Origin of the sequence: Thermohalobaculum sediminis, from assembly GCF_023487995.1 — a bacterium.
GTDB classification, from domain to species: Bacteria; Pseudomonadota; Alphaproteobacteria; order Rhodobacterales; family Rhodobacteraceae; genus Thermohalobaculum; species Thermohalobaculum sediminis.
In genome coordinates, this window is sequence record NZ_JAMFKN010000003.1 from 283738 (window position 1) to 339160 (window position 55423).

The 55423-nt window shown below is 70.3% G+C and carries 57 protein-coding genes (2 of these 57 running past the window's edge); 35 read left to right on the top strand and 22 right to left on the bottom strand.

Annotation, left to right across the window (positions count from 1 at the left end; all coding sequences use genetic code 11):
• From M1105_RS08480 to M1105_RS08495, 4 genes are all read left to right on the top strand, one after another.
• Positions 1-756, top strand: the 3' portion of a protein-coding gene (locus M1105_RS08480) for a tyrosine recombinase XerC (RefSeq protein WP_249579913.1). It extends 168 nt beyond the left edge of the window; only the last 756 of its 924 coding nucleotides appear in the window; its start codon lies beyond the left edge, outside the window; its stop codon occupies positions 754-756.
• 70 nt (positions 757-826) lie between these two features.
• Positions 827-1480, top strand: a complete 654-nt coding sequence (locus M1105_RS08485; protein WP_249579914.1) for an ABC transporter ATP-binding protein — start codon at positions 827-829, stop codon at positions 1478-1480.
• Positions 1477-4047 (top strand): ABC transporter permease, encoded by a 2571-nt coding sequence (locus M1105_RS08490; protein ID WP_249579915.1) that lies wholly within the window; start codon positions 1477-1479, stop codon positions 4045-4047. Before M1105_RS08485 ends, M1105_RS08490 begins: the two co-directional genes overlap by 4 nt.
• Entirely contained in the window at positions 4037-5128 is a 1092-nt protein-coding gene (locus M1105_RS08495) for a lipocalin-like domain-containing protein (RefSeq protein WP_249579916.1), read from the top strand. Before M1105_RS08490 ends, M1105_RS08495 begins: the two co-directional genes overlap by 11 nt.
• An 83-nt stretch (positions 5129-5211) precedes the next feature.
• Here M1105_RS08495 and M1105_RS08500 read toward each other — a convergent pair whose 3' ends face one another.
• The 10 genes from M1105_RS08500 to M1105_RS08545 all read right to left on the bottom strand — a co-directional run bounded on the left by M1105_RS08500 (position 5212) and on the right by M1105_RS08545 (position 16994).
• Positions 5212-5739, bottom strand: a complete 528-nt coding sequence (locus tag M1105_RS08500) for an NADPH-dependent FMN reductase (RefSeq protein ID WP_249579917.1) — start codon at positions 5737-5739, stop codon at positions 5212-5214.
• 123 nt (positions 5740-5862) lie between these two features.
• Complete coding sequence (gene lpdA / locus M1105_RS08505; RefSeq protein WP_249579918.1) at positions 5863-7251, bottom strand: dihydrolipoyl dehydrogenase; 1389 nt, start codon at positions 7249-7251, stop codon at positions 5863-5865.
• 122 nt (positions 7252-7373) lie between these two features.
• Complete coding sequence (locus M1105_RS08510; protein ID WP_249579919.1) at positions 7374-7796, bottom strand: hypothetical protein; 423 nt, start codon at positions 7794-7796, stop codon at positions 7374-7376.
• A 20-nt stretch (positions 7797-7816) separates the two neighbouring features.
• The gene (gene odhB / locus M1105_RS08515) at positions 7817-9049 is read right to left on the bottom strand and encodes a 2-oxoglutarate dehydrogenase complex dihydrolipoyllysine-residue succinyltransferase (protein ID WP_249579920.1); all 1233 of its coding nucleotides are present in this window, start codon (positions 9047-9049) and stop codon (positions 7817-7819) included.
• Between the two features lie 22 nt (positions 9050-9071).
• Positions 9072-12020, bottom strand: coding sequence for a 2-oxoglutarate dehydrogenase E1 component (locus M1105_RS08520; protein ID WP_249580163.1), 2949 nt, complete (start codon positions 12018-12020; stop codon positions 9072-9074).
• A 154-nt stretch (positions 12021-12174) separates the two neighbouring features.
• Positions 12175-13059, bottom strand: coding sequence for a succinate--CoA ligase subunit alpha (gene sucD, locus M1105_RS08525; protein ID WP_249579921.1), 885 nt, complete (start codon positions 13057-13059; stop codon positions 12175-12177).
• 1 nt (position 13060) lies between these two features.
• On the bottom strand, positions 13061-14260 hold the full coding sequence (gene sucC / locus M1105_RS08530) for an ADP-forming succinate--CoA ligase subunit beta (RefSeq protein ID WP_249579922.1): 1200 nt from the start codon (positions 14258-14260) through the stop codon (positions 13061-13063).
• A gap of 459 nt (positions 14261-14719) precedes the next feature.
• Positions 14720-14929: an autophagy-related protein 101 gene (locus M1105_RS08535; protein ID WP_249579923.1), complete on the bottom strand. Its 210-nt coding sequence runs from the start codon at positions 14927-14929 to the stop codon at positions 14720-14722.
• 248 nt (positions 14930-15177) lie between these two features.
• A complete protein-coding gene (gene mdh, locus M1105_RS08540; RefSeq protein WP_249579924.1) occupies positions 15178-16140 on the bottom strand; it encodes a malate dehydrogenase in 963 nt (320 codons plus the stop codon).
• A 383-nt stretch (positions 16141-16523) separates the two neighbouring features.
• Positions 16524-16994, bottom strand: coding sequence for a VOC family protein (locus M1105_RS08545; protein WP_249579925.1), 471 nt, complete (start codon positions 16992-16994; stop codon positions 16524-16526).
• Between the two features lie 162 nt (positions 16995-17156).
• On the opposite strand from M1105_RS08545, the gene M1105_RS08550 reads away from it, so the two are divergent.
• From M1105_RS08550 to M1105_RS08565, 4 genes are all read left to right on the top strand, one after another.
• Complete coding sequence (locus M1105_RS08550; RefSeq protein WP_249579926.1) at positions 17157-18044, top strand: HpcH/HpaI aldolase/citrate lyase family protein; 888 nt, start codon at positions 17157-17159, stop codon at positions 18042-18044.
• A 13-nt stretch (positions 18045-18057) separates the two neighbouring features.
• The gene (locus M1105_RS08555) at positions 18058-18633 is read left to right on the top strand and encodes an NnrU family protein (protein ID WP_249579927.1); all 576 of its coding nucleotides are present in this window, start codon (positions 18058-18060) and stop codon (positions 18631-18633) included.
• Positions 18630-18833: a DUF1737 domain-containing protein gene (locus tag M1105_RS08560; RefSeq protein WP_249579928.1), complete on the top strand. Its 204-nt coding sequence runs from the start codon at positions 18630-18632 to the stop codon at positions 18831-18833. The genes M1105_RS08555 and M1105_RS08560 overlap by 4 nt, the downstream gene beginning before the upstream one ends.
• A gap of 84 nt (positions 18834-18917) precedes the next feature.
• Entirely contained in the window at positions 18918-19958 is a 1041-nt protein-coding gene (locus tag M1105_RS08565) for a MaoC family dehydratase (RefSeq protein WP_249579929.1), read from the top strand.
• Positions 19959-19979: 21 nt separating this feature from the next.
• On the opposite strand, the gene M1105_RS08570 is transcribed toward M1105_RS08565, so the two are convergent.
• From M1105_RS08570 to M1105_RS08585, 4 genes are read right to left on the bottom strand one after another with little or no spacing between them, the layout of a single operon-like run.
• On the bottom strand, positions 19980-20483 hold the full coding sequence (locus M1105_RS08570) for a hypothetical protein (RefSeq protein WP_249579930.1): 504 nt from the start codon (positions 20481-20483) through the stop codon (positions 19980-19982).
• A gap of 23 nt (positions 20484-20506) precedes the next feature.
• Positions 20507-21298 carry an ABC transporter permease gene (locus tag M1105_RS08575; protein ID WP_249579931.1) on the bottom strand — a complete coding sequence of 264 codons (792 nt, stop codon included), beginning with the start codon at positions 21296-21298 and terminating at the stop codon, positions 20507-20509.
• Entirely contained in the window at positions 21295-22032 is a 738-nt protein-coding gene (locus M1105_RS08580) for an ABC transporter permease (protein ID WP_249579932.1), read from the bottom strand. The genes M1105_RS08575 and M1105_RS08580 overlap by 4 nt, the downstream gene beginning before the upstream one ends.
• Before the next feature lie 10 nt (positions 22033-22042).
• Positions 22043-22801 carry a transporter substrate-binding domain-containing protein gene (locus tag M1105_RS08585; RefSeq protein WP_249579933.1) on the bottom strand — a complete coding sequence of 253 codons (759 nt, stop codon included), beginning with the start codon at positions 22799-22801 and terminating at the stop codon, positions 22043-22045.
• A 147-nt stretch (positions 22802-22948) separates the two neighbouring features.
• Here M1105_RS08585 and M1105_RS08590 point away from each other — a divergent pair, with 147 nt between their 5' ends.
• The 7 genes from M1105_RS08590 to M1105_RS08620 all read left to right on the top strand — a co-directional run bounded on the left by M1105_RS08590 (position 22949) and on the right by M1105_RS08620 (position 29737).
• Entirely contained in the window at positions 22949-24352 is a 1404-nt protein-coding gene (locus M1105_RS08590; RefSeq protein WP_249579934.1) for a mechanosensitive ion channel family protein, read from the top strand.
• Positions 24353-24481: 129 nt separating this feature from the next.
• Positions 24482-24865, top strand: a complete 384-nt coding sequence (gene sdhC, locus M1105_RS08595) for a succinate dehydrogenase, cytochrome b556 subunit (protein WP_249579935.1) — start codon at positions 24482-24484, stop codon at positions 24863-24865.
• A 13-nt stretch (positions 24866-24878) separates the two neighbouring features.
• A complete protein-coding gene (gene sdhD / locus M1105_RS08600) occupies positions 24879-25259 on the top strand; it encodes a succinate dehydrogenase, hydrophobic membrane anchor protein (RefSeq protein ID WP_249579936.1) in 381 nt (126 codons plus the stop codon).
• 41 nt (positions 25260-25300) lie between these two features.
• Positions 25301-27109: a succinate dehydrogenase flavoprotein subunit gene (gene sdhA / locus M1105_RS08605; RefSeq protein WP_249579937.1), complete on the top strand. Its 1809-nt coding sequence runs from the start codon at positions 25301-25303 to the stop codon at positions 27107-27109.
• A gap of 21 nt (positions 27110-27130) precedes the next feature.
• A complete protein-coding gene (locus M1105_RS08610; protein WP_249579938.1) occupies positions 27131-27904 on the top strand; it encodes a class I SAM-dependent methyltransferase in 774 nt (257 codons plus the stop codon).
• Positions 27905-27937: 33 nt separating this feature from the next.
• Positions 27938-28717: a succinate dehydrogenase iron-sulfur subunit gene (locus M1105_RS08615; protein WP_249579939.1), complete on the top strand. Its 780-nt coding sequence runs from the start codon at positions 27938-27940 to the stop codon at positions 28715-28717.
• Positions 28718-28984: 267 nt separating this feature from the next.
• Complete coding sequence (locus M1105_RS08620; RefSeq protein WP_249579940.1) at positions 28985-29737, top strand: FkbM family methyltransferase; 753 nt, start codon at positions 28985-28987, stop codon at positions 29735-29737.
• Positions 29738-29750: 13 nt separating this feature from the next.
• Here M1105_RS08620 and M1105_RS08625 read toward each other — a convergent pair whose 3' ends face one another.
• Positions 29751-31025, bottom strand: coding sequence for a DUF2254 family protein (locus M1105_RS08625; protein ID WP_249579941.1), 1275 nt, complete (start codon positions 31023-31025; stop codon positions 29751-29753).
• Positions 31022-32134, bottom strand: coding sequence for a cell division protein ZapE (zapE, locus tag M1105_RS08630; RefSeq protein ID WP_249579942.1), 1113 nt, complete (start codon positions 32132-32134; stop codon positions 31022-31024). The genes M1105_RS08625 and zapE overlap by 4 nt, the downstream gene beginning before the upstream one ends.
• A gap of 238 nt (positions 32135-32372) precedes the next feature.
• Here zapE and M1105_RS08635 point away from each other — a divergent pair, with 238 nt between their 5' ends.
• Positions 32373-33593, top strand: coding sequence for an MFS transporter (locus M1105_RS08635; protein WP_249579943.1), 1221 nt, complete (start codon positions 32373-32375; stop codon positions 33591-33593).
• Between the two features lie 12 nt (positions 33594-33605).
• Here M1105_RS08635 and M1105_RS08640 read toward each other — a convergent pair whose 3' ends face one another.
• Positions 33606-34013, bottom strand: a complete 408-nt coding sequence (locus tag M1105_RS08640; RefSeq protein WP_249579944.1) for a universal stress protein — start codon at positions 34011-34013, stop codon at positions 33606-33608.
• Between the two features lie 323 nt (positions 34014-34336).
• On the opposite strand from M1105_RS08640, the gene ffh reads away from it, so the two are divergent.
• From ffh to rplS, 9 genes are all read left to right on the top strand, one after another.
• Positions 34337-35830 carry a signal recognition particle protein gene (gene ffh / locus M1105_RS08645; protein ID WP_249579945.1) on the top strand — a complete coding sequence of 498 codons (1494 nt, stop codon included), beginning with the start codon at positions 34337-34339 and terminating at the stop codon, positions 35828-35830.
• Positions 35827-36348, top strand: coding sequence for a GNAT family N-acetyltransferase (locus M1105_RS08650; RefSeq protein WP_249579946.1), 522 nt, complete (start codon positions 35827-35829; stop codon positions 36346-36348). Before ffh ends, M1105_RS08650 begins: the two co-directional genes overlap by 4 nt.
• Positions 36345-36875 carry a GNAT family N-acetyltransferase gene (locus M1105_RS08655; protein ID WP_249579947.1) on the top strand — a complete coding sequence of 177 codons (531 nt, stop codon included), beginning with the start codon at positions 36345-36347 and terminating at the stop codon, positions 36873-36875. The genes M1105_RS08650 and M1105_RS08655 overlap by 4 nt, the downstream gene beginning before the upstream one ends.
• Before the next feature lie 26 nt (positions 36876-36901).
• On the top strand, positions 36902-37204 hold the full coding sequence (locus tag M1105_RS08660; protein WP_249579948.1) for a chorismate mutase: 303 nt from the start codon (positions 36902-36904) through the stop codon (positions 37202-37204).
• Positions 37205-37247: 43 nt separating this feature from the next.
• Positions 37248-37619, top strand: a complete 372-nt coding sequence (gene rpsP, locus M1105_RS08665; protein ID WP_249579949.1) for a 30S ribosomal protein S16 — start codon at positions 37248-37250, stop codon at positions 37617-37619.
• A 243-nt stretch (positions 37620-37862) separates the two neighbouring features.
• Positions 37863-38447 (top strand): ribosome maturation factor RimM, encoded by a 585-nt coding sequence (gene rimM / locus M1105_RS08670; protein WP_249579950.1) that lies wholly within the window; start codon positions 37863-37865, stop codon positions 38445-38447.
• On the top strand, positions 38444-38743 hold the full coding sequence (locus tag M1105_RS08675) for a hypothetical protein (RefSeq protein ID WP_249579951.1): 300 nt from the start codon (positions 38444-38446) through the stop codon (positions 38741-38743). Before rimM ends, M1105_RS08675 begins: the two co-directional genes overlap by 4 nt.
• Positions 38744-38880: 137 nt before the next feature.
• Positions 38881-39759, top strand: a complete 879-nt coding sequence (gene trmD, locus M1105_RS08680; RefSeq protein ID WP_249579952.1) for a tRNA (guanosine(37)-N1)-methyltransferase TrmD — start codon at positions 38881-38883, stop codon at positions 39757-39759.
• Positions 39760-39763: 4 nt separating this feature from the next.
• Entirely contained in the window at positions 39764-40150 is a 387-nt protein-coding gene (gene rplS / locus M1105_RS08685; protein ID WP_249579953.1) for a 50S ribosomal protein L19, read from the top strand.
• Between the two features lie 103 nt (positions 40151-40253).
• Here rplS and M1105_RS08690 read toward each other — a convergent pair whose 3' ends face one another.
• The 5 genes from M1105_RS08690 to M1105_RS08710 all read right to left on the bottom strand — a co-directional run bounded on the left by M1105_RS08690 (position 40254) and on the right by M1105_RS08710 (position 43806).
• Complete coding sequence (locus tag M1105_RS08690; protein WP_249579954.1) at positions 40254-40478, bottom strand: Trm112 family protein; 225 nt, start codon at positions 40476-40478, stop codon at positions 40254-40256.
• Positions 40475-41128 (bottom strand): LON peptidase substrate-binding domain-containing protein, encoded by a 654-nt coding sequence (locus tag M1105_RS08695; RefSeq protein WP_249579955.1) that lies wholly within the window; start codon positions 41126-41128, stop codon positions 40475-40477. The genes M1105_RS08690 and M1105_RS08695 overlap by 4 nt, the downstream gene beginning before the upstream one ends.
• A gap of 13 nt (positions 41129-41141) precedes the next feature.
• Positions 41142-42050 (bottom strand): thioredoxin family protein, encoded by a 909-nt coding sequence (locus tag M1105_RS08700; RefSeq protein WP_249579956.1) that lies wholly within the window; start codon positions 42048-42050, stop codon positions 41142-41144.
• 79 nt (positions 42051-42129) lie between these two features.
• Positions 42130-42684: a prolyl-tRNA synthetase associated domain-containing protein gene (locus M1105_RS08705; RefSeq protein ID WP_249579957.1), complete on the bottom strand. Its 555-nt coding sequence runs from the start codon at positions 42682-42684 to the stop codon at positions 42130-42132.
• A gap of 165 nt (positions 42685-42849) precedes the next feature.
• A complete protein-coding gene (locus M1105_RS08710; protein WP_249579958.1) occupies positions 42850-43806 on the bottom strand; it encodes a GlxA family transcriptional regulator in 957 nt (318 codons plus the stop codon).
• 93 nt (positions 43807-43899) lie between these two features.
• Here M1105_RS08710 and M1105_RS08715 point away from each other — a divergent pair, with 93 nt between their 5' ends.
• The 10 genes from M1105_RS08715 to M1105_RS08760 form a co-directional block, all read left to right on the top strand.
• Positions 43900-44817, top strand: coding sequence for a BKACE family enzyme (locus tag M1105_RS08715; protein ID WP_249579959.1), 918 nt, complete (start codon positions 43900-43902; stop codon positions 44815-44817).
• A 123-nt stretch (positions 44818-44940) separates the two neighbouring features.
• Positions 44941-46401, top strand: coding sequence for a carnitine 3-dehydrogenase (locus tag M1105_RS08720; RefSeq protein WP_249579960.1), 1461 nt, complete (start codon positions 44941-44943; stop codon positions 46399-46401).
• Between the two features lie 106 nt (positions 46402-46507).
• Entirely contained in the window at positions 46508-47281 is a 774-nt protein-coding gene (locus M1105_RS08725) for an SDR family oxidoreductase (RefSeq protein WP_249579961.1), read from the top strand.
• 22 nt (positions 47282-47303) lie between these two features.
• Complete coding sequence (locus tag M1105_RS08730; protein WP_249579962.1) at positions 47304-48464, top strand: acyl-CoA dehydrogenase family protein; 1161 nt, start codon at positions 47304-47306, stop codon at positions 48462-48464.
• A gap of 160 nt (positions 48465-48624) precedes the next feature.
• Positions 48625-49635 carry a DctP family TRAP transporter solute-binding subunit gene (locus M1105_RS08735; RefSeq protein WP_249579963.1) on the top strand — a complete coding sequence of 337 codons (1011 nt, stop codon included), beginning with the start codon at positions 48625-48627 and terminating at the stop codon, positions 49633-49635.
• 49 nt (positions 49636-49684) lie between these two features.
• Positions 49685-51511, top strand: coding sequence for a sensor histidine kinase (locus tag M1105_RS08740; RefSeq protein WP_249579964.1), 1827 nt, complete (start codon positions 49685-49687; stop codon positions 51509-51511).
• A complete protein-coding gene (locus M1105_RS08745) occupies positions 51508-52848 on the top strand; it encodes a sigma-54-dependent transcriptional regulator (RefSeq protein ID WP_249579965.1) in 1341 nt (446 codons plus the stop codon). The genes M1105_RS08740 and M1105_RS08745 overlap by 4 nt, the downstream gene beginning before the upstream one ends.
• Before the next feature lie 289 nt (positions 52849-53137).
• A complete protein-coding gene (locus M1105_RS08750; RefSeq protein WP_319936779.1) occupies positions 53138-54142 on the top strand; it encodes a TRAP transporter substrate-binding protein in 1005 nt (334 codons plus the stop codon).
• Between the two features lie 128 nt (positions 54143-54270).
• Entirely contained in the window at positions 54271-54903 is a 633-nt protein-coding gene (locus M1105_RS08755; protein ID WP_249579966.1) for a TRAP transporter small permease, read from the top strand.
• A gap of 3 nt (positions 54904-54906) precedes the next feature.
• Positions 54907-55423, top strand: the 5' end (the start) of a protein-coding gene (locus M1105_RS08760) for a TRAP transporter large permease (protein WP_249579967.1). The gene runs 860 nt beyond the window's last position; only the first 517 of its 1377 coding nucleotides appear in the window; its start codon is at positions 54907-54909; the stop codon falls past the right edge of the window.

The window sequence follows — 55423 nt, forward strand, 5'->3', positions numbered from 1 at the left end:
CTGGGCGGGCTCACGGTCTCGGACTTTCGGGCCTGGATGGCGGCCGAGCGCGGCCGGGGCGTCGGCCCGCGCACGCTGGGCCGCAAGCTCGCGGCGGTGCGCAGCTTCTACCGCTGGCTCGCCCTGGCCGAGGGCGTGGACTGCCCGGCGCTCCTGACCCTGCGCACGCCCCGGAGCCCGCGCCGCCTGCCGCGCCCGGTCGCGGCCCAGGACGCCCGCGCCATTCTCGCCGCCGTCTCGGCACATGCCGAGCCGTGGATCGCCGCGCGCGACCAGGCGGCGCTCACGCTGATCTGGGGCTCGGGGCTAAGAATCTCGGAGGCGCTGGGACTGAGGCAGCGCGACGCGCCGCTGGGGCAGTCGGTGCGCGTCACCGGCAAGGGCGGCAAGGAGCGCGAGGTGCCCGTCCTGCCGGTCGCACGCGCGGCGGTCGAGCAGTATCGCGCGCTCTGCCCCTTCGCGCCGGGGCGCGATGCGGCGCTGTTCCTGGGCGCGCGCGGCGGGCCTCTCAACCCGCGCCTCCTGCAGGGTGCGATGGCGACCGCGCGCATGGCGCTGGGCCTTCCCGCCTCAGCCACGCCGCATGCCCTTCGCCATGCCTTCGCCACGCAGCTTCTGGCAGCGGGGGGCGACCTCAGGGCGGTGCAGGAGTTGCTGGGCCATGCCTCGCTCGCGACCACGCAGGTCTACACGGGCGTCGACGAGGCCCGGCTGATGGAGGTCTATGCCCGCACCCACCCGAAGGCGCGCGGCTGAGACCCGCCGCGCACCTTGGCGTGGCCCGCGTCCGCGATACCTCCACCCGAGACAACAGCGGCAGGCAGCGGTGCTGACGGTTCGATTCCTCGCCAAGTCCTATCCCACGCCGCAAGGGCCGCTCGAGGTGCTGCGGGGCGTCGATCTCGACGTTGCGGCCGGCGAATGCGTCGCGCTGACGGGCGAGTCGGGCTCGGGCAAGAGCACGCTCCTGCACCTGATCGCCGGGCTCGACGCGGCCGATGCCGGCGAGATCACCATCGGGGGCACGCGCCTGCGCGGCCTCGACGACCGCGGGCGGGCGCGGCTGAGGCGCGACCTGATCGGCCTCGTCTTTCAACAGTTCAACCTCATCCCCAGCCTGCGCGTCGGCGCGAACCTCGCCTTCCAGGCGCGGATCGCCGGGCGCCACGACCCCGATTGGGAACTGCGGATGGCCCGCCGCCTGGGCATCGAGGGGCTTCTGGGGCGCTATCCGGACCAGATCTCGGGCGGCCAGCAACAGCGCGTCGCGATCGGCCGGGCGCTGGCCGCGCGCCCGCCGCTGATCCTCGCGGACGAGCCCACCGGCAATCTCGACGAGGCGACGTCCGAGGAGGTGGTGGCGGTGATTCGCGACCTCGTGCGCGAGAGCGGGGCGGCCTGCCTGATGGTGACACATTCGACCCATCTCGCGGGGCTGCTGGACCGGCGGCTTCACCTGACCGCGGGGCGCATCGCATGACCGGGCGCGAGGCGCCCCGGACCGGGCCGCCGGGGGCATCGAGCCCCCGCCGCCCCGGCGGCGGCACGGCGCCGCGGCGCAGTCCCGGCCGTCTCGCCGGATGGCTATGGGTTCTCGGCGTCCTCCTCAGCCATTGGCGCCGCCGGCCGGGCCAGCTTGCCACGCTGCTCCTCGGCCTCGCGATCGCCACGGCGCTCTGGTCGGGCGTCGAGGCGCTGAACGAGCAGGCCCGCGCGTCCTACGACCGCGCGGCGCGCGCCTTCCAGGGCGCCGGCATGCCCGCCCTGGTGGCGGCGGAGGGCGGCGATCTCGACGAGGCGCTGTTCGGCCCGATGCGCCGCGCCGGCTGGCAGGTCTCGCCGGTCATCGAGGGCCGCATCCGCATCGGCGGCGCGCCCTTCCGGCTCATCGGCATCGAGCCGGTCAGCCTGCCGCCCGAGGCCGGGCTGAGCGCCCTTGGCGGCGGCGAAGCACGCGGGCAGGGCTTCACCGATTTCGTCCTTCCCCCCGGCCGCACACTGGCGGCCCCCGAAACGCTCCAGCGCCTCGGCCTCGCCGAGGGCGCGGTCGTCGCGACCGACGACGGACGCCGCCTGCCGCCGCTCGCGCGGTCGGGCGAGATCGCGCCGGGGCTGCTCGCAACCGATATCGGCTTCGCGCAGTCGGTTTTGGGGCGCGAGGGCCGGGTCTCGCGCTTCCTCCTCGGCGAGGGCGAGGGCGCGCCGCTCGAGGGCGTGACCGCAACGCCGCTCAGCCGCGTCGCCCCCGAGCCGGGGCGCGCGGACGATATGCAGCGCCTGACCGAGAGCTTCCACCTCAACCTCACGGCCTTCGGGCTGCTCGCCTTCATGGTCGGGCTCTTCATCGTCCATTCCGCCATCGGCCTCGCGGTCGAGCAGCGCCTCGCTATGTTCCGGACGCTGCGCGCCTGCGGTGTGTCCGCGCTGGGCCTGACCGGCGCGCTGCTGGCCGAGCTCATGACCCTCGCGGCGGTGGCGGGGCTGGCCGGGGTCGCCGCCGGCTGGCTGATCGCCCTGGCGCTGCTGCCCGATGTCGCGGCGACGCTGCGCGGCCTCTATGGCGCCGAGGTGTCGGGCGTGCTCGCGCTGGGCGCGGTCTGGTGGCTTTCGGGGCTAGCGATCAGCCTCGCGGGAGCGCTGGCCGCCGCGGCGGCCGGGCTTCTCCGCGTACATCGCCTGCCGGTGCTGGAAAGCGCCGCGCCGCGGGCCTGGGAGGCGGCGAGCCGGCGGCGCATCGCCCGGCTCGGTCTCGCCGCGCTGGGCCTGATCGCGCTTGCCGCCGCCCTCGCCGCCAGCGCCGAAGGGCTCGAGACCGCATTCGCGGCGATGGGCTGCCTGCTGCTGGGCGCGGCTCTTGCGCTGCCGGCCGTCATCGGTCGCGCGCTGATCGCGGCTGAGGCGGTGGCGCGGCGGCCGGTCGTCCAGTGGTTCTGGGCCGACACCCGCCAGCAGCTTCCGGCGCTTTCGCTCGCGCTGATGGCGCTGCTGCTCGCGCTGGGCGTGAACATCGGGGTGGGCACCATGGTCGGCAGCTTCCGAACGGCCTTCACCGGCTGGCTCGACGGGCGGCTCGCGGCCGAGGCCTATGTCCGGCCCGCCTCGGGGGCCGAGGCCGCGCGCGTCATCGCCTGGCTCGCCGCCCGCCCCGAGGTGACGGCCGTCCTGCCGAGCCGCGCCGAGGAGACCCGCATCGCCGGCTGGCCGGTTGAACTGCAGGGCTTCACCCCGCACGCCACCTATCGCGAGCGCTGGCCGACCCTCGCGGTCGTGCCCGGCGGCTGGGACGCGGTCGCGTCAGGCACTGCCGCGCTGGTCAGCGAGCAGCTGGCGCGGCGCGCCGGCCTTCGCATCGGCGACGCGGTGAGCGTGCCGACACCGACCGGGGACTGGCATCTCGATGTCGCGGGGATCTATCCCGACTACGGCAACCCGAAGGGCCAGGTCCGCGTCGCGCTCGGGGCCTTCGAGGCGCGCTGGCCGGAAGGGGCGCCGAACTCGATGGGCATCCGGGCGGATCCAGCGGCCGTGCCCGCCCTGCTTTCGGCGCTTGCCGCTGAGACGGGGATGGAGCCCGCCAACATGGTCGACCAGGCGGCGCTCAAACGCGAATCGACCGCGATCTTCGAACGTACCTTCACGGTGACGGCGGCGCTCAACACGCTGACGCTGGGTGTGGCGGGGGTGGCGCTCATGGCCTCGCTGATGACGCTTGCCGCCCATCGCCTGCCGCAGCTTGCGCCGCTGTGGGCGCTAGGCCTCACGCGGCGCAGGCTCGCGCTGATCGAGATCCTGCGGATACTGGCGCTGGCCGCATTGACGGCGCTCGTCGCCATCCCGCTCGGCCTCGCGGTGGCCTGGCTCCTCGTCGCCGTGGTCAACGTCGCGGCCTTCGGCTGGCGGCTGCCGCTGCACGTCTTCCCCGCCGACTGGGCGGCTCTGGCGGCGCTCTCGCTCGCCGCGGCGCTCGTGGCATCGCTGTCGCCGGTGCTCAGGCTTGCCCGCACGCCGCCGGCCCGGCTTCTGCGGATCTTTGCCGATGAACGCTGACCGCCGCTGGCTTCTCAAGGGGCTCTCCGCCCTCGCGCTGATCCCCGCCGCCGCCCTGGCGCAGGGCTTCGCGGGGCTGGGCGCGACCGCCAAGGGCTTCGCCGAGGTGCTGCCATCGACGCGGCTGCGCTTTCCCGCCGATCACGGACCCCACCCGGATTTCCGGATCGAATGGTGGTACGTGACGGCGGTGCTCACCGACGAGGCGGGCGCCGAGGCGGGTGTGCAATGGACGCTGTTCCGCATCGCGCTCGCCCCGCCGGACCACGGCGGCGCGGGCTGGCAGACGCCGCAAATCTGGATGGGACATGCCGGTCTCACGACAGCGACGAGTCATCACCACGCCCAGCGCTATGCCCGCGCAGGCGTGGGGCAGGCGGGGGTGGCGGCCACGCCCTTTGCGGCCTTCATCGACGACTGGCGCCTGGCCGAGACCGCCCCGCGCGCGCCCGGCACGCCGGCAAGCGCCCTCGGTCCGGTCGAGATGCGCGCGCACGGGGCCGATTTCGCCTATGAGCTCGCCCTCGCGACCTACCGAGGCGTGGCGCTGCAAGGAGTCGAGGGCTACAGCGTGAAGTCCGAGCGCGGCCAGGCGTCGCACTACTACTCCCAGCCCTTCTTCGCGGTCACGGGCTGGATCGCTCCCGGCGGCGCGCGGCGCGCGGTGACCGGGCGCGCCTGGATGGACCGCGAATGGTCGAGCCAGCCGCTCGATGCCGACCAGGCGGGCTGGGACTGGCTGTCGCTCCACCTGCCCGACGAGCGCAAGCTGATGGTCTACCGCCTGCGCGCGAGGGCCGGCGCACCCTATGTCACCGGGAACTGGATCGAGCCGGACGGACGCTCGACGCGGCTAGACCCCGGGACGATCGAGGTCGACCCGCTGGCCGAGGCAGAGGTTGCCGGGCGCAGCATCCCCGTCCGCTGGCGGATCGCCATCCCGTCCCGCGGGCTCGCGATCGAGACCGAGGCGCTGAACCCGCAAAGCTGGATGGCCACCGACTTCGCCTACTGGGAGGGGCCGGTGCGCGCGACGGGCACCCATCCCGGCCGCGGCTATCTCGAGATGACGGGCTATTGACCCGCCCGCGCCACCCGCGCGCGCCGCGACGGCCCGAGCCGGCACCGGGCGCGCGGGGGCTCGATGGCCCCGCGGGACCGGCCTCAGATAGCGGCCCGGAGCGCCTCCATCTTCTGGCGCAGGAACTTCTCGGCGGCCTCGTCCGTGAGCCGTCCATCGGCGTCGAACTTCTTCGACGAATTGCCCACCGAAACCTCGGGCGCGGTGACCAGCCGCACGCCGAAGGGGATCAGCATGAGATACAGTGCCGAGGTCGCGCGCTGCCCGCCCGCCATGCCCGCGGCGGCCGAGATCGGCGCCACGGGCTTGCCCTCGGTCGCCATCGGCCGCACCCGGCTGATCCAGTCGAGGGCGTTCTTCAGCACGCCCGGCGGCGCCTTGTTGTATTCCGGGGTCGAGATCACGATGGCATCCGCCGCCCGGATCTGCTCGACCAGCCGCGTGACCTCGCCGGGCATCCCCTCGGCCTCGAGGTCGGCGTCGTAGAGCGGCAGACGCAGGTCGGCCATGTCGAAATGGTCGGGGGCGAACAGCCGCGCGGCCTCCTTCACCAGCATGGTGTTGGTGCTGCCCTTGCGCAGGGCACCCGAGATGCCGAGCAGGCGTGTCATGTGGGTCCCTCGTTCTTATGGCTTCCCAGCAGAGCTAGGCCGGATCGCCGCGCGCGCCAATCCCGCGGACGCGAAAAAGGGCGCCCGTGACGGGGCGCCCTCGGGATCATCCGCGCAGTGCGCTCAGGCGTGAATCGCGCCCTGCCCACAGGCCAGCGCCGCCTCGCGCACCGCCTCGGAATAGGTGGGGTGCGCATGGCAGGTCATGGCGATGTCCTCGGCCGCGGCGCCGAACTCCATGGCGACGCAGATCTCGTGAATCAGATCGCCCGCACCCGGTCCGATGATATGCGCGCCCAGCACGCGGTCGGTCTCGGCATCGGCGAGGATCTTGACGAAGCCGTCCGACACCAGGTTCGCCTTGGCCCGGCCGTTCGCGAGGAAGGGGAACTTGCCGACCTTGTACTTGCGGCCCTCGGCCTTCAGCTGTTCCTCGGTCTTGCCCACGCTCGCGACCTCGGGGGCGGTGTAGATCACGCCCGGGATCACGCCGTAATTGACGTGGCCGTGGCGGCCGGCGATCACGTCCGCCGCCGCCATGCCCTCGTCCTCGGCCTTGTGCGCCAGCATCGGGCCCTCGATCACGTCGCCGATGGCGTAGATGCCGGGGATGTTGGTCCGCCAGTGGCCATCGGTCTTGATCTGACCCTTGTCCGTCATCTCGACCCCCAGCCGGTCGAGGCCCAGCCCCGCCGTGTAGGGCTTCCGCCCGGTCGCGACCAGCACGACATCGGCGTCGATCGTCTGCTCGCTGTCGTCCTTGCGCAGCCGGTAGGTGACCTTGAGCTTGGTCTTGAGCGTCTCGACCCCCTGCACCGCCGCGCCGAGCACGAACTTGAAGCCCTGCTTGCCCAGGATGCGCTGGAAGTGCTTGACCACCTCGCCATCCTGCCCCGGCGTGATCTGGTCGAGATACTCGACCACCGTGACCTCGGCGCCGAGGCGTCCCCAGACCGAACCGAGCTCGAGCCCGATCACACCAGCCCCGATCACCACCAGCTTCTTCGGCACCGAGGTCAGCTCGAGCGCCCCGGTCGATGTCACGACGCGCTTCTCGTCGACCTCGACACCCTTCAGCGCGGCGGGCTCGGACCCGGTGGCGATCACGATGTTCTTCGCGTTCAGGACCTCGTCGCCCACCTTGACCTGGCCGGGGGCGACGATCTCGGCCCAGCCCTTCACATAGGTCACCTTGTTCTTCTTGAAGAGGAACTCGATGCCCTTGGTGTTGACGTCGATCGCCTCCTGCTTGTAGGCGATCATCTGGGGCACATCGACCTCGAGACCCGAGGCCTTGATGCCCATCTTGCGGAAGTTGCCCTCGGCCTCGTGCAGCATCTCGGAGGCATGCAGGAGCGCCTTCGATGGGATGCAGCCGACATTGAGGCAGGTGCCGCCCAGCGCGCCGCGCCCCTCGATGCAGGCCACCTTGAGCCCGTTCTGCGCCGCCCGGATCGCGCAGACATAGCCGCCCGGGCCGCCGCCGATCACCACCACGTCATAGTCGGCCATCGAATGTCCCCTCTCCTGTCCGTCCGCCCCTGCGGGCTCTCCCGGCGCGTCCGCACGCGTCCGGGCGCCCCTGCGTCAAGCCCTGATCGCCCATCCGGGCGCCCATTCCCCAGCGCCTCGCGTCAGGCGCTCCCCGGGTCGCGCGCGGCCCCGATCGGCACGCGCGCGCACCAGGCCAGCAGCGCCGCCATCATCGGCGCATAGACTGCGACGAACCCCGCTGCAGCGACCGGAGCGCCATTGGGCCCCAGCACCGCCCGCAGCGCCAGCGCCCCGGCCAGCGCATGCAGCGTCGCGAGGATGCCCATCTCGGTCACTGCCCCGTTCCCCCGCCTCAGCCGCCAGCGCGCCCAGACCATCACGATGCCGATGACGAGCGCGATGACCGCGGCGAACAGGTAGCCCAGTTGCGGCGGCATCCCCAGCGCCTGGCGCATGCTCAGCGCCGCAACCGCGCCGATGGCCCCCATGGGCCCGACCACGGCCATCAGCCGCGGCACGGCGGCGTCGCGGATGCGGAGTGTGGCATGTGCCCATCCCGTCATCCGCCACCGCCCCCCGGGTCTCAGAGATCCATCAGCAGGCGGCGCGGATCCTCGAGGCTTTCCTTGACCCGCACGAGGAAGGTCACCGCCTCCTTGCCGTCGATGATCCGGTGGTCATAGCTCAGCGCCAGGTACATCATCGGCCGCGCCACGATCTGCCCGCCCACGACCATCGGGCGCTCCTGGATCTTGTGCATGCCCAGGATGCCCGACTGCGGCGGGTTCAGGATCGGCGAGGACATCAGCGAGCCATAGACGCCGCCGTTCGAGATGGTGAAGGTGCCGCCCTGCATCTCGGCCATCGACAGCTTGCCGTCGCGGGCCTTCACGCCGAACTCGGCTATCTTCTTCTCGATCTCGGCGAAGCTCATGGCGTCGGCATCGCGCACCACGGGCACGACGAGGCCCGAGGGCGTGCCGACCGCGACGCCGACATGGCAGTAGTTCTTGTAGACGATCTCGTCGCCGTCGATCTCGGCATTGACCGCCGGGATCTCCTTCAGCGCGTGGCAGCAGGCCTTCACGAAGAAGGACATGAAGCCCAGCTTCACGCCGTGCTTCTTCTCGAAGATGTCCTTGAACTCGTTGCGGATGCCCATCACGCCCGACATGTCCACCTCGTTGTAGGTGGTCAGCATGGCGGCGGTGTTCTGGGCCTCCTTCAGGCGGCGCGCGATGGTCTGGCGCAGCCGGGTCATCTTCACCCGCTTCTCGCGCTCGGGCGCGGCGGCGGGCGCCGAGGGGGCGGCCGGCACCGGGGCCGCCGGCGCGGCGGCCGCCGGGCGCGGGGCAGCGGCGGCGCGGGCCACGTCCTCCTTCATGACGCGGCCATCCCGTCCAGTGCCGTCGACCTGATCGCGGCTGAGCCCCGCCTCGGCCATCGCCTTCTTCGCCGAGGGCGCATCCTCGACATCGGCGCGCGGCTCGACCGCGGTGGGGCCGGCGCCGGGTTCGGGCACGCTCGCCGCCGCGGGCTCGGGCGCCGCCTTCGCGGCGGGCTTCGCCGCAGCGCCTGCGCCGTCCTCGATCGTGGCAAGGAGCGCATCCACCCCCACGGTCTCGCCCGCCTTGGCGACATGCTCGCCCATCACGCCGGCGGCGGGCGAGGGCACCTCGACGGTCACCTTGTCGGTCTCGAGCTCGCACAGCATCTCGTCGGCGGCAACCGCCTCGCCAGGCTGCTTGAACCAGGTCGCGACGGTCGCCTCGGTCACCGATTCGCCCAGCGTCGGAACCCTGACTTCGATGGTCATACTCTGTGTCCCCTTGATCCGTTCAGAGCGTGAGCGCGGCGTTGACCAGCGCGTCCTGCTCGGCCTTGTGCTGGCTTGCGAGCCCGGTCGCAGGCGAGGCCGAGGCCGCGCGGCCAGCATAGACCGGCCGCGACACCTTGGCGCCGATCCGCGTCAGCACCCATTCGATGTTCGGCTCGACGAAGAACCATGCCCCCTGGTTCTTCGGCTCCTCCTGGCACCACACGACATCGGCGTTACGGAAGCGCTGCAGCTCGCGCGTGAGGCTGAGGGCCGGGAAGGGATAGAACTGCTCGAGCCGCATCAGGTAGACGTCATCGAGCCCGCGCGCGTCGCGCTCTTCCAGCAGGTCGTAATAGACCTTGCCCGAGCAGATCACGACGCGGCGGATCTGGTCGTCCGCCTTCAGCTTCAGCTCCGAGCCGCCCATCTCGGCATCGTCCCACAGCACGCGATGGAACGACGAGCCTTCGGCCATTTCCTCGAGCTTCGAGACGCAGCGCTTGTGCCGCAGCAGCGACTTCGGCGTCATCAGCACCAGCGGCTTGCGGAAGCTGCGGTGAAGCTGGCGGCGCAGGATGTGGAAGTAGTTCGCAGGCGTCGTGCAGTTGGCGACGATCCAGTTGTCCTCGGCCGAGAGCTGCAGGTAGCGCTCGAGCCGGGCCGAGGAGTGCTCGGGCCCCTGCCCCTCGAAGCCGTGGGGCAGCAGCATCACCAGGCCCGACATGCGCAGCCACTTGCGCTCGCCCGAGCTGATGAACTGGTCGATCATGATCTGGGCGCCGTTGGCGAAGTCGCCGAACTGCGCCTCCCACAGCACCAGCGCCTTTGGCTCGGCGAGGCTGAAGCCGTATTCATAGCCCAGCACCGCGTATTCCGAGAGCATCGAGTCGATGACCTCGTATTCCGCCTGCCCCTCCATGATGTGGTTGAGCGGGTAGTAGCGCTCCTCGGTCTCCTGGTCGATGATGCCGGAATGGCGCTGGCTGAAGGTGCCGCGGGTGCAGTCCTGCCCCGAGAGACGGACCTTGTAGCCCTCGGTCAGCAGCGTGCCGAAGGCGAGCGCCTCGGCGGTCGCCCAGTCGATGCCCTCGCCGGAATCGATCATCTGCTTCTTGGCTTCCAGCAGGCGCTCGATCGTCCGGTGCGGCTTGAACTCGGCCGGCAGCCGGGTCAGCGCGGCGCCGACGCGCCTCAGCGTCTCCATCGGCACCGCCGTCTGGCCACGCTGATATTCCTCGCCCGACTTGCTCAGGCCCGACCAGCGGCCGTCCAGCCAGTCGGCCTTGTTCGGCTTGTAGTCCTTCGCCGCCTCGAACTCGTCGTTCAGGAAGGACTGGAAGGCGGCCTTGGCCTGCTCGACCTCGTCCGCGTCGATCAGCCCATCCTCGACCAGCCGCTCGGTATAGAGCTGAAGGGTCGTCTTCTGCTTGCGGATCGCCTTGTACATGAGGGGCTGGGTGAACATCGGTTCATCCCCCTCGTTGTGGCCGAAGCGGCGGTAGCAGAAGATGTCGATCACCACGTCGCGCTGGAACAGCTGGCGGAACTCGGTCGCCACCTTGGCGGCGTGGACCACCGCCTCGGGGTCGTCGCCGTTCACGTGGAAGATGGGGCAGTCCACCATCTTGGCGATGTCGGTTGGATAAGGCGACGAACGCGAGTGGTGCGGCGCCGTTGTGAAGCCGATCTGGTTGTTGACGACGATGTGAATGGTGCCGCCCGTGCGGTGCCCCTTGAGGCCCGAGAGACCGAAGCACTCGGCCACAACGCCCTGCCCCGCGAAGGCCGCGTCGCCATGCAGCAGGATCGGGATGACGCTGGTGCGGTCGTTGCCCGCGATCTCCTGCTTCGCGCGCACCTTGCCCAGCACGACCGGGTTCACCGCCTCGAGGTGGCTGGGGTTCGCGGTCAGGCTGAGATGCACGGTGTTGCCGTCGAACTCGCGGTCCGACGAGGCGCCAAGGTGATACTTCACGTCGCCCGAGCCGTCGACATCCTGCGGCTTGAAGCTGCCGCCCTGGAACTCGTTGAAGATCGCCCGGTAGGGCTTCGACATGACGTTGGCCAGCACCGACAGGCGCCCGCGATGCGGCATGCCGATCACGATCTCCTTGGCGCCCAGCGCACCGCCGCGCTTGATGATCTGCTCCATCGCCGGGATCAGCGCCTCGCCGCCGTCGAGGCCGAAGCGCTTGGTGCCGGTGTACTTCACGTGCAGGAACTTCTCGAAGCCCTCGGCCTCGACCAGCTTGTTCAGGATCGCCTTGCGACCCCGCTTGGTGAACTGGATTTCCTTGCCATAGCCTTCGATGCGCTGCTGCAGCCAGGACTTGGGCTCGGGGTCCTGCAGGTGCATGAACTGCAGCGCGAAGGTCCCCTGGTAGGTCCGCTTCAGCAGCGCCTCGATCTCGCGCATGGTGGCGTATTCGAGGCCCAGCACGTTGTCGATGAAGATCGGCCGGTCGAGATCGGCCTCCTTGAAGCCGAAGAAGCGCGGGTCGAACTCTGGGTGCTGGACATGGCCCGTCAGCCGCAGCGGGTCGAGGTCGGCGCCCAGGTGCCCGCGCGAACGGAACGAGCGGATGTACATGATCGCCCGGATCGAATCGAGCACGGCCGCGCGCATCTGGGCCGCGTCGATCATGTCGCCCTTGGCAGCCGCCTTGGCCTCGATCTTCTTCGCGAGCTTCGCGGCGCCCGGCACCTGGTCCCACTGGCCGTCGAGCGCGGCCACCAGCTCGCCATTCGCCGTGGGCGGCCAGTCGCGCCGCTCCCAGGGCGCGCCCTCGGCCTCGGCGGTCACCGCGCTCGGGTCATCCCCCAGCGCGGCGAACCAGGCGGCCCAGCTCGGGTCCACCGACGCGGGGTCGGCGACGTAGCGCGCATAGAGCTGCTCGACATACTCGGCGTTGTGCCCTTGCAGGAAGGACGAAGCGTGAAGCTGAAAGTTCTGGCTCTGATCGTTCATGGTCGCGCCAATCGGGAGGGCCTTGCAGCCCCCCTTTCCCCAGATGTCACAGGGCCGCATCTCCCAGGCCCCACTTGCCTTTGCCATGCCGCCCTCTCACGGGGCCGCTCTGGCGATGCGGGCGGCGCAGCTTGCCTGCGCCGCCCGCCTATCCTTACCGACCGAGCGCCTTAAGCAAAGCCTCTCCGAGGCCCGCGGGGCTTTCTGCGACCACAATCCCGGCGGATTGCATCGCCTCGATCTTGTCCTCGGCGCCGCCCTTGCCCCCCGAAATGATGGCACCCGCGTGCCCCATCCGGCGGCCCGGGGGGGCCGTGCGCCCGGCGATGAAGCCCGCGATGGGCTTCGAGCGGCCGCGCTTGCGCTCGTCCGCGATGAACGCGGCCGCGTCCTCCTCGGCCGAGCCGCCAATCTCGCCGATCATGATGATCGACTCGGTCTCCGGATCGCCCAGCAGGAGCTCGAGCGCGTCGATGTGCTCGGTCCCCTTGATCGGGTCGCCGCCGATGCCGATGCAGGTCGACTGCCCCAGCCCCGCGGCGGTGGTCTGCGCCACGGCCTCATAGGTAAGCGTGCCCGACCGCGACACAATCCCCACCGAACCGCGCCGGTGGATATGACCCGGCATGATGCCGATCTTGCAGGCGTCTGGGGTGATGATTCCCGGGCAGTTCGGGCCGATCAGCCGCGAGGCCGACCCGCCCAGCGCGCGCTTGACCTTCATCATGTCCATCACCGGGATGCCCTCAGTGATGCAGACGATCAGCGGGATCTCGGCGTCGATCGCCTCGAGGATGGCGTCCGCGGCGAAGGGGGGCGGCACGTAGATCGCGGTCGCGTCCGCGCCCGTCTTTGCCACGGCGTCGGCCACGGTATCGAAGACGGGCAGGCCGATATGGGTCGAGCCGCCCTTGCCCGGCGTGACGCCGCCGACCATCCGGGTGCCGTAGGCGATCGCCTGCTCGGTGTGGAAGGTGCCCTGCGCGCCGGTGAGGCCCTGGCAGATGACCTTGGTGTTCTCGTCGACCAGAACCGCCATATCACGCACCCCCCTTCACGGCCGCCACGATCTTCTTCGCCGCGTCGGCCAGGTTGTCGGCGGCGATCACGTCGAGCCCCGACTTGTTGATGATGTCCTTGCCGAGTTCCACGTTCGTGCCTTCCAGCCGCACGACCAGCGGCACCTTGAGGCCGACCTCGCGCACCGCGGCGATCACGCCCTCGGCGATCACGTCGCAGCGCATGATACCGCCGAAGATGTTGACCAGGATCCCCTTCACCTTGGGGTCCGAGGTGATGATCTTGAAGGCTTCCGTCACCTTCTCCTTGGTCGCGCCGCCGCCCACGTCGAGGAAGTTGGCGGGCTCGGAGCCGTAGAGCTTGATGATGTCCATCGTGGCCATCGCCAGCCCCGCGCCATTCACCATGCAGCCGATCTCGCCGTCGAGCGCGATGTAGTTGAGATCGAACTTCGAGGCTTCCAGCTCCTTGGGGTCCTCCTCGGTCTCGTCGCGAAGGGCCACGATCTCGGGGTGGCGGTAGAGCGCGTTACTGTCGAAGTTCATCTTGCAGTCGAGGCACTTGATGTCGCCCGACTCGGTCACGATGAGGGGGTTGATCTCGACCAGCGAGCAGTCCTTCTCGACGAACAGGCGATAGAGCGTGTCGATCAGCTTCACGCACTGCTTCATCGCGTTGCCCGAGAGGCCCAGCGCGAAGGCGACCTTGCGGCCGTGGAAGGGCTGGATGCCGGTCGCGGGATCGACGCTGAAGGTCAGGATCTTCTCGGGGGTGTTGTGCGCCACCTCCTCGATGTCCATGCCGCCCTCGGTCGAGGCGATGAACGAGATGCGCGAGGTCTCGCGGTCCACGAGCAGCGACAGGTAGAGCTCGCGCGCGATGGCGGCCCCCTCCTCGAGATAGATGCGGCCCACCTGCTTGCCCGAGGGGCCGGTCTGGTGCGTGACCAGCGTCTTGCCCAGCATCTGCTCGACGAATGCCACGGCCTCGTCCTCGGACTTGGCGATCCGCACGCCGCCCTTGTCGCCGGCGTCCGATTCCTTGAACTTGCCCTTGCCGCGGCCGCCCGCGTGGATCTGGGCCTTCACGACCCAGACCGGGCCGCCCAGCGTCTCGACGGCGCGCCGCGCCTCGGACGCATCGAGGACCGGTACGCCGCGGGAGACGGGCGCGCCGTATTCCTTGAGGATCTGTTTCGCCTGGTATTCGTGGATGTTCATTGCCTTTTCCGCCCTCCCCATCGCGTTCGCGGCCTCGCCGCCCTGGGTTCGTTCTCTGTTGGCGCGATCGGGGCGCGGAAGTGCCGTCCCGTCCGTCGCATCCCGCCCGTCTGGCGCCCTTCCTCTAGCTTGCGGTGCGCCATGCTGCAACTGCACAATGCACCCTGTGACAACGGACCACCTTGCGGTCCGCGAAACGGCAGGTATGTGGTATACCAGAGCGACCAAGCTGTCTACCAGCGTCGACCGCCCGGAGAGGCCACATCGTCCGCCCGAACGCGGATCGGGGTCCCAGGCCGACGAAAGGCCGGACATGTCGGAACCGGGCGGGTGGTCGGCGGAATGCCTGCCAGAGCGGCGCAGACCGGCGCGCCGACCGCGAGCGCGCAGAGAAGCGGAGTGGAGATGCGCACGGACCGGGGAGGCCCCTGCCACCCCGGTCCCATCTACGGCTCGGCGTCAGCCCGCCAGACGGCGGCGGCGGAACCTCAACGTGGCGCCTGAGATCTGTCCGCGCACCGCTAACGCGCCTGCACGCAGCCACCGCGCGAATGCCTCGGCCCGAAGGCGCTGGCCCTCGCGGATCGCCGCGTCGATCACCTCGGGGCTGATGCGAGGGATATCGCCCGCCTCGCGGGCGCGGATCTGGTCGATGGTCGGTCTGCTCATGGAAAACCTCCGTCACACGATGTGTCACGGGCGTCTTCCTCCCGATGCAGCGGACGTGGACCGTCTTTTTGCGCTGCACCCTGAATTTGTGCATTGCAGCATGAGAGATCAAGTCCAAACGGGGCGGGAACATGCATGGCGCTGTTGCGCGCGATGCATGGCGGGACCGGGCGCAGCGGCCGGCCCTAACGACGACGGACCGCGGGCTGGCTGCCCGCGGTCCGCTGATTACTGCTCCCGAGGCCTGCTCAGGCCAGGCCGCCGTCGATCCCCTTGCAGGCGGCGACCAGCCCCTCGACCGCCGAGACCGACTTGTCGAGCATCACCTGCTCGTCCTTGTTCAGCTTGATCTCGACGATCCGCTCGATGCCGCCCTCGCCGATCACGACGGGCACGCCGACATAGAGACCCTTGAGCCCATAGGCGCTCTCGACCCAGGCGGCGCAGGGCAGCACCCGCTTCTGGTCCTTGAGATAGCTCTCGGCCATCGCGATCGCCGACGCCGCCGGGGCGTAGAAGGCCGAGCCGGTCTTCAGGAGCCCCACGATCTCGGCGCCCCCGTCGCGGGTGCGCTGCACGATGGCGTCGAGCCGCTCCTGCGTCGTCCAGCCCATCTGCACGAGGTCGGGCAGCGGCACGCCCGCGACCGTCGAGTAGCGCGTCAGCGGCACCATGGTGTCGCCGTGGCCGCCCAGCACGAAGGCGGTGACGTCCTTCACCGAGACGCCGAACTCCTCGGCCAGGAAGTAGCGGAAGCGCGCCGAATCGAGCACACCAGCCATGCCGACGACCTTCTCCTTCGGCAGGCCCGAATACTTCTGGAGCGCCCAGACCATGGCGTCGAGCGGGTTGGTGATGCAGATCACGAAGGCGTCGGGCGCATGCTCGCGGATGCCCTCGCCCACCGAGCGCATGACCTTGAGGTTGATGCCCAGCAGGTCATCGCGGCTCATGCCCGGCTTGCGGGGCACGCCGGCGGTGACGATGCAGACATCGGCGCCCGCGATGGCGGAATAGTCGTTGGCGCCCGCGAAGGCCGCGTCGAACCCGTCGACCGGGCTCGACTCCGCGATGTCGAGCGCCTTGCCCTGCGGTGTCCCCTCGGCGATGTCGAACAGGACGACGTCGCCGAGTTCCTTGAGCCCGGCGAGATGCGCAAGCGTGCCGCCGATCTGCCCGGCGCCGATCAGCGCGATTTTCCGTCTGGCCATCGATGTTGTCTCCCAATCTCTCCGCATGGCAGGCGCGCCCCGCTCTCCCGGTGGCGGGACGGGCGTACCGCTTGCTCCCCATCGCGCGCCGGCCTCCGCCGAGGCGGTCCTTGCGGTGGCGAGACCGGGGCGCCATGCCCGATTTGACCCCTGATGGCAAGAGGGCGCGCCGCCGATGCCGCCGATGCCGCAGGCGCGAAGGGCCGGTCCCGCGCGTCCTGCAGACGCTCCACGGCATCCCCCCGAAAGTTGCGGCGCAGCATCCCGCCCGGACGGACCTGCCGGGGTTTCCCCCGGCGATTCGGGTGGCCGCAGGCGCGGCGCCCCGCGTTCCGGGGCCGCGGCCCAGACTGGCCGGCAACGGTAAAGACCGGGTGAACGCTTCAGCCGCGCTTGGGAACCGAGGGGACCCAGACATAGCCCTCGGGGTCGGCGAGATGGGCCTCCCTCAGCCCGTGCGGCTTATCGGCGGGCCCGGCAAGCACGCCGCCGCCAAGGCTCGCGGCCAGCGCTTCGGCCTCGACCGCCGCCGCGTCCGGGTCGCGGCCATAGAGCCGCAGTTCCGCCCCCGCGCCGCGCGCAGCCCCCCCCGCGCGGGCGATCCCGCCCATCGGGTGGCGGCCATAGGTGCGGTCGTGATGCAGCATCCACACCGAGCCATGCGCATGCACGATGGCAAAATCGGCGTCGCGGTAAACCACCTCGGCCCCCAGCACGCGGGCCTGCCACAGCGCCGCGCGCCCGACATCGCTGACCAGCAGGTTCACGCCCAGCCCCGGCCCCAACGCGCGGCCGAAGGCTTCGGGGTCGGGGCGGCCTTCGCCTTCTGGCGGCAGCGGGTCGCGGGCAGTCATCTCGGGGCACCTCGCTCGGTCACGGAAGGCCGAGGCTGCGGCGCAAGCCCGGACGTCGTCAAGCGCGGCCGTTGCGACGCCCGCGCCCCTTGCGCGATGCTGCACCGCACGCATAGAAGTCGCGCAAGATTGTTTCACACGTCGCGCCCGGGAGGCCGCCCGATGACCAACCAAGCCCCGCGCCCGCGCCGCTCGGTCCTCTACATGCCGGGCTCGAAGGCCCGCGCGCTGGAAAAGGCCCGCGGCCTGCCCGCCGACGCGCTGATCCTCGACCTCGAGGACGCCGTCGCACCGGCCGAGAAGCTGGCCGCGCGCCAGATGGTCGCCGGCGCCGTGCGCGCGGGCGGCTTCGGGCCCCGCGAGGTGTTGATCCGAATCAACGGGCTCGACACCGAATGGGGAGCCGACGACCTTGCCGCCGCCGTGGCCGCGGGCCCCGACGCGGTGCTTGTTCCGAAGGTCGAGAGCGCGCGGATGGTGCGCGACGTGGCGCTCGGCTTCGAGCGGCTTGGCGCGCAGCCCCACACCCGCATCTGGGCGATGATGGAGACGCCGCTCGGGATGCTGAACGCCCCCGAGATCGCGGGGGCGCATCCGCTGCTCGCCTGCCTCGTGATGGGGACGAACGATCTCGTGAAGGACCTGCGCGCGCAGCACACCGAGATGCGGCTGCCGGTGATCACGGGGCTGGGGCTCTGTCTGCTGGCGGCGCGCGCCCATGGGCTTGCCATCGTCGACGGCGTCTACAACGCCTTCCGCGACGCCGAGGGGCTGAGGCGCGCCTGCCTGCAGGGCCGCGAGATGGGCATGGACGGCAAGACGCTGATCCATCCCGACCAGCTGGCGATCGCCAACGAGGTCTTCGCCCCCTCGGACGCCGAGATTGCGCAAGCCCGCACTTATGTGGAAGCCTTCGCCGCGGCCGAGGCGCGGGGCGAGGGGGTGGCGGTGGTGGACGGGCGGATCGTCGAGAACCTCCATGTCGAGAGCGCCCGCCGCCTTCTGGCCGAGGCCGAGGCGATCGCGCGCCTCGCGGCCGCAGCGGACTGACAGGGAGCACGACATGCCGATCCTCATCCTTGGCCTCGCCCTATGGTGGGCGACGCATCTTCTCAAGATCAAGGCACCGGCGCGGCGCGCCGAACTCGATGCGCGGCTGGGCGCGGGGCCGGCCAAGGGGGTGATGGCGGCCCTCAGCGTCGCGGCCGTCGCGCTGATGGTGATCGGCTACCAGCGCGCGGAATTCGTGAACCTGTGGTTCCCGCCCGCCTATCTGGTCCACCTCAACAACCTGCTGATGCTGGTGGCGGTGTTCTTCTTCATCGCCAAGGGCATTCCCAGCGGGGTGCGGGCACGGGTGCGCCACCCGCAGCTGATCGCCACCAAGACCTGGGCGCTGGCGCACCTGCTGGTCAATGGCGATCTCGCCTCGGTGGTGCTGTTCGGCGGAATCCTCGCCTGGGCGGTGGTGGCGATGATCGGCATCAACAAGCGCGACGGCAAGGACTGGGCGCGCCCGGCGCCCGGCACGGTGAAGGGCTGGGCGATCCATGCGGTGGCCACCGTCGTGGTGTTCGGCATCATCGCCATGCTGCACCTGTGGGCCGGGGTCTCGCCCCTGCCGGGAGGGGGAGCATGAAGGCCTATCGCCTGCTGACCGAGGACGACACCTCGGCCTTCTGCCACAAGGTCACGGCGGCGCTCAACGCGGGCTGGGAGCTCTATGGCAGCCCCGCCTACACCTTCGATGCGGCCCGCGGCGTGGTGCGTTGCGCGCAGGCCGTGGTGAAGGAGGTCGAGGGCGAGTATTCGTCGGACGTGAAGCTCGGCCAGCTCTGAGGCGCGGCCCACGCCCCCGTCGAGGGGGCGCGTGCCGCCCGTCCCGAGCAAGCGCGGGCCGGATGGGGAAGGATGACGAACGCCATGGCAAAGACCGATCCGGGCCGCTTCTTCGAGGACTACCGCGTCGGCGAGGAGATCGTCCATGCAACGCCCCGCACGGTGACCGAGGGGGACCGGGCGCTCATGACCGCGCTCTACCCCTCGCGCTTCGCGCTGGCGTCCTCCGACGAGTTCGCCCGCGCTTGCGGCCTGCCGCGCGCACCGCTGGATGATCTCGCGGCCTTCCACGTCGTGTTCGGCAAGACCGTGCCCGACATCTCGCTGAACGCGGTCGCCAATCTCGGCTATGCCGAGGGGCGGTTCCTCACGCCGGTCTTTCCCGGCGACACGCTGAGCACGATTTCCGAGGTCATCGGCCTGCGCGAGAACTCGAACGGGCGCACCGGCGTCGTCTGGGTGCGCTCGACCGGCTACAACCAGCGTGCCGAGGCAGTGATCCGCTATTGCCGCTGGGTGATGGTGAAGAAGCGCGACGCGGCGGCGCCGCCGCCCGAGGCAGTGGTGCCGAAACTCGCCGACGCCGTGGCGCCCGCCGATCTGGTGGTGCCCGAGGGTCTCGGCTTCTCGGGCTACGACGCGCGCCTCGCTGGCTCGCCGCATTTCTGGGACGACTACGAGCCGGGCGAGAAGATCGACCACGTGGACGGCGTGATGCTCGAGGAGGCCGAGCACATGATGGCGACGCGCCTTTGGCAGAACACGGCGCGCGTTCATTTCGACCCGGCCGCGCGGGGCGGCGAGCCGCGCCTGATCTATGGCGGGCACATCATCTCGCTCGCCCGCGGGCTCAGCTTCAACGGGCTCGGCAACGCGCAGATCGTGGCGGCGATCAATGGCGGCGCGCACACCGCGCCCTGCTTTGCCGGCGACACGGTGCGCGCCTGGTCCGAGGTGCTCGACAAGGCCCCGACGCCCGTGCCGTCGGTCGGCGCGCTGAGGCTGCGGCTGGTCGCGGTGAAGAACCGCACTTCCGCGGACTTCCCCCACCGCGCGCCGGACGGCCGGCATGCCGAGGGCGTGGTGCTCGATTTCGATTATTGGGTGCTGATGCCGCGACGTTGAGAACCCCGCTGCGACGGGCCCTCAACCGGCGCGGCAGGCGGCGAAGGCCGCGGCGGCGGCACTTCGGGCGGCATCGAGATCGACCCTCAGCCGCTGGAACTCGAAGAGCCGCGAGACGACGTTCCGAATGAGCGCCTGCAAATCCGCCCGCCCGGGATCATCGGCCAACGCGCCTTCGAGCCGGGCGATCCGCTCGGTCCGGGCGGCATGGGCGGTGTCCGCCATGTAGCCCGCGTCGTCCTCCGCGCTCCAGGCGATCGCGCCGCCCTCGGCCTCGAAAGCAAGCGGGCGCTCGGCGGCGAGATGGGCGATCCGGTCGAACATGTCCTGCGCGCGCAGAAGCTGAAGGTCCCGCACGCGGCCCGCCAAAGCCGTCTGGTCGGGCGCGACGCCGGCGATCAGCTCGGCAAGTCCGGCCTCGAAGGCACGACGCGCCTCGGTCTCGGTTCCCGCCATCACCAGCGCGCACTCGGCCGGCGTGGCGGCATGACCGGTGGGGGCCTGCAGCGCCGCAGCGACGAGCATGGCCGCCGCCCGCCCGGCGCGGCTCACCGCAGCGCCACGCCGCCGATCCCCGCGAGCCCCGGCGCCTGCGCGCCCTTCGTCCTGACGGGGCGGATGTTGAGGTGCCGCAGGTAGCGCCGCTCGACCTGCCGGAAGGCCCAGACCACCGCGAAGGTGATCGCCATGTAGAGCGCCGCCGCCGTGAGGAACCCCTCATAGGCCACGTAGTGCCGCGCGTTCAGCGTGCGCCCCGCCCCGAGGATGTCCTGAATCGTGATCACGCTCGCGACGACCGAGCCATGCAGCATGAACACGATCTCGTTGCCGTATTGCGGCAGCGCGCGCCTGAGCGCCGAGGGCAGCAGCACCAGCCGCGTCACCTGCGAGGGGTTGAGGCCCAGCGACTTCGCCCCCTCGATCTCGCCCTTGGGAACCACGCTGAGCCCACCACGCAGGATCTCGGCCTGATAGGCGCCCGAGTTCAGCGAGAAGGCGATCAGCGCGCACCACCAGGCCGACTTGAGCGACGGCCAGACCCCGGCGAGCCACGAGTCGCCAAGAAAGGCCGGCGCGCCCCACAGGTAGCTCGACCGCACCCAATCGAACTGGCTCAGGCCGTAATAGATGAGGTACGTCTGCACCAGCAGCGGCGTGCCCCGGAAGACGTAGACATAGGCGCCCCAGACGCGGTGGAAGCGCCCCTTCTGGTGCAGCGACAGCGCTGCTGGCAGCGCGATCACGAAGCCGACCGCGAGCGCGAGCACGGTGAGATGCAGCGTGATCCACACCCCCTTGGCGAACATCGGCCAGGCGGCTGCGATGATCTCGAAATTCATGCCGCGATCCCCCGGCTCACGCGCGCATCGACCCGCCTCAGCGCCCAGCCGGAGACGGCGGTGATCGCCAGATAGACGAGGATCACGGCGACGAAGAACAGGAACGGCTCGCGCGTCGACTTGCCCGCCTTGTCGGCAAGACCGACCAGATCCTCGAGCCCGATCACCGACACCACGGCGGTCGACTTCACCAGCACCATCCAGACATTGCCATAGCCGGGCAGCGCATGGCGCAGAAGCTGCGGCAGGGTCACCAGCCACAATGTCTGGCCGCGGTTCAGACCCAACGCATAGGCGGCCTCGGCCTGGCCCCTAGGCACGCTGAGATAGGCGCCGCGGAAGGTCTCGGTCAGGTAGGCGCCGTAGATGAAGCCGATCGCGGCCACACCCGCCCAGAACTTCGAGACCTCGACATAGTCGAGGCCCAGGCCGCGGCCGATGTCGTTCACCAGCCGCTGCCCGCCGAAATAGATCAGCAGGATCAGAACGAGATCCGGCACGCCGCGCACGATGGTGGTGTAGACCCCGGCAGCGGCGCGCGGCGCCATCGCGCCCGCGAGCTTCGCGATCGCGCCCATCCCGCCCAGCACGGTGGCAACCACGAGCGATAGAAGCGCCACCTCGATCGTGACCAGCGCCCCCCGCCCCAGCAGGGGCGCATATGCAAAGAGCTGTTCCAGCCGCAGGCCCCTTTGGATCCCGGACGCGGGCGGCGCACCGCCCGCGTCTGACAAGCGCAGTGGGTCAGCTGCCGTAGACGTCGAAGTCGAAGTACTTGTTCGCGATCGCAGTGTATTCGCCCGAGGCGCGAATATCCTTGATCGCCTTGTTCAGAGCGGCCTCGAGCGCGTCATCGTCCTTGCGGACGGCGATGCCCGCGCCGGGGCCGTGAAACGCCGGGTCGTAGTGGTCGCCGCCGAAGAAGGCGAAGCCCTTGCCCGCGTCGGTGCGCAGGAAGCCGTAATCCATCGCAACCGAGTCTGCGACCACCGCATCGACGCGGCCGGCCTGCAGGTCGAGATAAGCCTCGTCCTGCGTGCCGTAAAGCCGCAGCTCGACGCCGGGGAACTTGCCTTCCATGTAGTCCTGATGAATCGTGCCGCGCTGCACACCCACGACCTTGCCCTTCATCCCTTCCGGGGTGTCGGACAGGCCCGCGCCCTCGCGGCCGATGAACTTTGCCGGCGTGTAGTAGTACTTCTCGGTGAAGTCGACTGCCTTCTTGCGCTCCTCGGTAATCGACATCGAGGCGATGATGGCGTCGCACTTGCCCTCGATCAGCGCGGGGATGATGCCGTCCCATTCGGTCTGCACCATCTCGCAGCTCTTGCCCATCGCGCCGCAGAGCGCGTTGGCGATGTCGATGTCGAAGCCGACGATCTCGCCGGAGGGGGTGACCTCCGAGAACGGCGGATAGGCGCCCTCGACGCAGATCTTCAGATCGGCCGCTGTGGCGGTCGTGGCGAACCCCGCCAGCGCGGCGGCGAGCACAAGACGCTTCATTTTCGAAACTCTCCCTGCGAGATTGTTTTCCACGGTATTTTCTCTGCGGCGATATTGGACAGCCCCGCGCGCGGGCGTCAACTGCTGTCACACATCCTTACGGCACGTCAGACCGCCCCTTCGGCCGCCCCGACGGCCAGCTTCCCCTTGTGCGCCGACACCCGGCTGTGCCTCACTTGGGCAACGACCGGAACCGCGCGCGGCACACGCGGCACTGGGAGGTACGCCCTGGAGTTCGACACCATCATCGATGCGATCTACGGCTCGGTGCCGCGGGCGCAGAACGCGCTGGCCGAGTTCGCACAGCCCTGGCGGCTTTACCAGCTCGGCATCCTCGCGCTGGCCTTCTTGATCGCCCATGTGGTCAGCAGGCTGATCGAGCCGCGCCTCGAGGCGCGCATCCGCGCCATGGAATCGGTGCCGCGGCCGCGGATGCGTCTGTTCGTGACCATCCTGCGGCGGCTGCGCCCGATCATCTTCGTGGCGCTCTCGTGGATCGCCGTCTTCGCGCTCAGGGCGACCACATGGCCCAGCCGCAGCTACCTCGTCGCGCTTGTCGCCTCGCTGGTGCTCGCCTGGGTGCTGGTGGGCGTCAGCGGGCGGCTGATCCGCAACCGGGCGCTTCGCACCGTCGTCACCTGGGGCGCCTGGACCTTCGCGACCCTTGCGATCCTGGGCCAGCTCGGCACTGCGGCCGATGCGCTCGACGCAGCCGCGCTCTCGTTCGGCGAGGTGCGCATCTCGCTTCTGGTGGTGCTCAAGGGGGCGATCACCGTGGCGCTGCTGTTCGCCGGCGCGGGGCTGCTCGCGAACGCCGCCCACCGCCGGATCGTCGGCATCGAGGACATCACCCCCGCCTCGAAGGTGCTCGCCGACAAGGGGATCCGGCTGTTCCTCTACGGCGCCGCCGTGGTGGTCGGACTTCAATCGGTGGGCTTCGACCTCACCAGCCTCACGGTGCTGTCCGGCGCGATCGGCCTCGGCATCGGCTTCGGCCTGCAGAAGGTTGTCTCGAACCTGATCTCGGGCGTGATCCTGCTGCTCGACAAGTCGATCAAGCCGGGCGACGTGATCTCGCTGGGCGAGACCTTCGGATGGATCTCCGAACTCGGCGCGCGCTATGTCGCCGTGGTCACCCGCGACGGGCGCGAATACCTGATCCCGAACGAGGACCTGATCACCGGACAGGTGGTGAACTGGTCGCATTCCTCGGATCTGGTGCGGCTCGACCTGTTCTTCGGGGTCGCCTATGCCTCGGATCCGCACAAGGTCCGCCGCCTCGCCCGCGAGGCCGCCGCAAAGGTCCGGCGCGTCGTGCCCGAGCCGGCGCCGGTCTGCCACATCACCGGCTTCGGTGACAGCTCGATCGATTTCGTTCTGCGCTTCTGGATCCGCGACCCGGTCGGCGGCATCACCAATGTGCGCGGCGACGTGTTCCTCGCGCTCTGGGACGCGCTCAAGGCCGAAGGCGTCGAGATCCCGTTCCCGCGGCGCGACGTGACGATCCTCGGCGGCCCGCAACCCGCCGGACCGCACGCGGCCGAGGGCTGATCACATGGCCGCAAGCTGCCACCGCAGCGCACACGTTTTTCGCATCTGCGGCATTTTCACGTTTGAATGCGACGGGCGCGGCCCGTATGACAGAGAAAATACCAGAGGCACGAAAGCCTGGGGGACGACATGGCAGACGTGAACCGCGGCGACCGGCCGCTTTCGCCGCATCTTCAGATCTATCGCCCGCAGATCACCAGCGTCATGTCGATCCTGCACCGGGTCACCGGCGTGGCGCTCGGCTTCGGCGCGCTTCTGGTGGTCTGGTGGTTCCTCGCGGCGGCGAGCGGGCCCGGCTACTTCGCCTTCGTCGATGGGCTCCTGACCTCGTGGCTCGGCACGCTGGTCATGGTCGGCTCGCTCTGGGCGCTCTGCTATCACTTCTGCAACGGCATCCGGCACCTGTGGTGGGACACGGGCCGCGGCTATGGGCTCGACGAGGTGACGCGCTCGGGGCAGGCCGCGGCGGTGGCCTCGGTCGTGCTGACGCTGATCGTGCTGATCGCGGCCTGAGGGGAGAAGGACCATGAGCTTCAAGACCCCTCGCGCGCGCGCCTCCGGCCTTGGCACGGCGCATTCGGGCACGCATCACTGGTGGGTGCAACGGCTCTCCTCGATTGCGCTGATCCCCCTCACCGTCCTGTTCGCGCTTCCCTTCGCCGGCGCGCTCGGGCAGGGGCACGAGGCGGTCGTGGCGCTCTACGCCAGTCCCTTCCACGCTCTGGTCGCGGTCCTGACGATCGCCGTCGCCTTCCAGCACCTGCACCAGGGCCTGCAGGTCGTCATCCAGGACTATGTGCATCACAAGGGCTGGCTCACCGCAGCGCTGACCGGCGCGTGGATGCTGAGCGGCGCGGCCGGCCTCGCCGGCGTGTTCGCCGTGCTCAAGATCGCCTTCGCGGGCTGACGGCTCGCCGCCAGCCGAAGCTGAGAGAGAGACGGACCACAATGGCCGCATACACTTACGTCGATCACAAGTACGATGTCGTCGTCGTCGGCGCCGGGGGCGCGGGCCTGCGCGCGACGCTGGGCATGGCCGAGCAGGGGCTCAAGACCGCCTGCATCACCAAGGTCTTCCCCACCCGCTCGCACACCGTCGCGGCGCAGGGCGGCATCGCCGCCTCGCTGGCCAACATGGGCCCCGACAACTGGCAGTGGCACATGTACGACACCGTCAAGGGGTCGGACTGGCTGGGCGACTCGGACGCCATGGAGTACCTGGCGCGCGAGGCGCCCAAGGCGGTCTACGAGCTCGAGCACTACGGCGTGCCCTTCTCGCGGACCGAAGACGGGCGGATCTACCAGCGCCCCTTCGGCGGCCACACCACCGAATTCGGCGAGGGCCCGCCGGTGCAGCGCACCTGCGCCGCCGCCGACCGCACCGGCCATGCCATCCTGCACACGCTCTACGGCCAGTCGCTCAAGCACAGCGCCGAGTTCTTCATCGAGTATTTCGCCACCGACCTCGTGATGTCCGAGGACGGCCGGTGCCAGGGGGTGATCGCCTGGAAGCTCGACGACGGCACCATCCACCGCTTCGCCGCCAAGATGGTGGTGCTGGCGACCGGCGGCTATGGGCGGGCCTATTTCTCGGCCACCTCGGCACATACATGCACGGGCGACGGCAATGGCATGGTGGCGCGCGCGGGCCTGCCGCTTCAGGACATGGAGTTCGTGCAGTTCCACCCCACCGGAATATACGGCGCGGGCTGCCTGATCACCGAGGGCGCGCGCGGCGAGGGCGGGTATCTCACGAACTCGAAGGGCGAGCGCTTCATGGAGCGTTACGCCCCCACCTACAAGGACCTCGCGTCGCGCGACGTGGTCTCGCGCTGCATGACCATCGAAATCCGCGAGGGCCGCGGCGTGGGCCGTGACGGCGACCACATCCACCTGCACCTCAACCACCTGCCGCCCGAGGTGCTGAAGTCGCGCCTGCCCGGCATCTCGGAATCGGCTCGAATCTTCGCGGGCGTCGACGTGACCAAGGAACCGATCCCGGTCCTGCCGACGGTCCACTACAACATGGGCGGCATCCCCACGAACTACTGGGGCGAGGTGCTGAACCCCACGGCCGACAGCCCCGACGCCGTGGCCCCCGGCCTGATGGCGGTGGGCGAGGCCGGATGCGCCTCGGTCCATGGCGCGAACCGGCTGGGCTCGAACTCGCTCATCGACCTCGTCGTATTCGGCCGCGCCGCCGCGATCCGCGCGGGACAGGTGGTCGACCGCGCCGCGGCCATCCCCGACCTGAACCCTGCTTCCGTCGAGCGGGCGATGGAGCGCTTCGATGGGCTTCGCCACGCCAAGGGTCAGGCGCCTACGGCCGAGCTGCGGCTCAAGCTCCAGAAGGCGATGCAGGAGGACGCCGCCGTCTTCCGCACCGCCGAGACGCTGCAGCAGGGCTGCCAGCGCGTCTCGGCAGTCAATGCGCAGGCCGCCGACATCCGCGTGACGGACCGCTCGCTGATCTGGAACTCGGACCTGATGGAGACTCTCGAGCTCACCAACCTGCTGCCCTGCGCGCTGGCGACCGTCTACTCGGCCGAGGCCCGCAAGGAGAGCCGCGGCGCCCATGCCCGCGAGGACTTCACCGCGCGCGACGACACGAACTGGCGCAAGCACACGCTTGCCACGGTGTCCGACGCGGGCGAGGTGGCGCTCGACTACCGGGCCGTCCATGTCGACCCCCTGACGCCCGAGGATCGGGGCGGCATCCCGCTCAAGAAGATCGCGCCCAAGGCGCGCGTCTACTGAGGCGATGGGCGGGCGTCGGACATGGTTGGCGATGGGGCGGGGGCGATGAGCCTCGTGGCGCCCGTCGTGTCCGCGCCCGGACAGCGCTCGCCTGACGAGATCGCGGCGCTGCACCGCCATCGGGTCGACAAGGCGATCGCCTGGTTCCGCGAGGCGGCCGAGGGCCGCACGCCGCGGCTCTGCCCGATCTGCGGCTATCGCGGCGTCTTCTCGCCGGTGCGCTTCAAGGTGGAAACCTGGTGCCCGTCCTGCGACTCGCGCCCGCGCCACCGGCTGCTGAAACTTTGGATGGAGCGCGAGATGCGCCTCGCGCCCGGCGCCGAGGTGATCCATTTCGCCGCCGAGCCCTGGGTGCGCGGCTGGCTCGAGGCCAGGGGCGCGCGCTACCGCACGGCCGATATCAACGACCGCTTCGAGCTGCGGCTCGACATCACCGCGATGGACCTGCCCGACGCCTCGGCCGACATGGTCATTGCGAACCATGTGCTCGAACATGTCGACGACGCAGCGGCGCTGGCCGAGATCGCCCGCGTCCTGCGCCCCGGCGGTCAGGCCGTGCTCACGGTGCCGATGATCGAGGGCTGGGAGGCGACCTACGAGGCGCCGGACCTCGACGAGCCGCAGCGCCGCCTGCGCTATGGCGACCCCGACCACCGCCGATTCTACGGCCGCGACATCCGCGAGCGCATCCGCCGGGCGGGCCTCGCGCTCGCGGAATTCGCCGCGGTCGAGCCCGACGTCTCGGCCCATGCCCTGCAACGGGGTGAACGCATCTTCATCGGAACCAGGCTCTGACGCCGCCTCGCGGCCAACGGAGAAGAGGACGACATGGTTGAACTCGCGCTGCCGAAGAACTCGCGCATCACGGTCGGCAAGACCTGGCCCAAGCCGCAGGGGGCGAAGAACGTCCGCGCCTTCCGCATCTACCGCTGGGACCCGGACACGGGCGAGAATCCGCGGGTCGACACCTATTATCTCGACCTCGACGACTGCGGGCCGATGGTTCTCGACGCGATCATCAAGATCAAGAACGAGATCGACCCGACCCTTACCTTCCGTCGCTCGTGCCGCGAGGGCATCTGTGGCTCGTGCGCCATGAACATCGACGGCATCAACACGCTGGCCTGCACCTACGGCATCGACGAGGTGAAAGGCGACGTGAAGATCTACCCGCTGCCGCACATGCCGGTGGTCAAGGACCTCGTGCCGGACCTGACGCACTGGTATGCGCAGCACGCCTCGATCAAGCCGTATCTCCAGACCTCCACGCCCGCGCCCGAGACCGAGTGGCGCCAGTCGATCGAGGACCGCGCGAAGCTCGACGGCCTCTATGAATGCGTCATGTGCGCCTGCTGCTCGACCTCCTGTCCCAGCTACTGGTGGAATGGCGACCGCTATCTGGGCCCGGCGACGCTGCTGCATGCCTATCGCTGGATCATCGACAGCCGCGACGAGGCGACCGGCGAGAGGCTCGACGACCTCGAGGACCCGTTCCGGCTCTATCGCTGTCACACCATCATGAACTGCGCGAAGACCTGCCCGAAGGGGCTGAACCCCGCCAAGGCGATTGCCGAAATCAAGAAGCTGATGGTCGAGCGCCAGCTCTGAGCGCAGCGGTCCTCGCGCGGGCAGGGCCTGCGCGCAGACGTGCGCTAGCGTGGCCCCGCCCCCGCCCGGGTCATCGCCAGACGCGAACAGCTCCGGACTGCCCGCCCCGAGCGCGCGCCGCCCGGCGGGCCGGCGTCTCGCGGCGGCGCCGTGCCGCAAGCGTGATCGGGCGCCGCGGCGGAACCGCCTTCCCCATCCGCCGTTAAGGATTTATTCACCATCCCGGCCACACGCTGTTTGCAAAACGATTTTCTTCGGGAGGGGGACATGATCGGCGGACCCTTCGGCTTTGCCGAGGCCCAGTCGGCGATGCGCGACTGCGTCGAATGCCACGGGGTCGCCATCCCGCTCGACACGCCGCTCGCCCGCCGCGTCATCACGCCGCCGATCCTCGCGGCCATCCTCTCGGGCCGCTACGAAGCTAACGAGGCCCGCTTCCTCGGCGAGATCGTCGAGCCGGGCGACCGTGTGCTCGAGATCGGCGCCGGCATCGGCGTGATCTCGACGCTGCTCGCCCGGCGGCCCGAGGTCGCGCACATCGTCGCCGTCGAGGCCAATCCCCGCCTCATACCGATGATCCGCGCGGTGCATGCCCAGAACGGGGTCGAGGGCGTGACCCTCCTGAACACGATCCTCGGCCGCGGCGCCGGCAGCGCGCCCTTCTACCTGCGCCGCGATTTCTGGATGTCGTCGCTCTCGCCCGGACCCGAGCCCTATGACGAGCGCATCGAGGTCGGGATGAGCGATCTCGGCGCGCTCCTGCGGCGCGAGCGCATCAGCCTCGTCATCTGCGACGTGGAAGGGGCCGAGACCGGGCTCTTTTCGGGCACCGACCTTGCCGGCGTCGATCGCGTCTACATGGAACTGCACGACCACCTGACCGGCATGTCCGGCATCGCCCGGGTGTTCGGCGACATGGCGGCGCAGGGGCTCGCCTACGACCCGCGCGGCTCGTCGGGGCAGGTCGTGCTGTTCCGCAGGCTGCGCGCCGACGAGGTGCTGCGCCCTTACCGGGGCTGAGCCGCCCGCCGCCTCACCCCCCGAAGGCCGCGTCCTCGCGCGCGGCGATCCGCATCCCGAACCCCTCGATTGCCGCCCGCTCGGCCTCGTCCGCGGCGAGCGCCGCAAGGTGTCCGACAAGGCGCTCGAGCCGCCCCCGCACGCGGTAGTCGCCCTGTCCCGCCACCGCGACCGGCAGCACCGCGCCCTCGAGGAAGTCGACCGCGCGCTTCGGCGGAAGCACCAGCCGCGCGACCCGGCCGCCATCGCCCAGCACCTCGGGCGGCGGGCCGTCGGCGGCGAGGATCGCGATCCCTTCGGCCAAACGGTTGATGCAGGAGATCGCGCTCGCCGGATCGTTGATGCCGGGCGAGAGCGCCCTGAGCGCCGCCTCGGACAGCGCCGCCGCCTCGTAATCCGCGCCCCAGGCCGGGACGCGCCGGTCGGTCAGCGCGATCCGCGCCGCCACGTCGCGCGGCCCCGCCGCGCCGTCGGGATGGAACCCCAGCACCCGCGCCACCGGCATCCCCGGCAGCACGTGGTCGTTCTCCCGCACCGCCAGCGCAATCACCAGGTCGTGCCCCTCGGCCAGACGCACCAGCCCGGCATGGTCGATCCGCGCGACATAGCCCGCCTCGCCCGCGCGCACCACCTCGGCCGCGCCCATCTCGGCCTCGATCACCGCCCGCGCGCCCGGCGCGAGCCGCACGGGCGTGCAGCCCGCCGGCCCCTCGGCCAGCCCGCGGACCGCGCGGGCGAAGGCGTCGCCCAGCCGCGAGATCATCTCCTCGCTGCGCATCACCCTCGTCATGCGGTGGGCGAAGATGACCACCATGCCCAGCGTCCCCGCCGCCAGCGCCAGCGCCATCGGCACCGACACCGCGAAGCGCGCGCGCGCCTCGTCCGAGCCCAGCCCCAGCGAGATCGCCGCGAACAGGAAGGTCGCCAGCGCAAGCCCGATCAGCAGCTGCGTCGCCCGATCCCGCAGCACGTAGTCTAGGATGCGCGGGCTCAGCTGCTGCGCCGTGATCGAAAGCGCGACGAAGGTCAGCGAGAACACGATCCCCGTAACCGACATGACCCCGCCCGCGACGGCCGAGAGCGCCGCCCGCCCGCCATCGGGATCGATCCAGGCGCCGCCCAGCGCCCCCGCCATCGGGCCCACCGACAGCGCCAGCAGGACGCCGCCAAGTCCAAGGCCCAGCGGCACCGTCCAGAACCCCTCGAAGACCCGCATGATCCGCGTCGGCACGACCGCCGCGGCCAGCGCGAGCGCGTGCCGCGCGCCCTTGTCGCGCCCGCCGCTCACCGCGGCCGCGCGGCGTAGTCGCCCGCCATCATCTCGTTGAGGCGCGAGGCCGTGCGCGCGAACTCGAAGGCGCCCTTGCCCTCGACATAGAGGCTTTCGGGCGGTCCGTCGGCCGAGATGTAGAGGCGCGTGCGCGCCTCGTAGAGCGTGTCGATCAGCGTCACGAACCGCTTGGCCTCGTTGTTCTGCGCCCAGGCGAGGCGCGGCACATCGTCAACGAACAGCGTCGCGAAACGTTCCGCGATGGCAAGGTAATCCGACGGCCCAAGCGGCGCCTCGCACAGCGCCTCGAAGCTCGCGCGCCCGGCTTCCTCGGTCGCGCGCTCGATCCGTACCCGCCGGCCGTGGATCGAGAGCGTGACGGGCGCCACCCGCTCGCCGCGCGTGACCCCGGCCCAGGCGGCATCCATGCCGGCCCGCGCATCGGGGCCCAGCGGCGAGAAGTAGCGCCGCTCGCCCGCCGCGCGGCCCTGCCGGTAATCGGTGCCGCCGTCAAGCTCGACCAGGTCCACCCGCTCCTTCAGCATGGCGATGAACGGCTCGAAGAGCTGCCGGTTCAGCCCGTCCTTGTAAAGATCGTCAGGCGGCCGGTTCGAGGTCGCGACCACGACCACGCCGCGCGCGAACAGCGCCTCGAACAGGCGCCCCAGAATCATCGCGTCGGTGATGTCGGTGACCTGCATCTCGTCGAAGCACAGCAGCACCGCGCCCTCGGCGACCTCCTCGGCGACATAGTGGATCGGGTCGCGCACGTTCGATTCGCGCGCGATGTGGATGCCGACATGCACCTCGGCCATGAAGGCGTGGAAATGCACCCGCCGCTTGCGCCGCACGGGGGCTGCGGCGAAGAACAGGTCCATCAGCATCGACTTGCCGCGCCCCACCCCGCCATAGAGATAGAGCCCGGTGAGCGGCTTGTCGGCCTTGGCGGCCTTGCGGCCGAAGCCCAGCCAGCCCATCGCGACCTTCTTGCCGCGCGCCGGGTCGTAATCGCCAAGGCGCATGTGCAGAAGCTGCAGCTTCTCGACGGCGGCGCGCTGCGCGGGGTCGGCGGTGATGGCGCCGTCCGAGACGAGGGCGCGATAGCGCTGCATCGGTCCGTCGAGCATCGGCGGTCTGGCCCCGGGGCTTGCGGTTGCGAGCGGCGCTCGCCCCCAGGGCAGGCCACCGCTGTGGCCCCTCTCTACCCTTCGCAAGTGCGGCACGACAAGCGGCGCCGTGCGCGGCGGGGCGTCGAAGATGCCGCGGACGCTTCAATCACGTTGATGCGAGGCCGCAAGAAATTTCGTTTGCCGCGCCTGGATCGGCCCTCCATCTTGCCGCCGAACGAGGCAGGAGACCCCCCAGATGCGCCAGCTTGCGCCCGGCACCGTCATCATCATCGCGGGCGCGGTGATGCTCTCGCTCAGCTTCGGCGTGCGCTCGGTGTTCGGGGTGATGATGGACCCGATCTCGGCCAACCATGGCTGGCCGCGCGAGGTGTTCTCGATGTCGCTCGCGCTCCAGAACATCTTCTGGGGGCTTGGCCAGCCGCTGTTCGGATGGATGGCGGACCGCTTCGGCGACCGACGCGCGCTGTGGCTGGGCTTCGCGGTCTATCTCGTCGGCATGCTGATGTCGGCGTATGGCCAGACGCCGCTGGCGCAGCACGCAGGCGCGGGGCTGATGGTCGGCCTCGGCATCTCGGGCACGGCCTTCGGCCTGATCCTCTCGGTCGTCGGCCGCGCGACCCCCGAGGCGAGGCGCAGCCAGGCGCTGGCGCTGACCGCGGCCTTCGGCTCGCTCGGCCAGATGACGATGCCTGCGCTGGCAGGACTCATGGTCGAAGCGATCGGCTGGCAGACGACGCTGCTCGCCTTCACCGCGCTGCTGCTGCCGATGGCCGCCTGCATCCCGTTCATGAAGGCCGAGGTGCCGGCCTCGAACGCCTCGGCCTCGGACGCGCTGGGCACCGGGGATGTGATCCGGCGCGCCTTCAGTCACCGCTCATACCTGCTCCTGACCGCGGGCTTCTTCGTCTGCGGCTTCCATGTCGCCTTCATCAGCGCGCATTTCCCCGCCTTCGTGGCCGAGATGTGCGCAACCCCCGAGGGGCCGGCGACCGAGCTCGGGGCGCTCACGCTGTCGATCGTCGGCATCGCGAACTTCGTCGCAACGCTGATAGTCGGGCGGCTCGGCGCGATGTTTCCCAAGCCCTACATCCTCAGCACGATCTACGCGCTCAGGGCCGTGGTCATCCTCGTCTTCATCTCGCTGCCCATCACCCCCGCCTCGGTGATCGTGTTCTCGGCGGTGTTCGGGATGCTGTGGCTGACCACGGTGCCGCTGACCTCGGCGCTGGTGGCGACGATGTTCGGGCCGCGAAACATGGGCACGCTCTACGGCTTCGTGTTCCTCAGCCACCAGATCGGCAGCTTCGCGGGCATCTACCTGGGCGGCCGGGTCTACGACATGACCGGCAGCTACGACCTGTTCTGGTATGCCGCCATCGCTCTGGGGATCTTCTCGGCCATCGTGCACCTGCCGGTCGAGGACCGGGCGTGGAGGCCCGCGCCCGTCCCCGCCTGAGGGCGTGCGCCTTCAGCGCACCACCAGCACCGAGACCGGCACGTGCAGCGCGACATGCGCGGCATTCGAGCCGATCAGGAAGTCGCTCATCCGCGGGTCGTGCGAGGCCATCACCACCAGGTCGGCGCCGGTCTCGTCCACGGCCGAGATGATGCGGCCCGAGACCGAGCCGCCCATCCGCACGATCACGCCTCCGCCGATGCCTTCGGCATGGCGCGCGCGCAGCGCATCCATCGCCGCGGTCGCCTCGGCGGGCGCATCGGTCATATCCTCGCGCCAAGCCGGGACGACGGCGAACAGTGTCAGCCGCGCCCCTTCGCGCCGGGCCATCTCGGCGGCCCGCGCCAGCGCCTTTTCGGAAGCGTCGGGCGCGTCGGGATCCACGGGCACGAGGATATGGCTGATGGGTTCGGCCTGCATCGGCACCTCCGTTGTCGTCATGGCGTGCGTATCGATTTCGGACTTGGGCGTCTCGCGCGCCGTCGTCAAGCTTGCCCGAGCGCCTGCGCGCGACTGCCGCGCCCACGCGCGATCGCCACGCCTGCCGGCGAGACCTGTCGAGCCCGGCAGAGCTTGACACCCGGCCCGAGCTCGGCAATATCCCCGCAGTCCCGGAAGTCTCAGCGCTTCCGGTCCCGGGCACGGCCCGGGATCGCCGCCGGTCAGCGCGTCGCGCCCACCGGCGCCCTTGTTGTTTTCGGGCGTCACCGCGGCGCCCGGGCGGAGCGGACCAGGAGCATCGTATGTTCGAGTCCCTGTCGGAACGCCTCGGCGGCGCCCTCGAGAAGCTCACTGGCAAGGGTGCGCTGACCGAGGCCGATATCTCGTTGGCGCTGCGCGAAGTCCGGGTGGCGCTGCTCGAGGCCGACGTCTCGCTCCCGGTCGCACGCGGCTTCATCAAGCGTGTCGAGGAGGCGGCGCAGGGCCGCCATGTGGTGAAATCGGTTACCCCGGGCCAGCAGGTCGTCAAGATCGTCCACGACGAGCTGGTCAAGGTGCTGGCCGGCGAGGACGCCGAGCCGGGACGCCTGCGCATCGACAACCCGCCCGCGACCGTGATGATGGTAGGCCTGCAGGGCTCGGGCAAGACCACGACCACCGCCAAGCTCGCCAAGCGCCTGAGCGAGCGCGAGGGCAAGCGCGTGCTGATGGCCTCGCTCGACACCCGTCGCCCGGCGGCGATGGAGCAGCTTGCCATCCTCGGCACCCAGATCGGCGTCGACACCCTGCCGATCCAGCCCGGCCAGACCCCGGTGCAGATCGCCAAGCGCGCGAAGACGCAAGGTGCGCTCGGCGGCTATGACGTGGTGATGCTCGACACCGCTGGCCGACTGCACATCGACGACGAGCTTATGGCCGAGGTCGAGGCGGTCCGCGACGAGACCCGCCCACGCGAGACCCTGCTGGTGGTCGACGGCCTCACCGGCCAGGACGCGGTCAACGTGGCCGAGCAGTTCGACGGCCGCATCGGCATCACCGGCTGCGTGCTCACCCGCATGGACGGCGACGGCCGCGGCGGTGCCGCGCTCTCGATGCGCGCGGTCACCGGCAAGCCGATCAAGTTCGTCGGACTCGGCGAGAAGATGGACGCGCTCGAGGAATTCCACCCCGAACGCGTGGCTGGCCGCATCCTCGGCATGGGCGACATCGTCTCGCTGGTGGAAAAGGCGCAGGAGCAGATCGAGGCCGCCGAGGCCGAGCGCATGATGAAGCGGTTCCAGAAGGGCCGCTTCGACATGAACGACCTGCAGAGCCAGTTCGAGCAGATGCTCAAGCTTGGCGGCATGCAGGGCATCATGGGCATGCTGCCGGGCATGGGGAAGCTGTCGAAGCAGCTCGACGAGGCGGGCTTCGACGACAAGGTGATCCGCCGCCAGATCGCGATCATCCAGTCGATGACCAAGACCGAGCGCAAGAACCCCGACCTGATGCAGGCCAGCCGCAAGAAGCGCGTGGCCGCGGGCGCGGGGCTCGAGGTGCAGGACGTCAACAAGCTGCTGAAGATGCACCGCCAGATGGCGGACATGATGAAGAAGATGGGCAAGATGGGAAAGAAGGGCCTGATGCGCGGCGCGCTTTCCCAGATGTTCGGCAAGGGCGGCATGCCCCCCGGCATCGCCGCGCCCGGCGCGGGCCCGGCGCTTCCGCCCGGGGGCTTCCCCGGCCTCGGCGCGGGCAAGGGCCCGGCCCTGCCGCCCGGCCTCGGCGGGCTTTCTGGGCTCGCGAAGAAGAAATGATCGACGCGCCCGGCATCGAGACCGACCGCCTCAGCCTGCGCGCGCCCCGCGCCATGGACTGGGACGCATGGGCGGCCTTCGCCCGGTCGGATCGCGCCTGCTTCGTGGGAGGCCCCTTCGCGCCCGGCATGGCCTGGCGCGCCTTCGCGCATGTGGTCGGCCATTGGGTGCTGCGCGGCTTCGGCATGTTCGTCGTGACCCCGCGGGGCTCGGACAGGCCGCTCGGCATGGCGGGCCCGTGGTATCCCGCCGACTGGCCCGAGCCCGAGATCGCCTGGAGCCTCTGGTCGGCCGAGGCCGAAGGCAAGGGCTATGCCTTCGAGGCCGCACAGGCCGCCCGCGACCATGCCTGCCGCGCGCTGGGCTGGTCCACGGCCGTCAGCTACATCGACCCCGCGAACACCCGCTCGATCCGCCTCGCCCAACGCCTCGGCGCGGTGCACGACCCCGAGGCGGCGGCGCCCGCGGGCAGCGCTTGCCTCGTCTACCGGCACTCTGCGAGGGGGGCTGCGGCATGACCGGGATCCCGACGCTCGTCACGGAACGCCTGCGCCTGCGCGCGCCGCGGGTAGAGGATTTCGAGCCTTACGCCGCCTTCTACGCCTCGAACCGCTCGATCTGGGAGGATGGCCCCTTCGACCGCGCCCGCGCCTGGCGCGACTTCGCGGCCAGCGCCGGGCTCTGGGCGTTGCGCGGCTATGGGGCCTGGTCGATCGAGGATCGCGAGACCGGCGCCTACCTGGGCGAGGCGGGCCTGTTTCACCCGGCCCATTATCCGCAGGCCGAACTCGGCTGGATGGTAGTCCCAGAGGCCGAGGGCCGCGGCATCGCGCACGAAGCAGCGCTCGCCGCACGCGACTGGGCATGGCACCAGGCCGGGCTGACCCGCCTCGTGAACTACATCGACCACGGCAATGTCCGCTCGATCCGGCTCGCCGAACGCCTCGGCGCCGTGCGCGACGACACGCTGCCGCTGCCCGAGGGCGAGAACTGCCTCGCCTTCCGCCAGCCGCTGCCGCCGCAAGCCGACAGGCGGCGGGCATGAGCGATCCGTTGGACAGGAGCGGCCCCATGAACGACGCCGACGACAGCGCCCGCGCCGAGGAGATCCTCGCCGAGTTGCGGCACTCGATCGACAATCTCGACGCGATCCTCGTCCACACGCTGGCCGAGCGCTTCAAGTGCACGCAGGAGGTGGGCCGCCTCAAGGCGACCTTCGGCCTGCCGCCCGCCGATCCCGCGCGCGAGCAGCGCCAGATCGCGCGGCTCGAGAAACTGGCCCACGACGCGGGCCTCGACCCCGTCTTCGCCAAGAAGTTCCTGCGGTTCATCGTCGACGAGGTGATCCGCCACCACCAGCAGATGCAGGACTGACCGGCCCCGCGGGGCCACCAACGCCATAGACAGGAGAACGACCATGGCAATGAAGATCAGGCTCGCCCGGGGCGGCTCGAAGAAGCGCCCCTTCTACCGCATCGTCGCGGCCGACAGCCGCATGCCGCGCGACGGCCGCTTCGTCGAGAAGCTGGGCACCTACAACCCGCTGCTGCCGAAGGATTCGGAGGAGCGCGTGAAGATCGATGTCGCACGCGTCCAGCACTGGCTCGACCATGGCGCCCAGCCGACCGACCGCATCGCCCGCATGCTCGAAGCCGCGGGCCTGCGCGCCAAGACCGAGCGCGCGAACCCCAAGAAGGGCGAGCCCGGCAAGGCCGCGCGGGACCGCGCGAAGAAGCGCGCCGAGCGCGAAGCCGCCGCGAAGGCCGCGGCCGAAGCCCCGGCCGAGTGAGTCGAGGCGCGTGGGCCTGCGACGGGACAGCGCGTCGCAGGCCGGCGCCCCGCGCCGCCTCCCGCGGCGCGGCCATGCCAGTGCGGACACAGTCCGCAGCCCGGCCGGACCGCGCCGCGATCTTGCTGCCCCGCACGTGACCCGGGGCCCTCGCGGGGCCATGGCTGCATTACGCAGCGGCCTGCCGCGCCTGCCCCGCCCGACCGGGCTCCGGCCGCACCGGAGGCCACTCCACGATGCCACATGCCACTGAGGCCCGACGCCGAGATGACCCGCCGCGCCCAGGACATCGATGACCTGATCTGCGTTGGCGCCATCGCCGGCGCCTTTGGCGTGCGCGGCGAGGCGCGGGTCAAATCGTTCTGCGCCGACCCCGCGGCCATCGCCGACTACGCCCCCCTCGTCACCGGCGACGGCCAGCCGGTGGGCCTTCGCATCACCCGTCCGCTCAAGGGCGCCTTCGCCGCGCGCCTCACCATCGCCGCGACCCGCGAGGAGGCCGAGGCGTTGAAGGGCACGCGCCTCTATGCCCGGCGCGACCGGTTGCCGAGCCTGCCGGACGACGAGTTCTACCACGCCGACCTGATCGGCCTGCCAGTGCTCGACACCGGCGGCGCAACCATCGGGCGGGTGCGGGCGATCCACGACTTCGGCGCCGGCGACATCCTTGAGGTCGAGCGCCCGGGGGGGAAGCCGGTCATGCTGCCCTTCACCTGCGCCGCCGTACCCACGGTGGACCTTGCGGCCGGGCGCATCATCGCCGACCCTCCGGAAGGCGCGCTCGACGAGGCGGAGCCGGGCGAGTCGGCGCCGGAGGACGGGACATGACCAGCGAGGCCGCGCGCAACGCGCTGACACGGGCGATCCGACGCATCCTGCTCGAGCACTGGGACCCCCACGGCCTCGCCGGCACGCCGGGGGCCGGGGACGCTTATGGCGAGGAAGTGCGGGAAATCCTCGCGCTCCTCTCCGACCCCGCGATCACGGCGGGCCGCATCGCCCACTACCTCGAATGGGTCGAGCGCAATGCGCTCCACCTCCAGCCCCGCCCCGGCGCGGCAAAGGCCGCCGCCGCGCGGCTTGTGGCCCTGCCGCACCCCGACGCGGACGTGGCCGAGGACTGAACGCCGCGCGCGCAATTCTCACGCCTCTTGTTTTTGTAAATTATTCAATCACTTGGATACATCCACACGCGCGAACCACTGCCCGCGCACGTCGCCCCTTGCCGTCCCGGGCACGGCTGCACTAGACAGCACGGGCCATGACCGACACTCCGAAACCCCGCTCGCAGGGCATGTTCCAGCCGCGCGTGACTGCCCGGCCCCGCCCGCTGATGGAGGATCTGCATCGCCCCGGCGCCTTCACCGCCCGGGTGCTGACGCTGTTCCCGGGCATGTTCCCGGGCCCCCTCGGCGAGAGCCTCATCGGGAAGGCCCTGACCGAGGGGCTTTGGCGCCTCGAGCCTCTGGACATTCGGGAATTTGCGCGCAATAAGCACCGCACCGTCGACGACACCCCAGCCGGGGGCGGACCGGGCATGGTCCTCAAGCCGGATGTGGTGGCGGCGGCGATCGACGCGAGCATGGCTGATGCGGCCCCTGACCGGGCGCGTTGGCCATTGATCTATGTGTCGCCCCGCGGCCGGGTGTTCGATCAGGCCATGGCGCGGCAGATCGCGGCGGCGGAGGGGGTCACCCTGCTCTGCGGCCGCTTCGAAGGCGTGGACCAGCGGGTGCTGGACGCGCGCGGGGTCGAGGAGGTCTCGATCGGCGACTACGTCCTCACCGGGGGCGAGTTGGCCGCGATGGTGATCCTCGACGCGGTTCTGCGGCTTCGCCCCGGGGTTCTGGGCAACGAGGCCAGCACGGCCGAGGAAAGTTTCTCGCGGGGGCTCCTCGAGCATCCGCAGTACACGAGGCCCCAGGTCTGGGAGGGGCGGGCGATACCGGAGGTTCTCCTCTCCGGCCATCATGCCCGGATCGCCGAGTGGCGCCACTCCGAGGCCGTCAGGCTGACGAAGGAAAGACGTCCCGACCTCTGGCGGGCATGGGTGCAGGCCACCCAGGGCGACCCGGCAGGAGAAGCAGAGCTCTCGGACGCTGAAACCTCCGCCGCGACAGGCGGGCACGAGAAGGACTGAGACCATGAACCTGCTTCAGCAGCTCGAGGCCGAGCACATCGCCGCCCTCGGCAAATCCATCCCCGACTTCGCGCCGGGCGACACCGTCCGCGTCGGCTACAAGGTGGTCGAAGGCTCGCGCTCGCGCGTGCAGGCCTATGAGGGCGTCTGCATCTCGCGCCGCGGCGGCAACAACCTCAATGCCTCGTTCACCGTACGCAAGATCAGCTTCGGCGAGGGCGTCGAGCGCGTCTTCCCGCTGCATTCGCCCAACATCGATTCGATCACCGTGGTGCGCCGCGGCAAGGTCCGCCGCGCCAAGCTCTATTACCTGCGCTCGCGCCGCGGCAAGTCGGCCCGCATCGTCGAGAAGACGAACTACCGCGAGCGCAGCGAGGCTGCCGCGGACTGAGGCGGCTGCACGCGACCGACGCTTGGGGGGCGGCCGATGGGCCGCCCTTTCGCGTTTTCGGGTCGGCGGAACGTGCGGGGACGCCCGCACGGTGGCGGTGCGCTCACTCCTCGAGCTTGCGCGCCTCGTCGATCAGCATGATCGGGATGCCCGACCGGATCGGGTAGGCAAGGCCCGCCGCCTTCGAGACGAGCTCGCCCCGCGCGCCGTCGTAGCCCAGCTTACCCCCGGTGGCGGGGCACACGAGCGACTCGAGGAGCTTTGGCGACACGTCGCCCGCGGGCGATGCCGGCGAGGGGCCATCCTCGACCTCGGCAGGCCCGGTCATTGCACCTTGCTCCCGTCCGAGCCGCCCGAGGCGATGGCGAACTGCATCAGTGCCACCAGCGTGTCGCAACGATCCGACAGGCGCGGCGCCTCGAGCAGCGCCTGCCGCTCCTCGACCGAGAAGGGACACATCATCGAGAGCGAGTTGATCAGCATCTCGGGCTCGGCGTCGCGCATCGCGTCCCAGTCGGACGACAGGTGCGCCGCCTCGAAATAGCGCCGCAGGATGCCGAGGAACGCGTCGCGATCGAAGGCCGGATCGCTCTCGGTCCGGCCCAGATCACCGGCGAAATCGGTCCAGTCCGCACGCACGCGCCGGTAGGGAGTGAAGCCGTCGAGCTCACCGCGAATGCGGAAGCGGCTGATGCCCGTCAGCGCGATCAGGTACCGCCCGTCCTCAGTCTCGGACAGCGAGGTCACGCGCCCCGCGCAGCCGATCGAATGGAGCCGCGGCGGCTGTCCCGATCCCTCGTAGGGCTGCACCATCCCGATCAGCCGGTGATCCGAGCGCAGCGCGTCGTCCAGCATCGCCAGATAGCGTGGCTCGAAGATGTTGAGCGGCAACCGCGCCCTCGGCAGTAGAAGCGCCCCCGGCAGCGGAAAGACCGGGATGACTTCGGGGAGGTCTGCGAGGGCGAAGCGCCGGGTCAAGCGGGCATCCTTCTCAGGCGAAGATCATCGAGGAGAGCCGGCGGCGCCCCTTCTGGGTGAGCGGGTCCTTGGGGCCAAGCGTGTCGAACAGCTTGAAGAGCTGCGTCCGCGCCGCGCCGTCGTTCCACTCGCGGTCGCGGCGGAACAGTTCCAGCAACTGGTCGATCGCCCCCTCGTTGTCCCGCGCGGCGATCAGCGCGAGCGCGAGGTCGTAGCGCGCCTGGTGGTCGGCAGGGCTGGCCTCGACGCGGGCCCGAAGCTCAGCCGCCTCGCCGGTCTCCTGCGTCATCTCGGCCAGCTCGATGGCCGAGCGCGCGGCCTGGATGGCGGGGTCCTTCGCGACAGTCTGCGGCGCGCGGTCGAGCGTGGCCTTCGCCTCGGCGAGGTCGCCGGCCGCCAGCAGCGCGCGCGCCAGCCCGCCGATCGCGCGGGCATTTTCGGGGATCTCGGCCATCACGGCCGCGAAGGTCTGCGCCGCGTCCTGAAGCTGGCCGTCGGCCAGCATCGCCTCAGCCGCCTCGAGCGCCTCGTCGATGCCGCCGCCACCCGCCATCTGCACCAGCCGCTCGACGAAGGCCTTGACCTCGGATGCGGGGACCGCGCCCTGGAAGCCATCGACCGGCTGGCCCTGGAAGAAGGCGTAGACGGTGGGGATCGACTGGACGCGAAGCTGGCCCGCGACCATCTGGTTCTGGTCGACATTGACCTTGGCCATGCGCACCGCGCCGCGCGCGGCAGTCACCGCCTGCTCGAGCAGCGGCCCCAGCGTCTTGCACGGCCCGCACCACGGCGCCCAGAAATCGACGATGACCGGCACCTCGCGCGAGGCCTCGATCACCTCGTTCATGAAGGTCTGGTCGGTCACGTCCCGGATCAGGCCCTCGGCAGCCGGCGCGGCTGCGGTCTTGCCAAGCTCGATCATCGTCTCACCCCGAAGATTGCGGTCGTTCGGCCCCCGATGGGCTTCCGCCCCACATAGAGGCTTGCGGGAAGCGCCGCAATCACTCGCCTTGTCCCCCTGCCGTCGCCCGCTCGCGCGCCAGCGCCTCGAGCCGATCGAAATCGACCACCACCGCCTCGTGGCCCGTGAGGGCGACGAAGCGCATGAGGTCATCCCGTGAGATAGCGGTCGTCGCCTGGTTGTGTAGCGGGTGGGCGTTGATCGTCTCGAATTCCATCAGGCGCGCGTCGATCGCGAAGTTCACGCGGCCCTCGCGATCGTTCAGGAGGCCGAAGGGCGTAACCGCGCCGGGCTTGACGCCCAGGCAGTCCCACAGCAGGTCGGGCTTGCCGAAGCTGAGGTTCTTCGCGCCGATCTCGCGCTCGAGGTCTCGGATACGGAGCTCGCGGTCCTCGAGGCAGGTCGCGAGCCATATCGCGCCCTTCTTGTCCTTCATGAACATGTTCTTCACATGCGCGCCCGGCAGGTCGCCGCGCAGCGCGCGGCTTTCCTCGACCGTGTGTAGGGCGGGATGGATGTGGTGCCGAAAGCCGATGCCGTGGTCGTGCAGAAAATCATAGAGCTCGGCTTCGCCCGCAGGCCCGTGCGCGGTCATGTAGTCCCCCTGTCGCTTCCCCGAAGAATAACGCTCGCGGACGCCCTGCCAAGGGCGCTGCCCGGCGTCAAGCCGTCGGCCCGTGCCGGGGTGCGCCCGACCGGCCCGTCGAGGGCCGTTCAGCCGCCACGTGCCTCGCGGCACGCGATCCGACAGCCCCGATGGTCAGGCACGGGCGGCCCGGCGGGTCTCGGACGGCGCCTCGCCATGCATGCGGCGATAGGCCCGCGCGAAGGCGGCGGCCGAGGCGAAGCCCACGGCCCCGGCGATCTCGACCGCCGGGATGCCTGTCTCGATCAGCAGGCGCCGCGCGTGGTTGAGCCGCAGCGCGAGATAGTGGGCATGAGGTGCCACCCCCAGATGGCGGTGGAACAGCGTCTGCAGATGCCGCGCCGAGACGCCGGCCGCGCGCGCGATGCGCTCGACGGGAACGGGCGCATCGAGCCGGGCCTCCATCTCGGCGAGCGCGGCCGCCAGAACCGGGTTGCGCGGGCGGGCGAGCGCGAGCGCGGGCGCCTGGTCCTCGCGGCCCGAGGGCTCGTAGATGAAGGCCTTGGCGACCTCGAGCGCGAGCGGGTAGCCGAGACGGCGGCGGATCAGCGTAAGCATCAGGTCGAGCGCGGGCCCCGCCCCCCCGGTGGTGAAGCGGTTGCCGTCGATCACGAAGCGGGCGGGCTCGACGTGGATGTCGGGAAAGGCGGTGGCAAAGGCATCGAGGTCCTCCCAATGCGTGGTCGCGCGCCGGCCGGTCAGCAGGCCCGCACGCGCCACAGCCCAGGCGCCGCCCTCGATGCCGCCGATCACCGGCCGGGCACGCCCGGCGCGGCCCAGCCGGCGGATCAGCGGGCCCGTCGCATGGCGGTCGATGTTGTAGGACGCGAACACCAGAAGCGGCGCGCCCGATGCGAGCGGGTCGAAGGCGCGCGCGGCGGGGATCGGGATGCCCGACTGGGTCGGCGCGGGCGCACCGTCGGGACTGGTGATGACCCATCGGAACTGCGTGCGCCCCAGCAGACGGTTCGCCGCGCGCATTGGCTCGATCACCGCCGCGACCTGGATCAGCGTCGTCTCGGGCAGGACGAGAAGCTCGATCTCGAGGGGGGCTGGATCGGGTGTGAACATGTGAGTTCCGAATGTGCATATCATCGTTCCGTTTCTGTAAAGCATGGGCGGGCGGCGCCGTGCAAGCTGGCGCTCGGATCAGGGAGGAACGCCATGCCGCTCGCCATGAATCGCGAGGTCTTCATTACCTGCGCCGTCACCGGATCGGGTGGCACGCAGGACCGCAGCCCGCATGTGCCGCGCTCGCCCAAGCAGATCGCTGACAGCGCGATCGAGGCCGCGAAGGCGGGTGCCGCCGTGGTGCATTGCCACGTCCGCGACCCCGAGACCGGCAAGCCCCGGCGCGACGTCGCGCTCTACCGCGAGGTGACCGATCGCATCCGCGCGGCGGAGGTGGACGTGGTGCTGAACCTGACCGCCGGGATGGGCGGGGACATGATCTTCGGCGATGTCGAGAAGCCGCTGCCGCTGAAGGACGCCGGCACCGACATGGCGGGCGCGACCGAGCGCGTCGCCCATGTCGTCGAATGCCGGCCGGAGATCTGCACGCTCGACTGCGGCACGATGAACTTCGCCGAGGCCGACTACGTGATGACCAACACGCCCGGCATGCTGCGCGCGATGGCGAAGCTGATGGCCGAGAGCGGTACGCGGATCGAGATCGAGGCCTTCGACACCGGGCACCTTTGGTTCGCGAAGGAACTGGTGCGCGAGGGCGTGATCCCCGAACCGGTGCTGGTCCAGCTCTGCATGGGCGTGCCCTGGGGCGCGCCGGACGACCTCAACACCTTCATGGCGATGGTCAACAATGTGCCCCCGGACTGGCACTGGTCGGCCTTCTCGCTGGGGCGCCACCAGATGGCCTACGTCGCGGCGGCGGTGCTGGGCGGCGGCAATGTCCGTGTCGGGCTCGAGGACAATCTCTGGCTCGACAAGGGGGTGCTGGCGACGAACGCGCAGCTGGTCGAGCGCGCAGTCGGCATCGTCGAGCGGATGGGCGCGCGGGTGATCGGACCGGCGGAGGTGCGCGAGCGCCTGAAGCTCGAGAAGCGGGCGCCGCTCGCCGCGTGACCAGGGTCGACCCGCCGGGGGCATCGAGCCCCCGACGGCCCGGCGGCGGCGCCGCCGCCGCGATGCGCTCAACCGGCAGCCGGCCCGCGTGACAGCGGCGCTGCCTCTGGAGACCGGAACGAGATGATCGAGAAAGCAGCCATCCTGGGCGGCGGCGTGATCGGTGGCGGCTGGCTCGCGCGCCTGATCGAGAACGGGGTCGAGGTTTCGGTCTACGACCCCGACCCGGAGGCCGGGCGCAAGCTGGGCGAGGTGCTGGCCAATGCAGAGCGCGCCTATGGCAAGCTGACGCTGGCGCCCCGGCCGGCCAAGGGCGCGTGGCGGCTCGCGGGATCGGTGGCCGAGGCGGTCGAAGGCGCCGAACTGATCGTCGAGGCGGTGCCGGAGCGGATCGACCTCAAGCACCGCGTCTATGCCGAGCTGGAGGCCGTCAACACCGGCGGGATCATCGCGTCCTCGACCTCCGGCTACAAGCCCACGGACCTGCAGGCGCCGCTGAAGCACCCGGGTCGCCTGATCGTCGCGCACCCCTTCAACCCGGTCTACCTGCTGCCGCTGGTCGAGATCGTGGCGGGCGCGCGGACCGACGCGGGTGTGGTCGAGCGGGCCAAGGCGATCTATGCCGCGCTCGGCATGAAGCCCCTGCACATCCGCAAGGAGATCGACGCCTTCATCGCCGACCGCTTCCTCGAGGCCGTCTGGCGCGAAGCGTTGTGGCTGGTGAAGGACGGGATCGGTACGACCGAGGAAATCGACGACGCCATCCGCTTCGGATTCGGGCTGAGATGGGCGCAGATGGGGCTGTTCGAGACCTATCGGGTGGCAGGCGGCGAGGCGGGGATGCGCCATTTCATCGCCCAGTTCGGACCCTGCCTGCAATGGCCCTGGACAAAGCTCACGGACGTACCCGAACTGACCGACGAGCTGATCGACATGGTGGCGAGCCAGTCCGACGCGCAGTCCGGCGCCCACTCGATCCGCGAGCTGGAACGCATCCGCGACGACAATCTGGTCGCCATCATGCAGGCGCTGAAGGCGAACGACTGGGGCGCGGGCAAGGTGCTGGCGGCCTATGAGCGCCAGCTCTATGCCGCGGCCAAGACCGCCGCGCAGGATTTCTCGCGCCCCTTCGTCACGGTCGAGACCCGCGTTCCGGCCGAATGGACCGACTACAACGGCCACATGAACGTCAGCCGCTACGGGCAACTCTTTTCCGATGCCGCCGACGGCGCGATGCGTGTGATCGGCGCGGATCAGGACTATATCTCGAAGGGGCTCAGCTATTTCACCGCCGAGACGCATATCCGCTATCTCGACGAGGCCCATGCCGGCGACGCGGTGACGGTGACCACGCAGGTGCTGGACGGGGCAGGCAAGAAGCTCAAGCTGTTCCACCAGATGCACCACGCGGACGGACGGCTGCTCGCGACCAGCGAGGAGATGCTGATCCATGTGAACCTCGGCACCCGGCGAGCCTGCGACCCCGCGCCCGAGGTGGCCGCGCGCCTCGCGCCGATCGCCGCCGCCCATGCCGCCCTGCCGCTGCCCGAGGGCGCGGGCCGGGCGGTGGGGCAGCGGCCGTGACCGGCCAGGGCGCCGCGTCGGCCGTGCCGCCCACGGCACCGTCGCGCCCGCGGCGCGCGGCAGGCGGCGCGGCCGTGGCCATCGCCGCCCCGTGGCGGGCCGCGCGATGAGCCTGCCGGCCGGCCATCGGGTTCTGATCACTGCGGGCGCCTCGGGCATCGGGCGCGCGATGGCGGAGGCCTTCTCGGCCGCAGGCGCGCGGGTCTGGGTAACCGATGTCGACGAGGCGGCACTGGCGGTGTGCCCCACCGACTGGGGCCGCACGCTGCTCGACGTGCGCGACGAGGTGGGAACGGCGGCGCTGACGGACCGGATCGCCCGGGAGTGGGGCGGGCTCGACACGCTGTGCGCCAATGCCGGGATCGCGGGGCCCACGGCGCCGATCGAGGACATGCCGCTCGACGGCTTCCGCGCCTGCGTCGCTGTGAACCTCGAGGGTGCCTTTCTCGCGGCCAAGCACGCGGCGCCCCTGATGAAGCGGCAAGGGGCAGGCGCGATGATCCTGACTTCGTCCACGGCCGGCCTTCATGGCTACCCCAACCGCGCGCCCTATGCGGCGGCGAAATGGGCCGTCATCGGGCTGATGAAGACGCTGGCGATGGAGCTTGGCCCGTTCGGCATCCGCGCCAACGCGATCTGCCCCGGCGCGGTCGAGGGGCCGCGGATGGAGGGCGTTGTCGCCCGAGAGGCCGCCACCAAGGGCATGACGACCGAGGCGGTGCGGGCGGGCTATGCCGCCGGCACCTCGATGCGGTCCTGGGTGACGGCTGAGGATGTCGCGGCGATGGCCGTCTTCCTCGCCTCGCCCGCCGCCCGGCTCGTCTCGGGACAGGCGATCGCGGTGGACGGGCACACCGAGAACCCGGACCCCAAGGTCTGACGCAAGACGACGGAGAGCGATCATGCATTTCGGCCTCACCGACGAGCAGGAGATGATCGTCTCCACCGTCCGCAGCTTCGTAGAGAACGAGATCTACCCCCACGAGGACGAGGTCGAGCGCAGCGGCGAGGTGCCGCCCGCGGTGGCCGAAGCAATCAAGGCCAAGACGCTGGAACTTGGCTTCTACGCCTGCAACTTTCCCGAGGAGGTGGGCGGCGCGGGGCTCAGCCACCTCGAATTTGCGCTGGTGGAGCGCGAGCTTGGCCGGGGCGCGATGGCGCTCACGCATTTCTTCGGCCGGCCGCAGAACATCCTGATGGCCTGCAAGGGCGAACAGCGCGAGCGGTATCTCCTGCCCGCCGTGCGCGGCGAGCGGATGGACGCGCTGGCGATGACCGAGCCCGACGCGGGGTCGGACGTGCGCGGCATGAAGACCTTCGCGCGGCGCGACGGCGGCGACTGGGTGGTGAACGGGACCAAGCATTTCATCAGCGGAGCCGATCACGCCGATTTCGTCATCGTCTTCGTCGCGACCGGCGAGGACGCCACGCCCAAGGGGCCGAAGAAGCGGATCACCTGTTTCCTGGTCGATCGCGGCACGCCCGGCTTCACCATCCGGCCCGGCTATCGGTCCGTCAGCCATCGCGGCTACAAGAACATGATCCTCGACTTCGACGACTGCCGCCTTTCGGACGCGCAGGTGCTGGGCGAGGTCGATGGCGGCTTCGACGTGATGAACGAGTGGCTCTACGCCACCCGCATCACGGTCGCGACGATGTGCGTGGGCCGCGCGCGGCGGGTGTTCGAGCACGCGCTCGGCTATGCCGCCGAGCGGCGCCAGTTCGGCCAGCAGATCGGCAAATTTCAGGGCGTGAGCTTCCAGTTGGCCGACATGATCACGGAAATCGACGCGGCCGATCTCCTGACGCTCGCCTCCGCCTGGCGGCTCGATCAGGGCTTGCCTGCAAATCGCGAGATCGCCTCGGCCAAGCTCTATGCCTCCGAGATGCTGGCCCGCGTGACCGACGCGGCGATCCAGATCCATGGCGGCATGGGTCTGATGGACGACCTGCCGCTCGCCCGCTTCTGGCGCGACGCGCGGGTGGAGCGGATCTGGGACGGCACGTCCGAGATCCAGCGCCACATCATCAGCCGCGACCTGCTGCGCCCGCTCGGCGCCTGAGAGGGCTGCGCGCCCGGTCCGCATCTCGCAGGCGCGAAAGGATCATTGACCCGGCGCGCCGCGCTGGTATACCAGAAAGCGTTTCGGAGTTTCGGCGGCCGGAACCGTCCGAACCGCGGGGGCTCCGGACTGCCGCGCCGCCCCGAGCGGGGGAGCCAGAATGCGACGCCTGTCCACTGCGCTGATCGGCGCGGCCCTGTTCATCCCTGCGGCACTGGGGGCCGCGCCCGCACAGGCGGCCTGCGACCCCGGCGAGCGGGCGATCCGCTTCAGCCATGTTGTCGCCGACAAGGGCCACCCCAAGGGCGAGGCCGCGGCCGAGTTCGCAGCACGGGTGAACGCCGCGTTCGAGGGACGCTACTGCGTCGAGGTCCATGCCTCCTCGAGCCTCTTCTCAGACGACGAGGTGCTCGACGCCATGGTGCGTGGCGATGTCGAGATGGCGGCGCCCTCGCTCTCGAAATTCGAGGCCTACACGCTCGCGTTCCGCATCTTCGATCTGCCCTTCCTGTTCCAGGATATCGCGGCGGTCGAGCGCTTCCAGACCTCGCCCGAGGGCCAGGCGATGAAGTCCTCGATGCGCGACAAGGGCATCCTGGGGCTTGCCTACTGGCACAACGGGATGAAGCAGCTCTCCGCCAACCGCCCGATCAAGGCGCCGGCCGACGCCGCGGGGCTGAAATTCCGCATCCAGGCCTCGGACGTGCTGGATGCGCAGTTCCGCGCGTTGGGCGCGGAGCCCGTCAAGCTCGCCTTCAAGGACGTCTACGACGCGCTGGGCGACGGACGGGCCGACGGTCAGGAAAACACCTGGACCAACATCTACACCAAGAAATTCTACACCCGCCAGGACGGCGTGACCGAGACCAACCACGGCATCATCGACTATCTCGTGATCGTTTCGCGCAGCTTCTGGGAGGGCCTGCCCGCCGCCGACCGCGCCGGGATCGAGCAGATCCTGATCGAGGTCACGCACGAGTACAATCGCTTCTCCTTCGAGCTCAACGAACTGGCAAAGATGCGCATTCTGGAGAATGGTGGGACGGTGCGGCGGCTGACGAAGGGCGATCGCGAGAGATGGATCGACGCGCTGACACCTGTCTGGCGCCAGTTCGAGGGCGAGATCGGCGCCCGGCTGATCGAGGCCGCCCTGGCCGCGAACCGCGGCTGATGCGCGCGGCGCCCGGGCCTCGGCCCGGGCCGGTGGCGGGACCAGGGCAATGAGGCGCCGGCTGCTGGCGCTCGCGATCCTCGCGCTGCCGGTCGCGGTGGCGGCGGGTGCAGCGTGGCTCTGGGCCTGGGCCTCGGGCATCGACGCCCTGCGCCGCGACGCCGAGTCCGAGATCACGCTGGCCGTGGCCCGGATCGAGACCCCGCTTGCCAAGTTCAAGGAGCTGCCCCGCGTCCTCGCCGACACGGGCCGGTTCGCCGAGACGCTCGCCGCGCGCGACGAGCTGTCGGTCGAGGCGTCGAACCGGCTGCTCGAACGCCTGGCCAGCGTTACCGGCGCCTCGGACATCTACCTCATCGACACCGCGGGGACGACGGTCGCGGCCTCGAACTGGAACGAGCCGCACAGCTTCGTCGGACAGAACTTCAGCTATCGCCCCTATTTCACCCGGGCGATGGAGGGTGCGCTAGGCCGCTACTACGCGCTCGGCACCACGTCGAGGCGGCGCGGCTTCTACTTCGCCGTCCCGGTCGAGGCCCAGGGCGCGCGCCTCGGCGTCCTCACGGTCAAGGTCGATGTCGACGAAGTCGAGGCCGCGGCCCTGACCGGCGAGCGCGTGGTATTCCTCACCGATCCGCATGGCGTGGTGTTCCTCGCCTCGGAACCGGGGATGCTCTACCGGACCCTCGCGCCGCTGCGCGACGAGGCGCTGACGGCGATCCGGCGAGACCGCCAGTATGACGGCACCGCGCTGGTCGCCCTGCCGGAGCTGCCGCGCCGCGACCTTGCCGGGCGCCAGACCGTCGATGCCGGGGCCTGGGCGCCGGTGGGCGTCGCGATCGGCGCATCGGTGCTGACGCGGCTCGACCTTCCGCGCCTCGACCTCACCGCGCACATGCTCACACCGCTCGCCCCGGTCGCCGCGCAGGCGCGCACCGCCGCGGCGGTGGCGGCCCTCGGCGCGCTGGTGATCGCGCTGGTCATCGCGCTCCTGATCCAGCGCCGGGCGCGCCTTGCCGAGCGGCTGGCGATTGAGGCGCGCGCCAAGGCGGGGCTCGAGACCCGCGTCACGGAACGCACGGCCGAGCTGATGCAGGCGAACCGGCAGCTTTCCGCCGAGATCGCCGAGCGCCGCGCGGCCGAGGCCGCCCTGAGACAGGCGCAGGACGACCTGATCCAGGCCTCGAAGCTGTCCGCGCTGGGCCAGATGTCGGCCGGGATCAGCCACGAGCTCAACCAGCCGCTGGCCGCGATCCGCTCCTTCGCCGAGAACGCGCAGGTCCTGCTCGCGCAAGCGCGCTCGGACGAGGCCGCGGCCAATCTGGGCCAGATCGCCGAACTCACCGCCCGGATGGCGCGCATCATCCGCAACCTGCGCGCCTTCGCCCGCAAGGAGGGCGAGCCAGCCACGGATGTCGCGCTCGACGCCGTGGTGGGGGAGGCGCTCGAGCTGATGGCGCAGCGCATCGCGGCCGAGCGGGCCCGCATCGACTGGTGCCCGCCGCCGGCGCCCGTGATCGTGCGCGGCGGCCAGGTGCGGCTGGGACAGGTGGTTATGAACCTCGTGGCGAACGCGCTCGACGCACAGGCCGGCCAGGCCGAGCGTCGCGTCGAGATCCGCGTCCAGCCAATCGGCGAGGGCGGCCTGCTCACCATCCGCGACGGGGGCCCGGGCCTAAGCGAGGAAGCCCGCCGGAACCTCTTCGACCCATTCTGGACGACGAAGGGGGTGGGCGAGGGGCTGGGCCTCGGCCTCTCGATCTCGTTCGGCATCATCGAGAGCTTCGGCGGCCGGATCAGGGCCGCGAACCACCCGGACGGCGGCGCGGTGTTCAGCGTCGAGCTGCCGCGCGCCCGGCTCGAGACCGCGGCATGAGCGGGATGCCGCGGATCCTGCTGGTCGAGGACGACGCGATGGTGCGCGCGGCGCTGGCGCAGACGCTCGATCTTGCCGAGATCGCGGTCGAGACCGCCGACTCGGCCGACGCCGCGCTCGGGCGGCTCACCCCCGACTGGCCGGGGGCGGTCATCTCGGACGTGCGGATGCCGGGCAAGGACGGCCTTGCCCTGCTCGACGCGGTGATCGCGATGGACCCCGAGCTGCCGGTGATCATGCTTACCGGCGAGGGCGACATCCCGATGGCGGTCCGGGCGACGAGCGCCGGGACCTACGATTTCCTCGAGAAGCCCTGCCCGCCCCAGCGGCTGATCGAGGTTGCCCGGCGCGCCTGCCGGACCCGCACGCTGGTGATGGAGAACCGGGCGCTGCGGGCCGAGCTTGGCGCCATGCCGGGCGTGCCGAGGCTGATCGGCGAAAGCGGCCCGGCTCGGCGGCTGCGCGAGCGGATCGACAAGATCGCGGCGACCGGGCTCGACGTGCTGGTGCTGGGCGAGACCGGCGCGGGCAAGGAGGTGGCGGCGCGCCTGCTGCACGCCCGCTCGGCGCGGGCCCCGGCCCCCTTCGTGGCCATCAACTGCGGCGCGCTGTCGGCGGAATTGGCGGGCTCCGAGCTGTTCGGCCACGAGAAGGGCGCCTTCACGGGCGCTGCGGCCCGGCGGATCGGGCGGTTCGAGCAGGCCAATGGCGGGACCATCTTCCTCGACGAGATCGAGTCGATGCCGCTCGATCTGCAGGTGCGGCTCCTGCGTGTCCTGCAGGAGCGCGAACTCGAGCGGCTCGGCGCCGAGCACGTCATTCCGATCGACGTGCGGGTCGTGGCGGCGACCAAGACGGACCTGCACGCCGCCGCGGCGGCCGGGCGCTTCCGCGAGGACCTCGCCTTCCGCCTCGATGTCGCCCGCCTGGTCGTGCCGTCACTGGGCGAGCGGCGCGAGGACATCGGCCCGCTGTTCCGCGCCTTCGTGGCCGAGGCGGCGGGACGTGCCGCGCAGACGGCGCCGGAGATCCCTGACGCGCTGGTCGCCGAGCTCGAAGCGCGCGATTGGCCGGGCAATGTCCGCGAGCTGAGGAATGCCGCGCAGCGCTTCGCGCTGGGGCTCGACTGGCAGGCAGCCGGCGCGCACGGCGAGGCGACTGCTGGCGGCGCAAGCCTCGCAGCGCGCGTGGCGGCGTACGAGCGATCGGTTCTGAGCGACGCACTGCGCGCCGCGGGAGGGCACATCCCGACCGCCTGCGAGACGCTGGGCACGCCCCGCAAGACGCTCTACGAAAAGCTCGCGCGCCACGGCCTTCGCCCCGACGATTTCCGCTGAAGCGGCGGCGCGGCCCGTCCCTCGTGCCGGCTCGGCGCGGGCCGTGGGAAGGCCGCCGCCCGCCGCGGCCGTGCGGGAATCCGCACACGGGACCTCGCCGCCGTGCGCCCTTTCGCACAGGGACGCGCCGGGTTTCTTTCCTTCCCCGCCCGGCGGGGCGGGCGAATGCGCTAATCCGGCGGAATTTCCTGCTTGCCGCCTTTTGCTTGCATTCTGGCACGCATCTTGAAGAGAGTCGTCACGTCGCGCCACGGGGCGCGCATACAGACAACCGACCGGGAGGAGACAGATGCAGTTCCGCAAGATCGCCGCGACCGCCGTCGCCATCAGCTTTATGGCCGGGGGCGCAGCCTTTGCCGCCTGCGATCCGGGCGAGATCGTCATCAAGTTCAGCCATGTGACGAACACCGACAAGCACCCGAAGGGCATTGCCGCCGCCCTTCTGGCCGAACGCGTGAACACCGAGATGAACGGAAAGGCCTGCATGGAGGTCTTCCCGAACTCGTCGCTCTACGACGACGACAAGGTGCTCGAGGCAATGCTGCTCGGCGACGTGCAGCTCGCCGCGCCGTCGCTGTCGAAGTTCGAGAAGTTCACCAAGAAGTTCCGCATCTTCGACCTGCCCTTCATGTTCGAGGACGTGGCGGCGGTGGATCGCTTCCAGCAGGGCGAGTTCGGGCAGTCGCTGCTCGATTCGATGCAGAAGCGCGGGCTTCAGGGCCTCGGCTACTGGCACAACGGCATGAAGCAGTTCTCGGCCAACAAGCCGCTGGTGATGCCCGAGGACGCGCGCGGCCTGAAGTTCCGCGTACAGGCGTCGGACGTGCTGGTCGCGCAGATGGAGGCGATGGGCGCCAATCCCCAGAAGATGGCCTTCTCCGAGGTCTACGGCGCGCTTCAGACCGGCGTCGTCGACGGGCAGGAGAACACCTGGTCGAACATCTACGGCCAGAAGTTCTTCGAGGTGCAGGACGGGACCACCGAGACCAACCACGGCATCATCGACTATCTGGTGGTGACCTCGGCCGAGTGGTGGAACGGCCTCGACGCGGACGTGCGCACCCAGCTCAAGACGATCTTCGACGAGGTGACCGCCACGCGCAACGCCGAGGTCAACAAGGTCGACGAGGACGCCAAGGCCGCGATCCTCGCGGCCGGCGGCGTGATCCGCACCCTGACGCCAGAGCAGCGCCAGGCCTGGGTTGATGCCATGAAGCCCGTCTGGGCGAAGTTCGAGGGCGAGATCGGCGCCGACCTGATCGCGGCGGCGCAGGCCGCGAACGCGTCGAACTGATCGACGGGAACGAGGCCGCGGGCCGGGCGCAGCACCGGCCCGCGGCGCAACTCATGACGACCGACGCGGCGCCTTGCCGCGCGCAACAACGGGCCGGAAAGGCCCGAAACCTCGCAGGGGGGATGCCCATGTCCGGCCGCTACCACGCGCGCACCGCCGTCGGGCGCGCGGTCAACGAGATCGAGGAGACGCTGATCGCCGTCTTCCTCGGCGCCATGACGGTGATCACCTTCGTCAACGTGGTCGCCCGCTATGTCTTCAACGCGAACGTGCTCTGGGCGCTCGAGGCGACGGTCTTCCTGTTCGCCTGGCTCGTGCTGTTCGGCATCAGCTACTGCGTGAAGATCACCGCGCATCTGGGCGTCGACGCACTGGTCAACCTGTTCTCGCCGGGCGTGCGCCGGATGCTGGCCTTGCTCGCGCTGGCCGCGAGCCTCGCCTATGCCGTCCTGGTGCTGAAGGGCTCGTGGGATTACTGGTACCGCTTTGCCAGCACGGCGTCGTTCCTCGAGGTGAACGACGTGCCGTTCCCGGCCTCGATCCAGATCGCGCTCGGTCTCACCGAGGATGGCGCGCCGCTCTATGACTACCTGCCGCGCTACATCCCCTACTTCATCCTGCCCTTCGGCATGGCGCTGTTCCTGTTCCGGCTTCTCGAGGCCGGCTGGGAGATCTTCACGGGACGCCGGACCATGCTCATCGCGAGCCACGAGGTCGAGGATATGCTGGAAGAGGCCGCGGCCTCGCGCAAGGAGAGCTGAGACATGGATGTCGTCTTCCTCTTCGTCCTGGTCATCGGCTTCCTGCTGATCGGCGTGCCGATCGCGGTGTCGCTCGGGCTCTCGTCGATCATCTTCCTCGTGCTCTACTCTGACAGCACGCTGGCCTCGATCGCCGGAACCCTGTTCAACGCCTTCGCCGGGCATTACACGCTGCTCGCCATTCCGTTCTTCATCCTCGCCTCGGCCTTCATGTCGACGGGGGGCGTGGCCAAGCGCATCATCCGCTTCGCGATCGCCTGCGTGGGGCACCTGCGCGGCGGGCTTGCCATTGCCTCGGTGTTCGCCTGCATGCTGTTCGCGGCGCTGTCGGGGTCGTCCCCCGCGACGGTGGTGGCGATCGGCTCGATCGTCATCGCGGGGATGCGGCAGGTCGGCTACACGCGCGAGTTCGCGGCCGGCGTGATCTGCAACGCGGGAACGCTCGGCATCCTCATCCCGCCCTCAATCGTGATGGTGGTCTACTCGGCGGCGACCGATGTCTCGGTCGGTCGCATGTTCC

Coding starts and splice junctions, on each gene's coding strand:
- rimM (WP_249579950.1), top strand. CDS start 37,863: ATGCCACTGAGGCCCGACGCCGAGATGACCCGCCGCGCCCAGGACATC.
- M1105_RS08560 (WP_249579928.1), top strand. CDS start 18,630: ATGAAGGCCTATCGCCTGCTGACCGAGGACGACACCTCGGCCTTCTGC.
- M1105_RS08495 (WP_249579916.1), top strand. CDS start 4,037: ATGAACGCTGACCGCCGCTGGCTTCTCAAGGGGCTCTCCGCCCTCGCG.
- M1105_RS08510 (WP_249579919.1), bottom strand. CDS start 7,796: ATGACGGGATGGGCACATGCCACACTCCGCATCCGCGACGCCGCCGTG.
- sdhA (WP_249579937.1), top strand. CDS start 25,301: ATGGCCGCATACACTTACGTCGATCACAAGTACGATGTCGTCGTCGTC.
- M1105_RS08500 (WP_249579917.1), bottom strand. CDS start 5,739: ATGACACGCCTGCTCGGCATCTCGGGTGCCCTGCGCAAGGGCAGCACC.
- M1105_RS08535 (WP_249579923.1), bottom strand. CDS start 14,929: ATGAGCAGACCGACCATCGACCAGATCCGCGCCCGCGAGGCGGGCGAT.
- trmD (WP_249579952.1), top strand. CDS start 38,881: ATGACCGACACTCCGAAACCCCGCTCGCAGGGCATGTTCCAGCCGCGC.
- M1105_RS08705 (WP_249579957.1), bottom strand. CDS start 42,684: ATGACCGCGCACGGGCCTGCGGGCGAAGCCGAGCTCTATGATTTTCTG.
- M1105_RS08575 (WP_249579931.1), bottom strand. CDS start 21,298: ATGAATTTCGAGATCATCGCAGCCGCCTGGCCGATGTTCGCCAAGGGG.
- sdhD (WP_249579936.1), top strand. CDS start 24,879: ATGAGCTTCAAGACCCCTCGCGCGCGCGCCTCCGGCCTTGGCACGGCG.
- M1105_RS08750 (WP_319936779.1), top strand. CDS start 53,138: ATGCAGTTCCGCAAGATCGCCGCGACCGCCGTCGCCATCAGCTTTATG.
- M1105_RS08650 (WP_249579946.1), top strand. CDS start 35,827: ATGATCGACGCGCCCGGCATCGAGACCGACCGCCTCAGCCTGCGCGCG.
- M1105_RS08555 (WP_249579927.1), top strand. CDS start 18,058: ATGCCGATCCTCATCCTTGGCCTCGCCCTATGGTGGGCGACGCATCTT.
- M1105_RS08690 (WP_249579954.1), bottom strand. CDS start 40,478: ATGACCGGGCCTGCCGAGGTCGAGGATGGCCCCTCGCCGGCATCGCCC.
- M1105_RS08620 (WP_249579940.1), top strand. CDS start 28,985: ATGATCGGCGGACCCTTCGGCTTTGCCGAGGCCCAGTCGGCGATGCGC.
- M1105_RS08715 (WP_249579959.1), top strand. CDS start 43,900: ATGCCGCTCGCCATGAATCGCGAGGTCTTCATTACCTGCGCCGTCACC.
- M1105_RS08655 (WP_249579947.1), top strand. CDS start 36,345: ATGACCGGGATCCCGACGCTCGTCACGGAACGCCTGCGCCTGCGCGCG.
- M1105_RS08745 (WP_249579965.1), top strand. CDS start 51,508: ATGAGCGGGATGCCGCGGATCCTGCTGGTCGAGGACGACGCGATGGTG.
- M1105_RS08545 (WP_249579925.1), bottom strand. CDS start 16,994: ATGACTGCCCGCGACCCGCTGCCGCCAGAAGGCGAAGGCCGCCCCGAC.
- M1105_RS08615 (WP_249579939.1), top strand. CDS start 27,938: ATGGTTGAACTCGCGCTGCCGAAGAACTCGCGCATCACGGTCGGCAAG.
- odhB (WP_249579920.1), bottom strand. CDS start 9,049: ATGACCATCGAAGTCAGGGTTCCGACGCTGGGCGAATCGGTGACCGAG.
- mdh (WP_249579924.1), bottom strand. CDS start 16,140: ATGGCCAGACGGAAAATCGCGCTGATCGGCGCCGGGCAGATCGGCGGC.
- sdhC (WP_249579935.1), top strand. CDS start 24,482: ATGGCAGACGTGAACCGCGGCGACCGGCCGCTTTCGCCGCATCTTCAG.
- M1105_RS08565 (WP_249579929.1), top strand. CDS start 18,918: ATGGCAAAGACCGATCCGGGCCGCTTCTTCGAGGACTACCGCGTCGGC.
- sucD (WP_249579921.1), bottom strand. CDS start 13,059: ATGGCGGTTCTGGTCGACGAGAACACCAAGGTCATCTGCCAGGGCCTC.
- M1105_RS08700 (WP_249579956.1), bottom strand. CDS start 42,050: ATGATCGAGCTTGGCAAGACCGCAGCCGCGCCGGCTGCCGAGGGCCTG.
- M1105_RS08710 (WP_249579958.1), bottom strand. CDS start 43,806: ATGTTCACACCCGATCCAGCCCCCCTCGAGATCGAGCTTCTCGTCCTG.
- M1105_RS08550 (WP_249579926.1), top strand. CDS start 17,157: ATGACCAACCAAGCCCCGCGCCCGCGCCGCTCGGTCCTCTACATGCCG.
- sucC (WP_249579922.1), bottom strand. CDS start 14,260: ATGAACATCCACGAATACCAGGCGAAACAGATCCTCAAGGAATACGGC.
- M1105_RS08730 (WP_249579962.1), top strand. CDS start 47,304: ATGCATTTCGGCCTCACCGACGAGCAGGAGATGATCGTCTCCACCGTC.
- M1105_RS08660 (WP_249579948.1), top strand. CDS start 36,902: ATGAACGACGCCGACGACAGCGCCCGCGCCGAGGAGATCCTCGCCGAG.
- M1105_RS08610 (WP_249579938.1), top strand. CDS start 27,131: ATGGTTGGCGATGGGGCGGGGGCGATGAGCCTCGTGGCGCCCGTCGTG.
- zapE (WP_249579942.1), bottom strand. CDS start 32,134: ATGCTCGACGGACCGATGCAGCGCTATCGCGCCCTCGTCTCGGACGGC.
- M1105_RS08740 (WP_249579964.1), top strand. CDS start 49,685: ATGAGGCGCCGGCTGCTGGCGCTCGCGATCCTCGCGCTGCCGGTCGCG.
- M1105_RS08585 (WP_249579933.1), bottom strand. CDS start 22,801: ATGAAGCGTCTTGTGCTCGCCGCCGCGCTGGCGGGGTTCGCCACGACC.
- M1105_RS08640 (WP_249579944.1), bottom strand. CDS start 34,013: ATGCAGGCCGAACCCATCAGCCATATCCTCGTGCCCGTGGATCCCGAC.
- M1105_RS08635 (WP_249579943.1), top strand. CDS start 32,373: ATGCGCCAGCTTGCGCCCGGCACCGTCATCATCATCGCGGGCGCGGTG.
- M1105_RS08570 (WP_249579930.1), bottom strand. CDS start 20,483: ATGCTCGTCGCTGCGGCGCTGCAGGCCCCCACCGGTCATGCCGCCACG.
- M1105_RS08490 (WP_249579915.1), top strand. CDS start 1,477: ATGACCGGGCGCGAGGCGCCCCGGACCGGGCCGCCGGGGGCATCGAGC.
- M1105_RS08755 (WP_249579966.1), top strand. CDS start 54,271: ATGTCCGGCCGCTACCACGCGCGCACCGCCGTCGGGCGCGCGGTCAAC.
- M1105_RS08720 (WP_249579960.1), top strand. CDS start 44,941: ATGATCGAGAAAGCAGCCATCCTGGGCGGCGGCGTGATCGGTGGCGGC.
- M1105_RS08520 (WP_249580163.1), bottom strand. CDS start 12,020: ATGAACGATCAGAGCCAGAACTTTCAGCTTCACGCTTCGTCCTTCCTG.
- rplS (WP_249579953.1), top strand. CDS start 39,764: ATGAACCTGCTTCAGCAGCTCGAGGCCGAGCACATCGCCGCCCTCGGC.
- ffh (WP_249579945.1), top strand. CDS start 34,337: ATGTTCGAGTCCCTGTCGGAACGCCTCGGCGGCGCCCTCGAGAAGCTC.
- lpdA (WP_249579918.1), bottom strand. CDS start 7,251: ATGGCCGACTATGACGTGGTGGTGATCGGCGGCGGCCCGGGCGGCTAT.
- M1105_RS08675 (WP_249579951.1), top strand. CDS start 38,444: ATGACCAGCGAGGCCGCGCGCAACGCGCTGACACGGGCGATCCGACGC.
- M1105_RS08725 (WP_249579961.1), top strand. CDS start 46,508: ATGAGCCTGCCGGCCGGCCATCGGGTTCTGATCACTGCGGGCGCCTCG.
- M1105_RS08735 (WP_249579963.1), top strand. CDS start 48,625: ATGCGACGCCTGTCCACTGCGCTGATCGGCGCGGCCCTGTTCATCCCT.
- rpsP (WP_249579949.1), top strand. CDS start 37,248: ATGGCAATGAAGATCAGGCTCGCCCGGGGCGGCTCGAAGAAGCGCCCC.